The 57,671-nt window shown below is 57.7% G+C and carries 42 protein-coding genes and 2 pseudogenes (2 of these 44 only partly in view); 40 read left to right on the forward strand and 4 right to left on the reverse strand.

The window, feature by feature from the left end; translation table 11 throughout:
* Both D3H35_RS34060 and D3H35_RS07220 read right to left on the reverse strand, forming a co-directional pair.
* Positions 1-415, reverse strand: partial view of an FtsW/RodA/SpoVE family cell cycle protein gene (locus tag D3H35_RS34060; protein ID WP_325050022.1) — the 5' portion only. Its footprint begins 359 nt before the window's first position; the window shows 415 of its 774 coding nt (coding positions 1-415); its start codon is at positions 413-415; its stop codon lies off the left edge, out of view.
* A gap of 19 nt (positions 416-434) precedes the next feature.
* A pseudogene (locus tag D3H35_RS07220) lies at positions 435-778 on the reverse strand (YugN family protein).
* Between the two features lie 211 nt (positions 779-989).
* Here D3H35_RS07220 and D3H35_RS07225 point away from each other — a divergent pair.
* From D3H35_RS07225 to D3H35_RS07265, 9 genes are all read left to right on the forward strand, one after another.
* On the forward strand, positions 990-2,165 hold the full coding sequence (locus D3H35_RS07225; RefSeq protein WP_119148412.1) for a M20 metallopeptidase family protein: 1,176 nt from the start codon (positions 990-992) through the stop codon (positions 2,163-2,165).
* 86 nt (positions 2,166-2,251) lie between these two features.
* A complete protein-coding gene (locus D3H35_RS07230) occupies positions 2,252-2,689 on the forward strand; it encodes a CBS domain-containing protein (protein ID WP_119148413.1) in 438 nt (145 codons plus the stop codon).
* Between the two features lie 119 nt (positions 2,690-2,808).
* Positions 2,809-4,500, forward strand: a complete 1,692-nt coding sequence (locus D3H35_RS07235; protein WP_199728488.1) for a DNA repair helicase XPB — start codon at positions 2,809-2,811, stop codon at positions 4,498-4,500.
* A 15-nt stretch (positions 4,501-4,515) separates the two neighbouring features.
* A complete protein-coding gene (locus D3H35_RS07240) occupies positions 4,516-6,513 on the forward strand; it encodes a helicase-associated domain-containing protein (RefSeq protein WP_119148415.1) in 1,998 nt (665 codons plus the stop codon).
* An 85-nt stretch (positions 6,514-6,598) separates the two neighbouring features.
* A complete protein-coding gene (locus D3H35_RS07245) occupies positions 6,599-7,081 on the forward strand; it encodes a YlbF/YmcA family competence regulator (RefSeq protein WP_233567804.1) in 483 nt (160 codons plus the stop codon).
* Between the two features lie 57 nt (positions 7,082-7,138).
* Positions 7,139-7,402 (forward strand): YlbG family protein, encoded by a 264-nt coding sequence (locus D3H35_RS07250; RefSeq protein ID WP_119148537.1) that lies wholly within the window; start codon positions 7,139-7,141, stop codon positions 7,400-7,402.
* Between the two features lie 201 nt (positions 7,403-7,603).
* Positions 7,604-8,041: a hypothetical protein gene (locus D3H35_RS07255; RefSeq protein ID WP_119148416.1), complete on the forward strand. Its 438-nt coding sequence runs from the start codon at positions 7,604-7,606 to the stop codon at positions 8,039-8,041.
* Positions 8,042-8,161: 120 nt separating this feature from the next.
* Positions 8,162-9,064 (forward strand): LysR family transcriptional regulator, encoded by a 903-nt coding sequence (locus D3H35_RS07260; protein WP_119148417.1) that lies wholly within the window; start codon positions 8,162-8,164, stop codon positions 9,062-9,064.
* Positions 9,057-9,905, forward strand: coding sequence for a PHP domain-containing protein (locus tag D3H35_RS07265; RefSeq protein ID WP_119148418.1), 849 nt, complete (start codon positions 9,057-9,059; stop codon positions 9,903-9,905). The genes D3H35_RS07260 and D3H35_RS07265 overlap by 8 nt, the downstream gene beginning before the upstream one ends.
* Positions 9,906-10,403: 498 nt before the next feature.
* Here D3H35_RS07265 and D3H35_RS07270 read toward each other — a convergent pair whose 3' ends face one another.
* Positions 10,404-12,140, reverse strand: a complete 1,737-nt coding sequence (locus D3H35_RS07270) for an Rqc2 family fibronectin-binding protein (protein ID WP_119148419.1) — start codon at positions 12,138-12,140, stop codon at positions 10,404-10,406.
* A 172-nt stretch (positions 12,141-12,312) separates the two neighbouring features.
* Between D3H35_RS07270 and D3H35_RS07275 the strand changes: the two genes are divergently transcribed.
* The 22 genes and pseudogenes from D3H35_RS07275 (at position 12,313) to spoVM (ending at position 38,192) form a co-directional block, all read left to right on the forward strand.
* Positions 12,313-15,141 carry a calcium-translocating P-type ATPase, SERCA-type gene (locus D3H35_RS07275; protein WP_119148420.1) on the forward strand — a complete coding sequence of 943 codons (2,829 nt, stop codon included), beginning with the start codon at positions 12,313-12,315 and terminating at the stop codon, positions 15,139-15,141.
* A gap of 368 nt (positions 15,142-15,509) precedes the next feature.
* Positions 15,510-16,118 (forward strand): TetR/AcrR family transcriptional regulator, encoded by a 609-nt coding sequence (locus tag D3H35_RS07280; RefSeq protein ID WP_119148421.1) that lies wholly within the window; start codon positions 15,510-15,512, stop codon positions 16,116-16,118.
* Positions 16,115-16,534, forward strand: a complete 420-nt coding sequence (locus D3H35_RS07285) for a DUF3995 domain-containing protein (RefSeq protein ID WP_158593982.1) — start codon at positions 16,115-16,117, stop codon at positions 16,532-16,534. Before D3H35_RS07280 ends, D3H35_RS07285 begins: the two co-directional genes overlap by 4 nt.
* Before the next feature lie 74 nt (positions 16,535-16,608).
* The gene (gene purT / locus D3H35_RS07290) at positions 16,609-17,769 is read left to right on the forward strand and encodes a phosphoribosylglycinamide formyltransferase 2 (RefSeq protein ID WP_119148423.1); all 1,161 of its coding nucleotides are present in this window, start codon (positions 16,609-16,611) and stop codon (positions 17,767-17,769) included.
* 111 nt (positions 17,770-17,880) lie between these two features.
* Positions 17,881-18,711, forward strand: a complete 831-nt coding sequence (dapF, locus tag D3H35_RS07295) for a diaminopimelate epimerase (protein WP_119148424.1) — start codon at positions 17,881-17,883, stop codon at positions 18,709-18,711.
* Between the two features lie 131 nt (positions 18,712-18,842).
* Positions 18,843-19,124: an ArsR/SmtB family transcription factor gene (locus tag D3H35_RS07300; RefSeq protein WP_119148425.1), complete on the forward strand. Its 282-nt coding sequence runs from the start codon at positions 18,843-18,845 to the stop codon at positions 19,122-19,124.
* A 69-nt stretch (positions 19,125-19,193) separates the two neighbouring features.
* Positions 19,194-20,390, forward strand: coding sequence for an MFS transporter (locus D3H35_RS07305; protein ID WP_119148426.1), 1,197 nt, complete (start codon positions 19,194-19,196; stop codon positions 20,388-20,390).
* A gap of 125 nt (positions 20,391-20,515) precedes the next feature.
* The gene (locus D3H35_RS07310; protein WP_119148427.1) at positions 20,516-22,408 is read left to right on the forward strand and encodes a bifunctional homocysteine S-methyltransferase/methylenetetrahydrofolate reductase; all 1,893 of its coding nucleotides are present in this window, start codon (positions 20,516-20,518) and stop codon (positions 22,406-22,408) included.
* Positions 22,409-23,087: 679 nt separating this feature from the next.
* Positions 23,088-23,348 carry an extracellular matrix/biofilm regulator RemA gene (gene remA / locus D3H35_RS07315; RefSeq protein WP_027084220.1) on the forward strand — a complete coding sequence of 87 codons (261 nt, stop codon included), beginning with the start codon at positions 23,088-23,090 and terminating at the stop codon, positions 23,346-23,348.
* Positions 23,349-23,361: 13 nt separating this feature from the next.
* Positions 23,362-23,994 carry a guanylate kinase gene (gmk, locus tag D3H35_RS07320; RefSeq protein WP_119148538.1) on the forward strand — a complete coding sequence of 211 codons (633 nt, stop codon included), beginning with the start codon at positions 23,362-23,364 and terminating at the stop codon, positions 23,992-23,994.
* A 4-nt stretch (positions 23,995-23,998) separates the two neighbouring features.
* On the forward strand, positions 23,999-24,199 hold the full coding sequence (rpoZ, locus tag D3H35_RS07325) for a DNA-directed RNA polymerase subunit omega (protein WP_119148428.1): 201 nt from the start codon (positions 23,999-24,001) through the stop codon (positions 24,197-24,199).
* A 168-nt stretch (positions 24,200-24,367) separates the two neighbouring features.
* On the forward strand, positions 24,368-25,675 hold the full coding sequence (gene coaBC, locus D3H35_RS07330) for a bifunctional phosphopantothenoylcysteine decarboxylase/phosphopantothenate--cysteine ligase CoaBC (protein WP_119148429.1): 1,308 nt from the start codon (positions 24,368-24,370) through the stop codon (positions 25,673-25,675).
* A complete protein-coding gene (gene priA, locus D3H35_RS07335) occupies positions 25,672-28,146 on the forward strand; it encodes a primosomal protein N' (RefSeq protein WP_119148430.1) in 2,475 nt (824 codons plus the stop codon). The genes coaBC and priA overlap by 4 nt, the downstream gene beginning before the upstream one ends.
* A gap of 18 nt (positions 28,147-28,164) precedes the next feature.
* Positions 28,165-28,659 (forward strand): peptide deformylase, encoded by a 495-nt coding sequence (gene def / locus D3H35_RS07340; protein WP_119148431.1) that lies wholly within the window; start codon positions 28,165-28,167, stop codon positions 28,657-28,659.
* A gap of 2 nt (positions 28,660-28,661) precedes the next feature.
* Positions 28,662-29,614, forward strand: a pseudogene (gene fmt / locus D3H35_RS07345) (methionyl-tRNA formyltransferase).
* A 138-nt stretch (positions 29,615-29,752) separates the two neighbouring features.
* Positions 29,753-31,195, forward strand: coding sequence for a 16S rRNA (cytosine(967)-C(5))-methyltransferase RsmB (gene rsmB / locus D3H35_RS07350; protein WP_233567805.1), 1,443 nt, complete (start codon positions 29,753-29,755; stop codon positions 31,193-31,195).
* Positions 31,196-31,263: 68 nt separating this feature from the next.
* Positions 31,264-32,331, forward strand: coding sequence for a dual-specificity RNA methyltransferase RlmN (gene rlmN, locus D3H35_RS07355; RefSeq protein ID WP_119148432.1), 1,068 nt, complete (start codon positions 31,264-31,266; stop codon positions 32,329-32,331).
* Between the two features lie 5 nt (positions 32,332-32,336).
* Positions 32,337-33,104: a Stp1/IreP family PP2C-type Ser/Thr phosphatase gene (locus D3H35_RS07360; protein WP_119148540.1), complete on the forward strand. Its 768-nt coding sequence runs from the start codon at positions 32,337-32,339 to the stop codon at positions 33,102-33,104.
* A complete protein-coding gene (gene pknB / locus D3H35_RS07365; RefSeq protein ID WP_119148433.1) occupies positions 33,101-35,164 on the forward strand; it encodes a Stk1 family PASTA domain-containing Ser/Thr kinase in 2,064 nt (687 codons plus the stop codon). Before D3H35_RS07360 ends, pknB begins: the two co-directional genes overlap by 4 nt.
* A complete protein-coding gene (gene rsgA, locus D3H35_RS07370) occupies positions 35,164-36,069 on the forward strand; it encodes a ribosome small subunit-dependent GTPase A (protein WP_119148434.1) in 906 nt (301 codons plus the stop codon). Before pknB ends, rsgA begins: the two co-directional genes overlap by 1 nt.
* Before the next feature lie 32 nt (positions 36,070-36,101).
* Positions 36,102-36,743: a ribulose-phosphate 3-epimerase gene (gene rpe / locus D3H35_RS07375; protein WP_233567806.1), complete on the forward strand. Its 642-nt coding sequence runs from the start codon at positions 36,102-36,104 to the stop codon at positions 36,741-36,743.
* A 1,368-nt stretch (positions 36,744-38,111) separates the two neighbouring features.
* Positions 38,112-38,192, forward strand: coding sequence for a stage V sporulation protein SpoVM (gene spoVM, locus D3H35_RS07380; protein WP_119148436.1), 81 nt, complete (start codon positions 38,112-38,114; stop codon positions 38,190-38,192).
* A 128-nt stretch (positions 38,193-38,320) separates the two neighbouring features.
* Here the strand turns inward: spoVM and rpmB are convergent, their stop codons facing one another.
* The gene (rpmB, locus tag D3H35_RS07385; protein ID WP_119148437.1) at positions 38,321-38,509 is read right to left on the reverse strand and encodes a 50S ribosomal protein L28; all 189 of its coding nucleotides are present in this window, start codon (positions 38,507-38,509) and stop codon (positions 38,321-38,323) included.
* Positions 38,510-38,711: 202 nt separating this feature from the next.
* On the opposite strand from rpmB, the gene D3H35_RS07390 reads away from it, so the two are divergent.
* The 9 genes from D3H35_RS07390 to D3H35_RS07430 all read left to right on the forward strand — a co-directional run.
* Positions 38,712-39,071, forward strand: coding sequence for an Asp23/Gls24 family envelope stress response protein (locus D3H35_RS07390; RefSeq protein ID WP_119148438.1), 360 nt, complete (start codon positions 38,712-38,714; stop codon positions 39,069-39,071).
* Between the two features lie 16 nt (positions 39,072-39,087).
* Positions 39,088-40,932 carry a DAK2 domain-containing protein gene (locus tag D3H35_RS07395; RefSeq protein WP_119148439.1) on the forward strand — a complete coding sequence of 615 codons (1,845 nt, stop codon included), beginning with the start codon at positions 39,088-39,090 and terminating at the stop codon, positions 40,930-40,932.
* 31 nt (positions 40,933-40,963) lie between these two features.
* Positions 40,964-41,821 carry a DegV family protein gene (locus D3H35_RS07400; RefSeq protein ID WP_119148440.1) on the forward strand — a complete coding sequence of 286 codons (858 nt, stop codon included), beginning with the start codon at positions 40,964-40,966 and terminating at the stop codon, positions 41,819-41,821.
* Positions 41,822-41,857: 36 nt separating this feature from the next.
* Positions 41,858-43,912 carry an ATP-dependent DNA helicase RecG gene (gene recG, locus D3H35_RS07405; protein ID WP_119148441.1) on the forward strand — a complete coding sequence of 685 codons (2,055 nt, stop codon included), beginning with the start codon at positions 41,858-41,860 and terminating at the stop codon, positions 43,910-43,912.
* Positions 43,913-44,380: 468 nt separating this feature from the next.
* A complete protein-coding gene (locus D3H35_RS07410) occupies positions 44,381-45,619 on the forward strand; it encodes an MFS transporter (RefSeq protein ID WP_158593983.1) in 1,239 nt (412 codons plus the stop codon).
* Between the two features lie 29 nt (positions 45,620-45,648).
* A complete protein-coding gene (locus tag D3H35_RS07415; protein WP_158593984.1) occupies positions 45,649-46,365 on the forward strand; it encodes a thioesterase II family protein in 717 nt (238 codons plus the stop codon).
* Positions 46,362-55,391, forward strand: a complete 9,030-nt coding sequence (locus D3H35_RS07420; RefSeq protein ID WP_119148444.1) for a non-ribosomal peptide synthetase — start codon at positions 46,362-46,364, stop codon at positions 55,389-55,391. Before D3H35_RS07415 ends, D3H35_RS07420 begins: the two co-directional genes overlap by 4 nt.
* Before the next feature lie 2 nt (positions 55,392-55,393).
* A complete protein-coding gene (locus tag D3H35_RS07425) occupies positions 55,394-56,644 on the forward strand; it encodes an ACP S-malonyltransferase (RefSeq protein ID WP_119148445.1) in 1,251 nt (416 codons plus the stop codon).
* Positions 56,644-57,671 carry the 5' portion of a type II CAAX endopeptidase family protein gene (locus D3H35_RS07430; protein WP_119148446.1) on the forward strand. Its footprint extends 643 nt past the window's final position, so the window shows 1,028 of its 1,671 coding nt (coding positions 1-1,028); its start codon is at positions 56,644-56,646; its stop codon lies off the right edge, out of view. The genes D3H35_RS07425 and D3H35_RS07430 overlap by 1 nt, the downstream gene beginning before the upstream one ends.

Here is a 57,671-nt window from a genome sequence, read left to right on the forward strand (position 1 = left end):
TGGCAATGATGGCGGCCAAATAGAGAATGATCGCCAGCTTCGCGAATTCGGTAGGCTGAACGCCAAAGCTGCCGATTCCGAGCCAGCTTCGGGCGCCGTTCGTTTTTTCGGCGACGATCAGTACGATGAACAGCAGCGCGATCGTCATGAGCATGTAAGGCTTGTACAGTTTTTTGTAGGCGGTGTAAGGGATATTCATAAGAAAAAGCATTATAAAAGAACCCAACCCTGCCCATATCAACTGGCGCTTCGTAAAATACAATGCATCGAACCCGTACTTCTTCTCCACGACAGACATGCTCGAGCTTGCGCTGAACACCATGACGATGCCGAAGCCTACGAGAAGAAGCGTTAAAATGAGCAGTAAAAAATCAGGGGCGCCTCTTTGCCCCTGTTGCGGGGCCGGGGTCTTCATCTCCGATCCCCCCGGCTCATCAAGCGAGCAGCTTCTTCAATGCCTGGACCCGCTCGGTAGCCGCGTTCAAAATCGGTTGCGGGATTGGAGTGGAATAGTCGAGACCGTGCGGAACGTAGCCCTTCCGATATAGACCGCTTCTACCTCCAATACAGTGTCCGGATCTTCGAGCTTGCCTTCGACCGCGCGAGTGTTCACGCGAAGGAAGTAGTCTTGGCCGCTTTGGCGGTCCTGCAGCTTCAAATCATATGTAGCGCGGCGATATTCCCACTGCCAACGCACGAACCCAAGCTTGTCGCCGGACTCGTCTAGATGGGCCAAGTCGCTGCGCAGTCCATTCAATCCCGTGTTTTCAAGAATCATGATGGTTCCTCCTTCGAAAGGTCGAAAAAAAGCCTTCGTTTCACCCTCCATCATAGACGGTTTAATATCGTTCTGCAAGCCTGCCCGAGCTCTCAAGTTCGAACGTTCGTTGACAATATTTCACGGAAAGGAGACTGGGCGACGGTTACGGACGGTGTTTGTTTCTGATACAATAGTTAAAATACGATTTTACGGACGAGGAGGCGCTGCCATGGCATTGCACGAGAACACGATTGCGTCGCTCTACGGCGACATGGTGAAGTGGCGCCGGCATCTGCATAAAAATCCGGAGCTGTCGTTCATGGAGCACGAAACTTCCCGCATGATTGCGGATTTGCTTGAGTCGTGGGGGCTTGAAGTGAAGCGCGGAGTAGCCGGAACGGGAGTAACCGCCCTCTTGAGGGGAGGTCTTCCGGGAAGGAGCATCGCGCTTAGGGCTGATATCGACGCTTTGCCGATTCAGGACGAGAAGGAATGCGAATATTCTTCGACCGTTCCCGGCGTCATGCATGCGTGCGGACACGATGCCCATACGTCCGAGCTTCTAGCGGTTGCGAAGTATTACAGCATGCACCGGGAAGAGACGGAAGGGAGTCGCCTATTTCTGTTTCAGCCTGGCGAGGAAGTGCTTCCCGGCGGAGCTGTCGCGATGATCGAGGCCGGCGCGTTGGACGAGGCGGACGCGGTTTACGGCATCCATCTATGGTCGCCGACTCCGTATGGCATGGCAGTGACCCGCTCGGGTCCGTTCATGGCGGCTCCGGACGAATTCGAGATCGAGATCGTCGGCCGAGGGGGACATGCCGGTCTTCCGCATCAATGCGCGGACGCCCTGCTGGCTGGAGCCGCGCTGGTGACTGCGCTGCAGACGATTGTCTCGCGAAGCGTAAATCCTTTGGATGCGGCCGTCGTATCCGTAGGCAGGCTGTCGGCGGGTACCGCGAACAATATTATTGCGGAGAGATGCCGGCTTAGCGGAACGATTCGCTCGTTCACCGAAGAGGTGAGGGCCCAGGTACGCTCGCGGCTCGAAGCGATCGTCAAGCATACGTGCGAGCTTCACGGCACGCAGTACACGCTCCAGTTTATCGAAGGCTATCCTCCGGTCGTTAACGACGATAAAGAAACGGAACGTTTTTTCCGGGTGGCGGTTCCGTTGCTTGGCGAGGCGAATGCGGTTCGCTGCGAACGGATCATGGCAGGCGAGGACTTTTCCTATTATTTGCGCCGCAAACCGGGCTGCTTCTTTTTCGTGGGAGCGGGCTTCGAGGACGGATCGAGCGCGCCTCATCACCATCCGCGCTTCGATGTCGACGAGAGGGCGATGCTGATCGCGGCAAGGCTGCTTATCGCCGTAGCGGACGATTCGGCCCGATCGGATCAATAAGCGGGAATCGTTCATTTTTCGAATGATAATCCTTTCTTTTGGCTACGATACGATTGAAGTGGCAAAAGGAGGTCGAAAATTCAACGATGAGAAAAATCGCCGACATTATGTCTTCCGACTGCGTGACGGTAACGCCGCAGGACAACATTTACGAAGCGGCCGTTCTGATGAGGGATCACGATATCGGGTTCGTTCCCGTCGTGGAAGGCAATAAGCTCCTCGGCGTCATTACCGACCGCGATCTCGTCATTCGAGGTTATGCAGGCAAGCATTCGGGCTCGACCTCGGTCATGGACGTACTGACGGAAGGCGCGAGAACGATATCCCCCAACGTGTCCGTGGACGAGGCGGTATCGATCATGGCATCGGAGCAAATCCGCCGATTGCCTGTCGTCGAGAACGGCGAGCTAAAGGGCGTCGTGTCGATCGGTGATATGGCGGTTCGGGAAATTTTCGTGAACGAGGCGGGGCAGGCGCTCAGCGGAATATCCGAGCACGAGCACGGACAATCGATTACGCATTAACTGACGAAAAGATTCGTCTTTCGGCTTCGGCCGAAGGCGAATCTTTTTTTCATGGAATCGAAAGCGGCGGAACTGGACATCATGGGGGAAAAGAAACGCGTGCAGGGAGGTTATCGATTGTGGGCGTACCGCCGCCTCTGCTTATTCAATCCGACGGAACGATTTTGCTTGACGAGAGACATCCCCGTTACGAAGAGACAAGAGAGACGCTGCGCCAGCTGGCCGAGCTGCAGAAAAGGCCGGGACCACTGCATACGTACAGGCTCACTCCCGTTACGCTATGGAACGCCGCCGCGGCCGGCTGGACGGCCGATCGAGCGGTCAGCGAGCTTGCGGAAAGCGCCCGGTACGGTCTGCCCGGAGAGCTGGAGAAGGAGATTCGCACTCAACTGGGCCGATACGGATTGCTGCGGCTTGACAGAGAAGACAATAACCTCGTATTGCGGTCGAATTCGGAGCAGTTGCTGCGAGAAATCGCGGATTGGCCGGACATTGCGGCATGGGTTTCGAAGACGAACGAATCGTCTGGCTTAACGTTGAAGGCGGAAGCGCGAGGCTTCGTAAAAAGGGAGCTGGCGGCGCGGGGATATCCGGTATTGGACGAGGCCGGTTTCCGGTCGGGGGAAGCGCTCTCCCTTTCCATGCGCTCATTACAGACCGATAACGGGCGCCCCGTTCGGCTAAGAGACTACCAGTCCGCCGCCGTGGATGCTTTTCTCGGTCAATCGGCGCAAGGCGGCGGCAGCGGTGTCGTCGTTCTTCCATGCGGAGCGGGGAAAACATGGGTAGGCATGGAGACGCTCGTTCGTCTGCAGTGCGAGACTCTTATATTGACCCCTAACGCGGTGTCCGTTACGCAATGGATCAGGGAGCTGCGAGCCAATACGTCGCTGTCCGAGAATGAAATCGGTGAGTATACCGGCACCGCCAAGCAAGTGCGTCCGGTAACGGTTGCCACTTACCAAGTGCTGACGCACCGACGTTCCAAAGACGCGCCTTATCCTCACTGGAAGCTGTTCGTCGATCGCGACTGGGGACTGATCATATACGACGAGGTGCACTTGCTCCCGGCTCCCGTCTTCCGGATGACGGCGGATATCCAGGCGACGCGAAGGCTTGGCCTCACAGCGACTCTCGTCCGGGAGGACGGGCGCGAGGAAGATGTTTTTGCGCTGATCGGTCCCAAAAAATACGATGTGCCGTGGAAGCAGCTGGAAGCCCAAAAGTGGATTGCGGAAGCGACCTGTACGGAAATTCGCGTGCCGATGGGAGATCGGACGATTGATCGCTATCGGAGCGCGACCGTTAGGGCTCGCCATCGAATTGCAGGAGAAAATCCGGTCAAAACGAAAGTCGTCCGCCGTCTTCTCAGCCGACACGAAGGCATACCTACGCTTGTTATCGGACAGTATCTCGATCAGCTGCACGGGCTGTCGCGCGAGCTAGCGCTTCCTCTCGTCACCGGAGAGATGCCCCATAAGGAACGCAGAATGGTTTTCGATCGCTTCAATCGCGGCGAAATTGGGGTGCTGCTCGTCTCCAAAGTAGCCAATTTCGCCGTCGATCTTCCCGATGCCGCCGTCGCCATTCAATTATCGGGCAGCTTTGGCTCCCGTCAGGAAGAAGCGCAGCGGCTTGGCCGCATTTTGCGGCCGAAGAAGGACGGTTCGAACGCTACGTTCTATTCGCTGGTGAGCGAAGGGACGGACGAAGTGGACTTTGCCCGAAACCGGGGGCGGTTCTTGATAGAGCAAGGATACACTTATTCGATCGATCGCGAGCAATTGGAAGCTCGGGCAGAGGATGAATAGAAAGGAGGACGAGCCTTGGACGTCAAGCCATCGGTAGAACGGCTTCCGGAATCGATTCGCAAGCTGATCGCATCGAGTGCGATTGTCCGAGACCGGCTGAAATCTGGCGAGCGGCTGGATGAAATCTTATCCTCGCGACGATGGGCCGCAGCATGGCTGAGCGAGGAGCGAGACCGAGCGGAAGAACCTGCCGTCGAGACGCTTCGTCTCCTGCTGAGAACGTATGCAGCCGAGCCTTTCGAGAGAGAAAATCTCGAGCGTACGGCTGCCTTGCACGATAGAACGTCGCTGTCCGGAGCGGAAATTCGTGTTGGAACGGCAAAGCTTCGCCGCTCGGGCGTCTTATTCGCCGTTCGCAAAATCGGAGGGGAGCAGCTGCTGTACTTGCCGACCGACATGTACCCGCTGTGGGAGCGGCTGCTCTTCCGGCCGACAAGCGAGCCTCTTGAGCGGGATGAAGCGGCTCTCGTCGTTCCTGCGGATGCTCCGTTCCGACTGCCTCTCTCCCTGGAACTGCTTACCTGCTGGTCAATCATAGGAAGCCGCGGCTTAAGCCTTACGTCAAAAGGAGTTCCCGGCAAGCCGTCGGCAGCGCGCGTCGAAGCCGGACTGCGGCTTTCCTCGGAAGAGCTTGTCCGGTTCGGATTTTCGTATCCGGGAAGCGATCAGCTCGCTCCTCAGGTTGCTCTCGCTCTCGATATCGGTTTTTGCCTAGGGACGCTTGAGCGGGAGAACGAATCCATCCGCATTGACAAAGAAGGAATGGATGCCTGGTTATCGCGCCAGGCAATCGAAGCGGATACGGCGCTTCATCGCCTAGCGGTAAACCGGTATGCATCCGCGCATCGTGAGCTCCACCTTGCAGCATCCATTATCGCTTCGTTACAGCCATTCGGCTGGCATACGGAAGAAGCTTTCATTGCAGCGGGCTGCGATGGCGAAGCGTTGGATAGCTGGTTGGGCTTGCTTGCCTCCTTCGGCTGGCTTCAGCGAGGATCGCTGGCCGATCGCGCGGCGTTCAGATGGAGCCGTGAGCTCGATTTCTTGAAGGAGCCTTGCTGCGAAACGAATAGGGCTGCGATGGCTGGAGAAGAAGGCTGTCCGTCCTACATTTACGTGCAGCCTGACGCGGAAATTATCGTTCCTCCGGAAACTGGCTTGGCCGACAGATGGCGGCTGGAGAAGCTGGCGGATCGCGTATCCGCCGATACGTTGTTCGTCTACCGGATCACTCCATCCTCCTGCAAGCGGGCAAGCTCGGCGGGCTATACCGCCGAATCGGTTGCCGAGTTTCTTGAATCGCGCTCGGGAACGCCTCTCCCGCAGCCGGTGAGCGATCTTTTGCGGGATTGCTTCGGCTCCCTTGGCCAAGTATGGTTTCAGGACGTTACGCTGCTGCGCGCTGCCGACGATCGGGCAGCCGATTTGCTGGAGAGAGACGCTGCTCTTTCCGGAATAATCGTCGAAAAAATCGGCAGCCGGGATTACATCGTTCGAAGCGAAGACGTGAAAGCAGCGATAAGAATGCTGGAGAAGCTGGGACTTCCGCCGTCGGAAGGGGGAGCGGCAGAACGTGCGGCAAAAAAGGAGAAGAGCGGCGCTTCGGCATCAAAAGACGTCCGTTCGGAAGGATGGATTTATTGCCGCCATGTCCTTTCCTTTTACGAGCCCGATCGATTCTTCCCCAAGCCCGAAGAGCTGTTTCCCGGAATGAGGGACATTCCGTCGGTCTGGATCGGGGAATCAAGAACTTACCATAGCTCCACATGCCGGCAAATGATTCGCCAGGCGATCGATTGGGGGGCGTCCGTTCGCATCATCCGGGATGGAAAGCCCGCGGCGTTCGTGCCGCGCCTGCTGGAGTCGGGGGAAGACGATTGGCGGGTGCAAGGCTGGTGGAAAGCTTTCCCCGATTCGGAAGTTCTCCTCGATAAAGAAGCCGTTACGGTTTCTTCGGGCGATTTTTCCGAGCTGATGATCCTCATCCCGTCTCTCGATTCCGAGCGGCGATGACGCGAGATCGAAGTTGACCGTCTATCGCCCGTTTGTGGTATGATAGGAAAAGAATTTACATTCGCCATAAGGAGAGGTGGGCCCCGTGGCCGGTATAACGGAATCCCTCCCTGCGGCGACTGGCGTTACGGAGGAAGCGCCCGCGGATATGGCGGACCTTCTGTCCCGCGCCTACGAGCTGGGAGACATGATTAAGCAATCCGCTGTCGCGGCGGATTATGTTTATTGGAAAGAAGTTGCGGACAAGGACGAGCAAGTGCTTGCATTCAAGCGGCTGTTCGCCAAAGCCAAAGATAAGTTTGCGGAGTGCGAACGCTTCGGCCGGTTTCATCCGGATTACAACGAAGCGCTGGAGCAAGTATACGAGCTCCAAGCCCAGATGGATTTGCTCGAGCCCGTGCTAAGATTCAAGGCTGCGGAGGAAGCGTTGGACGAGCTGCTTCACGAAGTGTCGCTCTCGATCGCCAGAGCCGTATCCGATACGATCAAAGTGCCTGACAATAACCCGAATCCAAAAGGATGCGGTTCCGGCGGAAGCTGCTCGTGCGGCTCCGGCGGCTGCGGTTGATTCGGCCCCTTGCCTGGCGCGAAAGGGCAATATAGTGTGGAAATCGGAGGAAGCGTCATGTTTGCCGAACGGACAGGTTATATCGTGTGGGTCAGCGACATAAAGGCGGCAAGAGGGCTGGATAAATACGGTACGGTTCATTATATGTCCCGAAAGATGAATTACGCTGTGATGTATATGAACGCGGATGCGGCGGAGGAAGCGGTGCGCAATTTGCAGCGCCTTCCTTACGTGCGCAAGATCGAACGTTCCTACCGCAACGAGATCAAGACGGAATACGAGAAGAACGTACCCGATAAGACCCGCTTTTACAGCTTGTAGAAGCGGTGCCGACAAGTCGTCAAGGTCTCCTGAAGGAGACCTTTTTTGTATAGCAGAATGTCTATCCATTAGATGGAACAGTTGGTTCACTTTTAAATTTTTGTTGAATAGTCTCGAATAAGTGCGTTAAAATGTACGTAACTACCTAGCTGTAATTCCATATGTGGGTCTAAAGACCTAAAATTGGGGGAGGGATAGCCGGTGAAGGATAAACATACGGAACGTTGGAACACCTATGAGCCCTTTCATGTCGTACTCGGTGACAAACGGGTCGTCGATATCATCATTACCAACCATGCCCGTCAACGTTGGACCGATCGCGTGGAGAGCGAAAAAACCGGCTATTCCGATATCGCCCAGTATATGTGGGAATGCTTGAAGGAAGATCGCATCATCTCCTACTACAGGAACGAACAGGATGTATACACCATTGACGACGATCTCGTTTTCGTAGCCGAATTTTCCGTCTCGGAGAAGGACGTGGATCTTCTTGGCAACCCGTTGCATAAGATGATCGTCGTCACCTTTCTCGGACGCATGTCCGAGACGATGGAGCTCCGAGATTTGAAAACGTATTATTCATGGCTGAGGCATTCCAGGAGAATGACCCTTATCAAAAACAATCGCAAACGCCGTTGAAGGAATAGTCCGCCGCTTCGTTTCTCCCGAGGGAGAACGGGGCGGTTTTCGTTTTTCGGCTTCGGTCGGCGTCAAGTATGCTATAATTCGGTTACATAGACGTAAAAAGGCGGTAGAATGATGGCGCTTAACGTGCATCAACTGCACATTTTTTATACGGTCGCGGAGCGGGGTACGTTCTCGGCGGCAGCGCAGGCGCTGCACATGACGCAGCCCGCGGTAACGATGCAGGTACAGGCGTTGGAGGAAAGATTCGGAACCAAGCTATTGAACCGATCGACGAAAAAGCTGATGCTGACGGAAGCCGGCCATTGCTTGCTGCCGCAAGCGCGCAAGGCGGTAGAGCTAATGCGTGATACGGACACGCTTATGGCGAAGTTCGTGGAGGATTTGAAGGGGCGTCTGAAGTTCGGAGCCAGTCTGACGATCGGGGAGTACGTGCTTCCTCCGATGCTGGGCGCTTTTTTACGCCGGTATCCGGACGTATCCGTCAGCATGAAGGTTATGAATACGACCGACATTATCGATGCGATCGGGAGCCAAGGGCTGGACTTTGGCCTGATTGAAGCTCCATGCGACGAGCCGGGCTTTCATACGGAGCCGGTTATGAACGATGAGCTCGTTCTCGTCGCCTCGGCGGAGCACCCTTTTGCCGCGAGGGAGGAAGTGGAGCTTGCAGAGGTGATCGCGCAGCCGCTCGTTCTAAGGGAGCAAGGCTCGGGTACGCGGCAGGTGATGGAAGATGAGCTTCTGCGCCATGGAGTGCATGGGGACTCGCTTCGCGTCGTCAGCGATTTCGGCAGTACGGGAGCTATCAAGTCCGCGGTCGAAGCCGGGCTCGGCCTGTCCGTTCTGTCCGAATGGGCAATTAAGCGCGAGATCGAATTGGGTTATTTGAAAAAGGTGCGGATTCGCGGCGTCGAGTTCCGCAGGCAGTTTTTTGCCGTCCGGCTGAAATCGGCTTTGGCGTCGATGCCGGCTGCCGCGCTATTGCAGGAGATAAGGGGCGTGTCGCGTGAATAGAGCTGATTTGCATACGCATACGACCGCGTCGGACGGAAAGCAATCGCCGACCGACAACGTTAGGCTGGCCGCCGAAGCGGGATTGGCGGCCGTGGCCATTACCGATCATGATACGGTAGCTGGCATTTCTGAAGCGTTGGATGCAGGGGCACGATACGGAATCGTCGTCGTTCCCGGAGTGGAAATCAGTACGGCGGAGAATGGAACGGACATTCACATCCTCGGGTACGGAATTTCGTGGCGGGATCCTGATCTGCTAGGGAGGCTTGAGGAGCTTAGATCCGTACGCGGAAAGAGGAATGAGCGGATCGTGGCTCGGCTTAACGAGCTGGGAATGCCGATTACGATGGAGGAAGTTGCGGCAGAGGCGCAAGCTTCTCCGAGAGGGGACGGCTCCATCGGCCGGCCGCATATCGCGGATGTGCTTGTCCGGCGAGGATTTGCGGCAGATATGAGAGACGCGTTCGACCGCTACTTGGGAGAAGGCGGCGCCGCGCATATCGTTCCTCCGCGCATAGCGCCGGAGGAGGCGATCCGTTGGATTCACGAGGCGAGCGGCGTCGCTGTCGTAGCGCATCCCGGCTTGTACCGCAAAGACGATCTTGTCGAGCGGTTGCTAGAGTTCGGCGGAGCGGATGGGATTGAAGCGTTCCATTCGGATCACGACGAGGTTGCCGAGCATCGATATTCGCGAATGGCGGCCAAGGCGGGCAAGCTTGCGACCGGGGGATCGGACTTTCACGGGACGCGGCAAGGTGTCGTCTTCCACGGTCCTATCGGTTCGCGAACGGTCGATGCCTCTATTGTGCCGCGATTGCTGGGAGAACGCGCAAAAGGTTAGGCGGGAGTAGCATCCGCCTAACCTTTTTTTGTGATGAGAAACGTCACAACTCTAGCGTATGATGCGTTTCTGCGTGGAGATTGTGACGAGAAGCATCACAACACCGGCGTATGGTGCGTTTCTGCGTGGAGATTGTGACGAGAATCATCACAACTCCGGCGTATGGTGCGTCTCTGCGTGGAGATTGTGACGAGAAGCATCACAACTCCGGCGTATGGTGCGTTTCTGCGTGGAGATTGTGATGAGAAGCATCACAACTCCGGCGTATGGTGCGTTTCTGCGTGGAGATTGTGACGAGAAGCATCACAACTCCGGCATATGGTGCGTTTAGCGCGGGAATAGTGACGAGAAGCATCACAACACCGGCGTATGATGCGTTTCTGCGTGGAGATTGTGACGAGAAGCATCACAACTCCGGCGTATGGTGCATTCAAACGCGGAAGCCGTGACGAAAATCGCCACAACGCAGCTCGACTGCGCCATGGCGAAACAAAAATTCTATTTGACCGAGAAAGCGAGCTTCTGAATAGCCGCTTCGTCCGGCGTCACGAACAGCGTTTTCTGGTTGTCGTAAATGACGAAGCCCGGCTTGGCGCCATTCGGCTTGCGAACGTGGCGGATGCGGGTGTAGTCGACCGGAACGCCGCTCGATTCCCGAGCCTTGCTGTAATAGGCCGCCAGCATCGCCGCTTCCAGCAGAGTCGCCTCGCCGAACTCGCTGCTTCTGATGAGCACGTGGGAGCCGGGAATGTCCTTCGTATGCAGCCACGTATCGGAAGGCTGGCCGAGACGGTTCGTGACGTAATCGTTTTGCGTATTGTTTTTGCCCACATAGAGCGGAATGCCCTCGGATGACGTGTAACAGACGATCGTCGGGGTGCCCTTCTTCTTCTTTTTCATGCCGCGCTTAAGCCCTCTTGCCCGGATATATCCTTGCTCCGTAAGCTCCTCGCGAATTTCCTCGATGTCTCTCGGAGACGCCGCCTCCAGCCCTTGCAGGACGGAGCCGAGATAGACGATTTCCGCGCGCGCCGCCTCCATCTGTTCTTCGACGACGGCTTTGCTGTTCTTAAGCTTGTTGTATTTGCGAAAATAGCGCTGGGCGTTCTCGCTGGCCGACAACTGAGGATCGAGGCTAATCGAAATGACCGGCTGGGCTTCATCGTAATAATCGGTTACTTCGACCGTTTTGTCGCCGCGCTGAATCAGGTGCAAATGCGCGGTAAGCAGCTCGCCCAGATGGCGGAATCGGTCGGCGTCGTCCGCTTCGTTCATCGTTTCTTGCAGCTTGACGAGTTTTTTCTCGTTTTTGGCGGTTTCGTTCGCGAGAAAACGATGCAAGTCGAGCGTCCGCTGCCTGACGAGGTCTCGCTCCGCTTTGCCTTGGTAGAACGTCTCGATGCATTCGTGCATGGAGTCGAACGAGCGGGCTTCTCCGGCAGCGTGAGTCAAGGAGGTGGCGGAGAACAAAGCCTTCCCGTCGTCCGTCTCGACCGAGGTCGGCGCATAACGATGCTCCAGCGTCGCTTGCATCAATTCGATGAACGAATTCCACAGAGCACCGGCGCCTTGCCAGCCTCCGGCGCGAAACACGATTTCACGAGCGATGAGAGGGCTTATTCCGATATAGCTGTCGACCAAAGCTTGAGCAGCCGATTTCGGATCGGCAGGCGCATGCGTTTCCATCGTCTGCCGGAAGCCTTCCTCGGTTTCTTCCAACGGGTCGCGCTTGTCTTGAGAAGGAGGCGCGACGTAGGCGACTCCGGGCAGCACAACCCGATAGCTGCTAATGGCTGGCGTCACGTGACGGATGCCGTCGTGTACAACGCCGGTGCCCGGATCCATCAGAATCAGGTTGCTGTGCCGGCCCATGATTTCGAGCGTCAATCTTTTCAAGGAGTAATCCCCAAGCTCGTCGCGGTGGCGTACGTCGATTTCCACAACCCGTTCCAGCCCGATCTGACGAATGGCTTCGATAACTCCGCCTTCCATGTGCTTGCGAAGAAGCATGCAGAACATCGGAGGTTCCGAAGGATTGTCCCAAGGCTGCTGCGTGAAGTGCAGGCGGGGCATGGAGGGATGGGCGGACAGCAGCAACCGGCCTCCGAACCCTTGGCCCCGAATATGAAGGACGAGCTCGTGCTCGGTAGGTTGATAAATTTTGTGAATGCGCGCGCCGATGCAGGGCCGAAGCTCGTGCACAAGGGCGCGGGTAACGATTCCGTCGAGAGACATGGCTTTTTTCTCCTGGCATGCTTATTTCCGTGCCTACCTATGATGCCACAGTTGCCGTCAAAGGGAAAGTGCGGGCGTGATATTTCCCGGCTTGTCTGAATACATATAGGACGTAAAGGGCTGTCCGGTAAGAGCGGCGGCGATACAGCGGTAAGCGGGAGGGAGAAGAGCGGTGGAAGGGAAAACGTGGCACCAAATCGACGTGACGGAGCTGGCGTCAAGGCTGGGCACCGATCCGAAAAACGGGCTGTCGGCGGAAGAGGCCGCGCAGCGGCTGCAACGGCACGGAGCGAACGAGCTGCAGGAAAGGAAGGGGGAGTCGCCCCTTAAGCTGCTGTTGAATCAATTCAAAGATTTTATGGTGCTTGTGCTCGTCGGTGCAACCGTCATTTCCGGCTTGCTGGGAGAAATGCTGGACGCGCTTACGATCATCGCGATCATTCTTATTAATGGAATCCTAGGCTTTTTTCAGGAATTCAGAGCCGAACGATCGCTTAGGGCGCTCAAGGAGCTGTCAGCCCCCTCCGCCAAAGTGGTGCGGGACGGGACGCTGCTGACCGTTCCGGCGAACAGCCTCGTTCCGGGCGACCTCGTTCACGTGGAAAGCGGGGATCGGGTTCCGGCGGATTTGCGATTCATTGAATGCAGCCAATGCTCGGTGGACGAGGCGGCGCTAACGGGCGAATCCGTTCCGGTCGTCAAATCGTTCCAGCCGATTGCAGCAGAGGAGCTTCCTCTCGGCGACCGGAAAAACTGCGGTTATCTCGGCACGATGGTTACTCGAGGAACGGCGAAAGGCATCGTCACCGTAACCGGAATGTCCACCGAGATGGGAAAGATCGCAGACCTCATTCAGCAGACCGAGGAAGCGGAGACGCCGTTGCAGCGTAGGCTTGAGCAGTTGGGAAAAATATTGATCGTGGTCGCGCTGCTCCTGACCGTTCTAGTCGTTGCCGCAGGCGTGCTTCATGGGCAGCCGCTTTACGAAATGTTCCTGGCCGGCGTCAGCCTGGCGGTCGCGGCCATTCCGGAAGGGCTGCCGGCTATTGTTACCATTGCGCTCGCGCTGGGCGTCCAACGAATGATCAAGAGGCGAGCTATCGTTCGAAAGCTGCCGTCCGTCGAGACGCTGGGATGCGCCTCCGTCATATGCTCCGACAAGACGGGTACGCTAACGCAAAATAAAATGACGGTCACCCGGCTTTGGGTCGGAGGAGACCGGCGGATTGACGTAACGGGCGAAGGCTATGGCCCCGCGGGTTTGCTGCAGGAAGCGGGCAAGACGATCGATCCGAAAGGGGACGCCGTCCTTCGCAGATTGACTCAGGTGGCGGCTTTGTGCAACAATGCCGAGCTTGCCCGCGAAGAACGGAGCGAAGAGCCGAAGCGGCGGAAGGCGGCCGGCAAAGCCGGCGAAGGAGAAGCGGACGAGCAATATGAATGGAAGGTAAAAGGAGATCCGACCGAGGGAGCGTTGCTCGTGCTCGCCACCAAGACCGGCTTGCCGCGTACTTCTCTCGACAAGCTTTACGATAGAGCGAAGGAATTTCCTTTCGATTCCGAGCGCAAGCGGATGTCCGTGCTGGTCGATCATCAAGGGGGCAGGCTGCTGTGCTCGAAGGGCGCCCCGGACTTGCTGGTGGAGCGCTGCGGATACGTGCTGTGGGGCGACCATGTGGTGCCGTTTACCGGGACGCTGAGGCAGAAGGTGCTGCAAGCGAACGAAGCGATGGCCAAGGACGCGCTTCGCGTTCTGGGGTTCGCCTACCGGGACGTGAAGCCTCACGAAACGTGCGAAACGGAGGAAACGGCGGAAAATGGGCTGATTTTCGTCGGGCTGGCCGGTATGATTGACCCTCCCCGCAAGGAAGTCGAGGAAGCGATCGTGAAATGCCGCCAGGCCGGTATCAAAACGGTTATGATTACCGGCGACCACGGGACGACAGCGGAAGCGATAGCCCGCAGTATCGGCATCATTCCCCGCGGCGGACGAGTCATTAGCGGGGCCGAGCTCAACCAGATGAACGATGCGGATTTGGATAAGGTAGCCGACGAAGTGAACGTCTATGCCCGCGTGTCTCCGGAGCACAAGCTGCGTATCGTCCAAGCTTTGCAGCGGCGCGGCCATGTCGTCGCGATGACCGGCGACGGAGTCAATGACGCTCCGGCCGTCAAAGCGGCCGATATCGGCATTTCGATGGGCATTACCGGCACGGACGTAACGAAGGAAGCGTCGGCGCTCGTTCTCGCGGACGACAACTTCGCCAGCATCGTCGCGGCGGTCGAGGAAGGGCGCGGCATATACGAGAACATCCGCAAATTTATCCGTTACCTGCTCGCATCCAACGTAGGCGAGATTATGACGATGTTCCTGGCGATGATGATGGGACTGCCGCTGCCGCTCGTTCCGATCCAGATATTGTGGGTCAACCTCGTGACGGACGGTTTGCCGGCGATGGCGCTCGGCGTCGATCAGGCGGAAAGCGATTTGATGCGTCAAAAGCCGAGATCGGCCAAGGAAAATATTTTTGCTCGCCGCTTGGGCTGGAAAATTATTAGCCGAGGCATCCTTATAGGCGTCTGCACGCTCGCCGCGTTCATGCTGACGCTCGGAAGCGGGGCAAGCGACGCGGCAGCGCTCACCCACGCGCAAACCGTCGCCTTCGCGACGCTCGTCATGGCCCAGCTCATCCACGTGTTCGATTGCCGCAGCTCCCGCTCCATTTTTCACCGCCGCTTTTTTGAGAACAAGTTTTTGGTGCTGGCCGTTCTGTCCTCGCTGCTCCTCATGCTGGCGGTGCTTTATCTGGAGCCGCTGCAGCCGGTGTTCAAGACGGTGCCGCTCTCCCTTCGCGATTGGGCGCTCGTACTTGTGGCTGCTGGAATCCCGACGTTCCTGATGGGTATCGGCAGCGTGCTCGGCACGTCCAAGCCGAAGCGCCGCTCGAACCGGATCGACTATCGAGGAACGGGAACGCAGCCCCGACCTTTCGCGCGTTGAGAATGGATTGCCGCAAAAGCCGTTCGCGCTTAGGACCTGCACAGGTCTTGAGGCGGGCGGCTTTTTTGATGCGATTCATAGTTGTTGGGCGGCAGCTGCGGCGGGGTCCCTTTTTCGAAATTTGTGCCATTATCCCTTCGGTTCAGGAGTACGCAAAACAGCCGTCTTCTGACCGAAGGGATAATGGGACGTCGTCCGCGCCACCGGGGTGTTGCACTTTCGACGAGCTGCGAACCGACGCATGGAATAAAAGACTTGATTCCGCCGCAAATATTGGAAAATAAAGGTTGAAGCCGCCTTTTTCTTTGATTAAAATGACTATAGTCATAAAATGACCATGGTCATTTTATTTGAGGAGGCGGACCGACATGCTGCGAGAAGCGCGAAAAAACGAGCTGAAGGAGAAGCTGTTCCGCACGGCCGTGGAGCTGTTCCGGGAAAAAGGCTACGAGAACGTAACCGTGGACGAAATTACGTCGGCGTGCGGAGTGGCGAAGGGAACGTTTTTTAACCATTTTGCCAAAAAGGATCACGTCCTGCTTTACCTTGGCCGCTCGCAGGTGGAACGGATGGAAGAAATCGCAATAAAACTGCGCCAAATCAGCGATCCGAAGGAACGCGTCCGCTCGCTTTTTCGGAGCTTGCTGTCCCGTTACGAGAACGAAGGGCATTTGCTGCGCGTCGTCATGGCCGAGACGGTAAGGTCTGCGCTCCTGCTAAGCGAGGAAGAGAAGCTGGCGGGTGAGCTGCGCAAAGTCCTCGCGGAGCTGCTGGAGGAAGCGGCGGAGGACGGCCGTCTGACGAAACGATTCGGCCTGCCTGTACTTGCATCGGCGCTATGCGCTCTTTATTTTCAAGCTATGATGATGACAGCGTCCGGCGATAAGGAAGCGCAGAAGCTGTTGGACGAACAGCTTGACGCCGTTTGGGACGGATTTGGCGGGGCCGAGCGTACAGATGGGGGGACGAGACCGTGAAAGACGCGTCGTTGTGGGGCGGGGCAGCCATTCTATTTGCCGTTAGTATTCTTCATTTTTATTGGGCGTTCGGAGGAAGATGGGGAGGGAGAGCCGCCATTCCCGAGAAGGCGGCGGGAGAAGCGGTATTCGTTCCCCGTGCCCCGGAGACCGCGGCCGTCGCCGTTCTGGTCGCTTTTGTCGGTCTGTTGCTTCTTGCGCAGGGAGGGCTGCTGGATGCATACACTCCGAACGGGTTCACTTATTGGAGCGCGGTTGTATGCGGCTCCGGTTTTGCGCTGCGGGCAATCGGAGAATTCAAATACGTCGGCTTTCTGAAAAGAGTAAAGGGAACGACGTTCGCGAAGCTGGATTCCTGGCTGTATAGTCCTCTGTGTGCGCTGCTGTCGGTCGTATTTTGGCTGGCAATCGGTTGACAAGGGGTGGGCTTCTTGTTGTATAATGGTTGTTATGGAAATGGACATATGACAATCAGGGGGCTCATTCATTTATGTACGCGACGAAAAAAATAATGCTGCTCGGATCGGGCGAATTGGGCAAGGAAGTTATTATCGAGGCGCAACGGCTCGGAATCGAGACGGTGGCGGTAGATCGCTACGAAGGAGCTCCCGCTATGCACGTGGCGGATCGCAGCTACGTCATCGATATGCTTGACCGGGCGGCCGTAAGAGAATTGGCGCTTCGGGAGAAGCCGGATTTGATCGTGCCGGAGATCGAGGCTATTGCGACGGCGGAGCTTCTGGCGCTGGAGGAAGAGGGCTTTCGCGTCATTCCGACGGCTCGCGCGGCGAGGCTGACGATGGACCGGGAAGGCATACGGAGGCTGGCGGCGGAAACGCTCGGTCTTCCGACGGCAAAGTTCCAGTTCGCGGACACGTTCGAGGAGTTCGGCGCCGCGGCGCGAGAGATCGGGTTTCCGTGCGTCGTGAAGCCTTTGATGAGCTCGTCCGGCAAAGGCCAGAGCGTCTGCCGGAACGAAGAAGGCTTGGAGCGCAGCTGGGCGATCGCGATGGAGGGCGGCCGCGTGCAGCAGGCGCGCGTTATCGTTGAGGAATTCATTACGTTCGAATCTGAAATTACGCTCTTGACCGTCCGTACGGAGAGCGGAACGCTGTTCTGCGAGCCGATTGGACATATCCAGCAGGACGGCGATTACATCGAGTCGTGGCAGCCTCATCCGATGAGCGAAGCGCAAATCGCCGAAGCGAAGCGGATCGCCGGCGTTATTACGGATTCGCTCGGAGGCCTCGGACTGTTCGGCGTCGAGCTGTTCCTCGCCAAGGACAAAGTGTATTTCAGCGAAGTGTCGCCGCGTCCGCACGATACGGGCCTTGTAACGCTGGTCAGCCAGAACTTGTCGGAGTTCGCTCTGCATGTTCGTGCCATTCTCGGTTTTCCGATTCCCGAAATCGTCGTCGTTTCCCCGGGAGCGAGCCGTCCGCTGAAAGCGGAGGCTGAGTTCGCGTCCTATCGCGTGGAAGGCGTAGGTGACGCGTTGTCCGTTCCGATGACGCAAGTACGGATATTCGGCAAGCCTGTCACGAAGCCGGGGCGCCGCATGGCGGTGACGCTTTCTTCGGCGGATTCGGTAGAGGAAGCTCGGGCGCGCGCCAAGCAAGCGTTGGACAAGCTGCGGATTATCGGCGAATAAGCGGAAAAGTGCAAACAAAAATGAAAATGCTGTATGCTCATCCTCCCGTTTGTACGGTATGATAAATTACCGGATGAACGATACGGATTATGACCCTGGGAGGATTTGAAGATGGAATTTACGAAAATGCACGGGCTGGGCAACGATTTTATCGTCGTGTACGGCGAAAGCGAGCTCCCTGCCGATGCCGCCGAGCTGGCCGTTCGATTGTGCAATCGATTTTTCGGAATCGGAGCGGACGGGCTCGTCTACATTTTGCCGACGGACCGGGCGGATTTCAAGATGCGCATCATCAACTCCGACGGCTCGGAGGCGGAGCAGTGCGGCAACGCGATCCGCTGCGTGGCAAAGTACGTATACGACAATAAGCTGACGGACAAAACGGAGCTTACGATCGAGACGATCGGCGCAGGCGTTCAGCCGTTGACGCTAGAGACGCAAGACGGCAAAGCCGTTCGCGTGACGGTCGACATGGGCGCGCCGATATTGAACGGCCTCGACGTGCCGACGACGATCGATGCGAATCCCGTCATCGGGCAATCCGTGACGGTCGACGGCCGCGAGTTCCGGTTCACCGCCGTCTCGATGGGCAACCCTCACTGCGTCATCTACGTGGACGACGCCGTCGGCTTCGATTTGGCCGCTTGGGGCCCGAAGCTGGAGACGCATCCGTTGTTCCCGCGCAAAATCAACGTGGAATTCGCAAAAGTGAACAGCCGAGATCAAGTCGATATGCGGGTATGGGAACGCGGAGCGGGGCCTACGCTTGCTTGCGGCACGGGCGCTTGCGCGACTCTCGTCTCCTCGGTGTTGAACGGTTTGACCGATCGTAAAGCGACGATTTCGCTCGCGGGCGGAGACCTCTTCATCGAATGGAGCGAGGAGAACAACCGCGTATACATGACCGGTCCGGCCGCCATTGTGTATACGGGTACGGTGTAACGGAGCTTTAACGGGACAAGCCAGGGGAACCTCTTCTGGCTTGTTTTACTTTACAAGAGAAAATCGACGTGGTACTCTTATTTCGATACATATGGAAATAAAGAAACGATTGCGCGGGGAGGAGTATAACGATGGTTGAAGACATCGCCGACATCCAGCAAGCCGTCAAGGTGTATAAAGCGCTCGGGGAGCCGACAAGGCTGAAAATCGCCATGCTTCTGACCGAAGAACGGAATTTGTGCTGCTCCGATATCGCGGGTAAGCTGGAGTCGGTAGCCGGCTCGACGTTGTCCCATCACCTGAAGCAGCTGACCGAATGCGGCCTGCTCAACCTTCGCAAGGACGGAACGTATATTTACTACAGCGTTAACCGCACTCTGGCGGAGAAATACGCGCCTTATTTGCTGGAGTAATTTTTTTGCGTTATATTTCTATATATTTAGAAATATAAAAATAAAAGAGGCTGGAGAGGAGCTTGGACAATGCCGGATTCGTGGAAAATATATTTGCTGGCCGTCGTCAGCTTTTTGGTCGGAACGTCGGAAAATATTATCGCGGGAATATTGGATATGGTCGCCGGAGACGTCGGGGTTTCCGTAGCCGCCGCGGGGCAGCTTATTACCGTCTTTTCGATCGCTTATGCGTTCGGGACGCCGATTCTGATGGCGGTCACGGCTCGCATGGAACGACGGAAGTTGATGCTTGCCGCGCTGGGCGTGTTTTTCGTCGGAAATTTGCTTGCCTTCGCAGCTTCCGGCTTCATTCCGCTCATGGGCTCGCGAATCGTGCTGGCGCTTGGCACGGGAGTGTTCGTCGTAGTCGCGCTGATGGTTACTTCCAAACTGGCGGCTCCCGGGAAGCAAGGGAGCGCGATCGCGACAGTCGTCATGGGCTTCAGCACGTCGCTCATCGTCGGAGTGCCGCTCGGCCGGGTTATCGCGGCCGCTTACGATTGGAAGCTTATCTTTGCCGGCATCGGGGCGCTCAGCCTGCTTGCCATGCTCGCCATTTATCGAACGATCCCGCGCGCGGAGGGCGAGGAGCCCGTACCGATTCGCCGCCAGCTCGAATTGCTGAAGCAGCCGAAAATCGCGATTGCGCTGTCGGTCACCTTTTTCTGGATCGCCGGTTATTCCGTCGCTTACACGTATATATCGCCCTTTCTGCTAACCATTACGGGCCTTGACGAGAGAGGCGTGAGCATCGGGCTGTTCGCTTTTGGAATCGCCAGCCTGATCGGATCGAAGGTAGGCGGGTTCGGCACCGACAGATGGGGCATTCCCCGGACGCTCATCGGCGGCATGCTCGTTCATGCGCTGTCGCTGCTCCTGTTGTCGGCGTTTTCCCATTCGGCCGTCATCGTTTTTCCGCTGCTGATGCTGTGGGCTTTCTCGGCCTGGTCCTCCGGCCCGACCCAGCAATACAATCTGATGACGATCGCTCCGGAAGCTTCCGGCATTATGCTGAGTCTGAATGCTTCCGTCCTGCAGCTGGCGATGGCGGCGGGAGCGGGAGTCGGAGGCGTAATCGTCAACGGCGTGTCGCTGTCGGCGATTACATGGCTGGGAGCGGCCGGCGTAGCCGTCGCTGCGACCGCAGCGGCCAAATCGTTTGGGCTGCTGCCGATCCGGTTCCGCAAGCTGAAGAAAGACGTTCTGGAAGCCAATGCAGAGGCATAAACGACCGCGCTTATCAAAAAAATGGTACAGACCCGACCGATTTGGTCGGGTTTTGCCATTTTCCAAGCGGAGAAATTGTGCTACATTTAGAATACTTTAACGGATGGAATGGATGGGGAACGGGTATGAGACCGGATTTGCGCAGTGCGCTTTCGCTTTCGCATCGGCCGCTAGTCGGCGACGGGGCGATGGGCACCTTTTTATATCAGCTTGGCTTTCCCGTAGGAGTCTCCTACGAAGAGTTCAACCTTTTGAAGCCCGGCGTCATCGGAGACGTTCACCGCCGGTATGTGGAGGCGGGCGCGGAAGTGATCGAGACGAACACGTTCTCCGCCCAGCACGGAAAGCTGTCGAAGTACGGCTTGGAAAAGAAAGTCGAAGCGATCAACGCGGCGGGAGTCGCCATCGCGCGGGAAGCTGCCGGAGATCGGGCGTACGTCGTGGGAGCGATAGGCGCCATTCGGGCCGGCCGCCGCAGAGCGGTTCGTACCGCCACGATCAAGCGCGAATACGAGGAGCAAATCGGCGCGATTCTCGCGGCGGGCGTGGACGGGCTGCTGCTGGAGACGTTTTTCGATCTGGAGGAATTGTCTCTGGCGCTCGGCCTTATTCGAGCCAAGAGCGACCTGCCGGTCATTTGCCAATTCGCGGTAGAGGATACCGACCGCACGCATGACGGCGTTCTTCTCGGCGAAGCGTTTCGCCGTCTGAAGGGCGAAGGGGCCGATGTCATCGGCTTCAACTGCCGGAGCGGCCCGAACGCGATTTTGCGCGCGATGCAGACGATTCCGCGCGATCTCGGCGCATCGTTAAGCGCATTTCCGAATGCGGGCATCGCCGATCTCGTGGACGGCAAAGTCGTTTACTCGGCAACGCCGGAATATTTCGCTTCCTCCGCGCTGCGTTTCGCCGATTTGAACGCACGGCTGATCGGCGGCTGCTGCGGCACGACTCCCGATCATATCGCGGCGATTGCCAAAGCTCTGCGCGATTATTCGCCGTCTCCGGAGCGGGAGAATGGGAATGCGGGCGGCGTGGATTCTGCTGTGAAAACCGGGGCGGGAGCCGAGGAGCGTCCGGTTTACGACGGAGGCCGCTTCGGAGACGAGCCCTCCATCGTCGAGCTCGTCAAACACCGTCATACGGTTATCGTCGAGCTCGATCCTCCGCGAGATTTGGACATCGCGAAGTTCATGGCGGGCGCGAAAGCTTTGAAGGAAGCGAAAGCCGACGCCTTGACGATGGCCGACAATTCGCTCGCCGTTACCCGAATGAGCAACATGGCGCTCGCCGCTCTCGTGAAAGAAAGAATCGGCATCCGCTCGTTGGCCCACATCGCTTGCCGCGACCGCAACCTGATCGGAACGCAATCCCATATGATGGGCTTTGACGCGCTGGGCATCGACCATGTGCTTGCGGTCACGGGAGATCCGGCCAAATTCGGCGATTTGCCGGGTTCAAGCTCGGTCTACGACACAACCTCGTTCGAAATTATTCGGATGATCAAGCAATTGAACGAAGGGGTCGCTTTTTCAGGCAAGCCGCTCAAGCAGAAAGCCCGATTCGTCGTCGGCGCGGCGTTCAACCCGAACGTCAAGCATCTGGACAAAGCGGTGCAGCGGCTCGAAAAGAAGGTTCAGGCCGGGGCCGACTACATCATGACCCAGCCTGTCTATGACGCGGGGCTCATCGAGAGAATCGCCGAGGCGACGAAGCATATTCCGATTCCCGTTTTTCTGGGTATTTTCCCGCTTGCGAGCGGACGGAACGCCGAATATTTGCACAACGAAGTGCCCGGAATCCAGCTCTCCGACGAAGTGCGCGAGCGTATGCGCGGCCTCGAAGGTGCGGAAGGGCGCGCAGAAGGCGTCCGAATCGCACAGGAGCTGCTCGACACGGCGATGAAGCATTTCAACGGCATTTACTTGATGACGCCGTTCCTATCCTACGAGATGACGGTGGCTTTGACCGCCTATGTCAAAGAAAAAAGCGCCGTGATCGCCCAGGCGGGAGTCTAGGTCCGAACGGGCCGGCTCCAATTGCGGGTGAAGCAGCCGCTGCCGTCGAAGCTGCATTCTATCGTCGTACTGGCACACTATCGTCGTAAGGGTGCACTAGCATCGAACTGGCGCGTTATCGTCGAAGTTACGCCATCGTACATGAGCTGCGAAAGCGTGTTAACGGCGGATGAGGTATTTACGGCTGAAATGGGTTGCCAACCAACTGCCTATTAGGAATAGAACGAAACATTCGTCTTATTCCATGCAAATTTACTCCAATTGCGGCAGTAAGACGAATAAATCGTCGTATTCCCTAACTGCGCGCCCCAAATGGACGTATGAAGAGGAAATAACGACAAATATTCGTCTTATTCCGTCCCTCATGGAGTTGCAGTTGAGAATAGGACGAAAATTTCGTTCTATATGGTCAGAACGGACAGGGCGCGACCGATCGGGCCCGCGATGTACGACGCTCCGCCGATCGTTCGCTGCCCGGCGAGCCGCCTCCGGAGACATCGAAGCAAGCCGCAACCTCTTGTCCGTTCTATTGATTTGAAGTACAATATACAGATGAATATGAGGCATGTGGCAGACACATCCATTCTCGCAGTATGCGGAAGGCCGCTTCTGGCAACAATGGGAGCTAGTTCGGGTGCCTGCGGAGCTACTGGCGAGGAATACCGGAGGGAATGGTTTCATGGCGATCAAGTTGATCAATATCGGCTTTGGTAACATCGTATCTGCAAATCGGATCATTTCCATCGTTAGCCCGGAATCAGCGCCGATCAAACGGATCATACAGGAAGCACGCGATCGTCACATGCTAATCGACGCTACTTATGGCCGCCGTACGCGAGCCGTCATTATTACGGACAGCGACCATGTCATCTTGTCGGCGGTCCAACCGGAGACGGTTGCGCACCGGTTGTCGACCAAAGACGACGAACATGACGAATGAATCGGGGAAGTCCATGAACAGAGGGTTATTAATCGTATTGTCCGGTCCTTCCGGAGTCGGCAAAGGAACGGTGTGCACGGCATTGCGCGGCAAGCTGCCGGAATTGATTTATTCCGTTTCGGCTACTTCCAGACAGCCTCGTGAAGGCGAGCGGGATGGAGTCAATTACTTTTTCAAGACGCGCGAGCAGTTTCAGGATATGATAGCCCGCGACGCTCTGCTGGAGCATGCTGAATACGTAGGCAACTATTACGGTACGCCTCGGGAATTCGTCGAGAAGACTCTGGCGGAGGGCAAGGATATCATCCTTGAAATCGAAGTGCAAGGCGCGATCAAGGTCAAGGAGAAGTTCCCGGAAGGCGTGTTCGTCTTCCTGCTGCCTCCGTCTCTGAACGAGCTTAGGCAACGAATCGTCGGTCGAGGCACGGAGACGCAAGCGACGATCGATCACAGGCTGTCCGTCGCAATTGAAGAGATGAATCTTCTCTATCATTACGATTACGCCGTTGTGAACGATCAGATCGACTCCGCCTGCAGCCGGATTAGCTCCATTATCACGGCGGAGCACTGCAAACGGGAGAGGTTCCTGCACGAGTTGTTTCAGGAGCTGAAGCCGATTACCGCCGGAGAAAACGCGGAGAGGTGAAATTATGTTATATCCATCCATCGATGAATTGGTACGCAAGGTAGACAGCAAGTACACGTTAGTCGTCGCAGCATCGAAGAGAGCCCGTCATTTGCGGGAAGGCAAGGAATCCGCGCTGCACGCGCCGAAGTCGCACAAGTTCGTCGGCGTTGCGCTCGAAGAAATCTACGACGATTTTGTAACCGTAGAGCATCTCAAATCATAAGGCGCGGACCTCTACAAAGTCCGAAGGAAAGACAACCCGCGAGGTTGTTTTTTTTCTACTGTTCGGCTTCATTCGGCTCGTCCGGAAAAATCGGGCGAACGGAGCGTCGATCAAACCTTTTCGATTAGTGAAGCAATGGGAGCCCTATATTCGCTGGGGGAGGATCTTATGGTAAAGCCGCTTGAGGGGAAAACGATATTGCTGGGCATAACGGGAGGCATCGCCGCTTACAAGGCGGCAACGCTGTGCAGCCGTCTCGTGTCGCTCGGCGCATCCGTACGGGTGATCATGACCGAAGGGGCGACGAAATTCATAGCGCCTCTGACGCTGCAGAGCTTGTCCCGTCATGCCGTGGCTACGGACGTCTTCGACGAGAGAGACCCGTCTATCGTCCAGCATATCGATTGGGCGGATTCGGCCGATCTGGCCGTCGTCGCCCCAGCTACGGCGAACGCGATCGCCAAGCTGGCGAACGGCATCGCGGACGATATGCTAAGCACGACGCTGCTTGCCATCACCGCACCGATTGTCGTCGCTCCGGCGATGAACGTTCATATGTGGGAGCACCCGGCCGTCATTGAGAACGTGAACAAGCTTGCGTCACGGGGAGTCCGGTTCGTGGAGCCGGGGACCGGACAATTGGCATGCGGCTACGTCGGCAAAGGACGATTGGCGGAGCCAGAAGAAATTGCGGCTTCGATCGTCGGTTTTTTGGCGCGTCCGAAGCCTCTGGCGGAGAAGCGCGTTCTTATTACAGCCGGCGGTACGATCGAGCGGATCGACCCGGTCCGTTACGTGACGAACGATTCGTCCGGCAAAATGGGCTATGCGTTCGCGGAAGCGGCGCGCGAGCTCGGCGCGGAAGTGACGCTCGTGTGCGCGCGTACGGACGGTCCGCCGCCCGGCGGCGTTGCGGTCGTGACCGCCGAGTCCGCCGAAGAGATGCTGGAGGCGGTCATGTCGCGATTAACCGAATCCGATTATATCGTGAAGGCGGCGGCCGTTGCGGATTATCGCCCTCTTCATCGTTTTGACGCAAAAATAAAAAAAAGCGCGGACACGCTCACTCTTGAACTCGTGAAAAACCCGGATATTTTGCAGACGATCGGCGAATGGAAGGCGGCGCGCCCTGCGGGAAGCCGTCCGTACGTCATCGGCTTTGCGGCCGAGACGAACGATCTGGAGAAGCATGCCTTGGACAAGCTGCATCGCAAAAAGTGCGATTTGATCGTCGCGAACGACGTATCGGCGGTTGGCGCCGGCTTTGGATCGGAGACGAACATCGTTAGCGTTTACGGTGCGGAAGGGCTCGTCGAGAACATCCCGCAGACGGCGAAAAGACTTGTTGCGGAACGAGTGCTCGCGATTGCAATCGATCGGGCAAATCGAGAGACGGCGGCGAGCGGGCTCAAGCAAGCAAGCCGCAACAGCGGCGCAGCTTCGGGGAGCCCGGCAGCCGAGGAGCCGCCACAATGACGATAGCAAGAGTGATTGTGGACGTGCCGAGCCGGGAAACGGATCGGCCGTTCGACTATAGCGTTCCCGATTCTCTGCGCGATTGGGTGGAGGTCGGCAGCCGCGTCGCCGTTCCTTTTGCCGGACGGACGCTGCAAGGCATCGTAGTCGCTCTTCCCGGCGACGCGGAAGTGGAGCTTAGCCGCTTGAAGGCGGTGTCGGACGTGCTCGACGCCGTTCCGCCTCTGTCGGAGGAGCTCGTCAAGCTCGGAGAGTGGATGAGCAGGCGATGGCTATGCCCGTTGACCGTCGCTTTTCAGGCGATGCTGCCTGCCGCCCTTAAAGGGCGAACGGAAAAATACGTCAGCGTGGCGGACGACGCTGTTTTCTCCGATGAGGAGCTGGCCGAAGCCGGCGCGCTTTTGCATGCGCTCCGCAAGGACTCCGCGACGCAGGCGAAGCTGTCCGCGCTGCTGACGAAGTTCCAAGGCAGCGGGGCGCATCTCAAAAGATGGCTCAAGCAAGGTCGGCTGATCGAGCGCCAGAAGGTTGAGAATCGACTTTCTGTGAAGACGGTGCTAACCGTTTTTCCGCGAGACGCCGATACGCTCGGCGCAGGCAAAGCCGATATTCCGGCCAGAGCGCGCAAGCAGCGGGAAGTGATCGAATGGCTTGAAGAGCATCCAGAGCCCATTGCGCTTCAGGAGCTCGCGGAGGCGGCGGGAACGACGGCTTCGACGATCCGTTCCCTTGAGGAACGGGGATTGCTTGAAATCCGCGGCGTTACCGAGGACCGCGATCCGTACGCGGATCGGGATTTTCCGGTGTCGTCGCCGCTTCCTCTGACACCGGCGCAAGCGACCGCTCTCGAACCGATCGCGTCGGCTATCGACGCAAAGGATCGCAAAGTGTTCCTGCTTCACGGCGTGACGGGAAGCGGGAAGACGGAAATTTATTTGCAGGCGATTCAGCAAGCTCTTTCGCTTGGGCGCGAAGCCATTGTCCTCGTGCCGGAAATCGCTCTTACCCCGCAAATGGTCGAACGGTTCAAAAGCCGATTCGGCGCAAGGGTAGCCGTGCTGCACAGCCGGCTTTCGCAAGGGGAGCGTTTCGACGAATGGCGCAAAATCAGGGAAGGACGGGCGCAGGTCGCCGTTGGAGCGCGATCCGCCGTCTTTGCTCCCTTTTCCAATATCGGATTGATCGTTATCGACGAGGAGCACGAAACCTCCTATAAGCAAGAGGAAAGTCCCAAATATCACGCCCGGGACGTCGCTATCGAGAGAGCGAGACTCAGCGGCGCAGCCGTCGTGCTCGGATCGGCGACCCCGTCGCTCGAAACGTACGAAGCCGCATTAAGCGGACGAGCGGGCCCGGATATTCCGCATTACATATCGCTGCCCGAGCGGGTAGCGGATCGACCGCTGCCGGGCGTAACGATCGTCGATATGCGCGAGGAGCTGAAGCTCGGCAACCGGGCGATGTTCAGCCGGGAGCTGGCGGATGCGCTGCGGGATCGGCTCGCCAAGGGCGAGCAGACGGTGCTGCTGCTAAACAGGCGCGGCTACGCGACGTTCGTCATGTGCCGCTCGTGCGGGCACACGGTGCAGTGTCCCCATTGCGATATTTCGCTCACCCATCACAAAGGGTCGGGCAATATGCGCTGTCACTATTGCGGCTATGCCGAGACGGAGCCGAAGACGTGCCCCGCCTGCCAAAGTCCGCATATCCGTTTTTTTGGGACGGGCACGCAAAAGGTCGAGGAGTCGCTCGCACATACTTTTCCCGGCATTCGGGTTATTCGGATGGATGTGGACACGACTTCGGAGAAAGGCTCTCACGAAAAATGGCTGACCGAGTTCCGCGAACGGCGGGCGGATGTGCTGCTAGGCACGCAAATGGTCGCCAAGGGACTCGATTTTCCATATGTAACGCTCGTCGGCGTTCTTGCGGCGGACGCCGCGCTGCGGCTCCCGGATTTTCGCGCCGCGGAGCGCACGTTCCAGCTGCTGACGCAGGTCGCGGGCCGAGCCGGGCGGCACGAGCTGCCGGGCGAAGTCATCATCCAGACTTACGATCCCGAGCATTCCTCCGTTGCATCGGTGCAAGGCCACGACTACGCGAAATTCACGGAGCAGGAGCTCTTCATCCGCAGCCAGCTCGGTTATCCGCCGTACGGACGCCTTATCGCGCTCACTTTTTCGCACGAATCGGTTCCGATGCTTCTGTCGGTAGGGCAGCGCTTCGCATCGGGACTGAAGGCCAAAGCCGCCGAATTGGGACTCGCGTCCACAGAGCTCGACGTGCTTGGGCCTGTTCCGTCGCCGATTCCTCGGCTGAAGGATCGCTACCGTTTTCAATGTATGGTAAAATATCGGGGAGAGCTCGCCGCTTCCGCTCTCGTCGCCGGCGTGCTGCAGGGGATGGGGGAAGCGGTGAAAAAAAGCGGAGTTCTTACGTCCGTAGACGTGGATCCGCAAATGATGCTGTGACAAAGGAATGATACGTTAATGTCCATTCGATTGATCGTAAAGCACCCCGACAACGTGCTTCGGGAACGCGCTCAGGAAGTGACGAAGTTCAACTCTAACCTGCACAAGCTGCTGGACGATATGGTAGATACGATGTACGAAGCGGACGGCGTCGGCTTGGCCGCCCCCCAGGTCGGCATTCTGAAACGTGTTATCGTCGTTGATTGCGGCGATGAGCACGGAGGGCTGATCGAGCTGGTCAACCCCGAATTCGTCAACGGAGAGGGAGAGCAGTTCGGACCCGAAGGGTGTCTCAGCATTCCCGGCTTGCAAGGCGACGTGCGCCGCTACAACAAGGTTGTCGTCAAAGGGCAGGATCGCAACGGCCAGCCGGTTCAGTACGAGGGAACCGAGCTGCTTGCCCGCGCTTTTTTGCATGAAATCGACCATTTGAACGGCGTATTGTTCATCGATCTCGCCGAATCCGTCTACGAAGCCCGGAAGCCCTCGGATGAGGAAGAGGAAGGAAAGTAAACATGCGCGTATTGTTCATGGGAACGCCGGATTTCGCCGTTCCTTCTTTGGCTGGACTGCTTGACGCAGGCTATGAAGTGGTCGCCGTCGTTACCCAGCCCGACCGGCCCAAAGGCCGCAAGAGAGAGCTGACCCCTCCCCCAGTTAAGGCGTTCGCGCTTGAACGGGGCTTCCCGTGCTGCAGCCGGAGAAGCTGCGCGCGCCGGAAGCGGTGGCGGAAGTAGCGGCTTTGCGTCCCGATCTGATTGTGACGGCTGCGTACGGCCAAATACTGCCCAAGTCCGTGCTCGATTTGCCGCAACACGGCTGTCTTAACGTTCACGGCTCGCTGCTTCCCGCCTATCGCGGCGGAGCGCCGATCCAACGGTCGATTATTAACGGGGAAAAGGTTACCGGAGTTACGCTTATGTATATGGCGGAAGGTCTCGACACCGGGGATATGATCGCAAAAGTGGAAGTGCCGATTACCGACGAGGATACGGCGGGCACGATGTTCGGGAAGCTGAGCGTTGCCGGAGCGGCGCTGCTGCTCGAATGGCTGCCGCGCATCATAGAAGGAAGCGCTCCGCGCGTCGCTCAGGACGAGGCGCTCGCCACTTACGCGCCAAATTTGTCCCGGGACGACGAGCGGCTCGATTGGAGCGTCGACGCGCGCGCGGTGTTCGACCGAGTGCGGGGGCTTAATCCGATGGCCGGCGGCTTCACCTATTTGAACGGCGAAGTGTTCAAAGTATGGGGCGCCCGCATTCCGCAAGGCTCGGATACGATGATGCGGCCGGAATGGCAGTCGCTCGTTCCCGGTTCGGTGCTGGAGACGGGAGCGTTCGGCATTCGCGTGCGGACGGGCGATGGAAGCGTCGTCTTGACCGACGTGCAGCCGGCCGGCAAAAAAGCGCTGTCCGCGACGGAGTTCGCCCGGGGCGCGAGGCTGGCTTCCGGCACGATTCTCGGATAGAACGAAGGAGCACCCTATTGATGTTAAGCGAATGGCGGCAACATTTGCCGCTATTTTCATTTATATAGGCATTGAAGCGGCTCGCGAATATTGAAAATGTTCGTCCAGGACATACTTTGGAAAAAAAGGGGGATTGGCGTGTCCGATTCAAAGACGACGCATAAAACGCATAAACGTAAAACCGGAACGGCTGCCCAACCGGCGGCGACTCGCAAGCCGAAAGGGCCGCGCGAGGTCGCCATGGACATTCTGAAGCGGATCGACACCGACGGAGCATACAGCGGCCTGGAATTGAACAAAGCGCTGTCGGCATCGGGAATGTCGCGCCAGGATGCGGCGCTCGCCACGGAAATCGTGTATGGAACGATCCAAAGGCTCGCGACGATTGACCGCGTGCTTGAGCAAAAAGTAAAAGGCTGGCCATCCAAGGTCGAGCCATGGGCGCGAAGCTTGCTGCGGCTTAGCTATTATCAGCTGCGCTGGCTGGATCGCGTTCCCGCTCACGCCGTCGTGGACGAGGCGGTTCGGCTTGCGAAAAAGCGCGGACATGCCGGAATTGCAGGCCTAGTCAACGGCGTATTGCGCGGGGTGCTTCGCGATGGCGTCGTTCAGCCGTTGCCTGCGAATCTTCCTCCAGCCGAGAGGATCGCTTTGGAGCATAGCTATCCCGGATGGATGGTTGAGCGATGGATCGCCGACTACGGAGCGGAGATAGCGGAAGCGATCTGCGCTGCCGGCAACGTGCCGCCGCATGCGTCGGCGCGCGTCAACCGGCTTCGTACGAATCGGGACGACTTGCTCGCCTCCATGAAGGAGGCCGGCGTCTATGCCGGTGAATCGCCGGTTTCGCCGGACGGGATTATCGCTACTCGCGCGGGCAGTCTCGTCAGCACGGATTGGTTCAAGGAAGGTCAATTGTCGATTCAGGACGAGAGCTCCATGCTCGTGGCGGCCGTCGCCGACCCTCGTCCCGGGATGGCGGTGCTCGACTGCTGCGCGGCGCCGGGCGGCAAATCGATGCATTTGGCCGAGCGGATGGAAAACCGCGGGGACGTGTTCGCGAACGACGTTCATCCGCACAAGAAGGCATTGATCGACGAGCAAGCGGAGCGCCTTGGTCTTGGAATCGTTAGAACGATGACAGGAGACGCGAAGGAGCTTTCTCTCGTCCTGCCTACGGAATCGATGGATATCGTTCTGCTCGATGCTCCGTGCTCGGGACTTGGCGTCATTCGGCGGAAGCCGGAAATCAAGTGGAACAAGCAACCGCAGGATGTGGAAAGCCTATCCGCGCTTCAAGGCGAATTGCTCCAGAGCGTTCGGGCTCTCGTAAAGCCAGGCGGCACTCTCGTATATAGCACATGCACGGTAGCGAAGGAAGAGAATGAGCGGGCGATTCGTTCCTTTTTGGAGAGGAATCCGGAGTTTTCGCTCGATCCCGATTGGCCGGAGGAGGTTTTGCGGCCTTTGCGTCAAGCGGAGGGCGTGCTGCCGCAGCCTTTTGAAGGAATGCTTCAAATTTTGCCGCATCAGTTCGGAAGCGACGGCTTTTTCATCGCGAGAATGAAGCGGCGGGCTTAACGGCGAGCCCAACTTCCTGCCGGGAGGTCATTATGGTAAAATAGATCGAATGGTGGTGAGCAAGCTTAATGAAAAAAGAAATTAAACCCGAGAAACCTTTTATTTACGACTACACGCTGGAACAACTCCAGGACTGGATTAAAGAACAAGGGGAGCCCGCTTTTCGCGCGGGTCAAATTTTCGACTGGCTCTACGTGAAGAGAGTGAGCTCGTTCGACGAGATGACCAATCTTCCCAAGCCGCTCCGCGAGAAGCTGGAGGCGGGCTTCGGCTTTGTGACGCTGACGGAAATCACTCACTTCCGTTCCAAAGACGGGACGGTCAAATTCTTGTTCGGCTTGCACGACAATCATGCGATCGAGACGGTTATCATGCGTCATAACTACGGCAACAGCGTATGCGTAACGACGCAAGTAGGCTGCCGGATCGGCTGCACGTTCTGCGCGTCCACGCTGGGCGGGCTGAAGCGCAGTCTGACGGCCGGAGAAATCGTCGCCCAGGTCGTCAAAGCCCAACAGCTGCTCGATCCGGAAAACGAACGGGTATCGAGCATCGTCATCATGGGAATCGGCGAGCCTTTTGAAAACTACGAAGCGACGATGACATTTCTTCGGAACATGATTCATCCGAAAGGACTCAACATCGGGCAGCGGCATATTACCGTCTCGACGAGCGGAATCGTGCCCAACATTCGCCGATTCGCGGAAGAGGATACGCAGATCAATCTGGCGATTTCGATCCACGCGCCTAACGACGCTCTGCGTTCGAAATTGATGCCGGTCAATAGAAGATTTCCGTTCGAGGACGTCATCGACGCTTGCAAGTATTATATCGAGAAGACCGGACGTCGGATTACGTTCGAATATGCTCTCATCGGCGGCGTCAACGACCGGGCCGAGCACGCGGAAGAGCTGGCCGACGTACTGAAGGACATGCTGTGCCACGTGAACCTCATACCGGTTAACTACGTGCCGGAGCGGGATTACGTGCGCACTCCTCGCGACGATATTTTCGAGTTTCAACGCATTATGCAAAAAAAGAACGTCAATTGCACGATTCGCAGAGAGCAGGGGCATGACATCGCGGCTGCCTGCGGGCAGTTGAGAGCGAAGCATATGGAAGCTACGACGGGGTGATCGGTGTGAATACGGCGCTATTGACTCATGTTGGACGGGTCAGGCAGATGAACGAAGACAGAGCTTGGAGCGGCCGGCTGTCCGAAGGATTGACGGCGGTTATCGTGGCGGACGGCATGGGAGGACACCGCGCGGGCGACGTAGCGAGCGGTCTCGCGGTAGACAGCCTGTCGGAGTCGTTGAAGCTATGGGACGCGGCATGGTCCGAGGAAGAAGGAACGGCCAATGTCCGCCTGATGATTCGCAAGGCAAACGAAGCCGTGTACGAGACGGCGTCCCTGAACGAGAAATACCATAACATGGGGACGACCGTCGTTCTCGCCGTTCTGACGGAACAGGCAGGCTGGATCGGACATATCGGGGACAGCCGCGCTTATCGGCTGCGCGACGGAGAGCTGGAGCAATTGACCGAGGATCACACTCTCGTGAACGAGCTGACGAAAACCGGGCAGATCAGTCCGGAGGAAGCGGCTCACCATCCCCGTCGCAACGTGCTCACGCGAGCGCTTGGCACCGATCGCGATGTGCCGGCGGATGTGAGAACGATAGACTGGCGTCCCGGCGACAGGCTCATGCTGTGCAGCGACGGTCTTAGCGGACTGGTTGCGAAGCCGTTGTTGGAAGAGACGCTAAAGCAAGCGGACGTGCCGCTCGATCGACTGGCCGAGCAGCTTGTCGAGATGGCGCTAGAGGCCGGCGGAGACGACAACATTACCGTTGTGCTCGTTGGGGACGTCAAGGCGCCTAACGCCGCAGAAGGGGGAACGGCATGATCGGACATACGCTCGTCGGACGTTACGAACTGCTGGCCCGGGTAGGCGGCGGCGGAATGGCGCTCGTCTACAAGGCGAAGGACATCTTGCTTAACCGGTTTGTCGCGGTCAAGGTGCTGCGCCAGCAATTCATGCACGACGAAGATTTCGTGAAGAGATTTCGGCGCGAAGCGCAAGCGGCGGCATCCCTCTCTCACCCGAATATCGTCAGCATCTACGACGTAGGCCAAGAAGAGGATACGCATTACATCGTCATGGAATACATAGACGGTGCCAATTTGAATGAAATCATCCGCGATAGGGCGCCGCTCCAGGTAGAAGAAGCGGTGCGCATTGCTTCGCAAATCTGCGACGCTTTGGATCACGCCCACCATAATCAAATTATTCATCGCGATATTAAGCCTCACAATATTTTGATCGGCAACAACGGTCGCGTGAAGGTGACGGACTTCGGCATTGCCCGTGCCGTGACGTCGTCGACGATTACCCAGACGGGCTCGGTTGTCGGCTCCGTTCACTATTTTTCTCCGGAGCATGCCAAGGGCGTCGCGACGGGGGAAAAATCCGATATCTACTCGCTCGGCATTGTGCTGTATCAGATGCTGACCGGAAGATTGCCATTTTTGGGCGAGAGCCCGATCAGCGTCGCTCTCAAGCATTTGCAAGAGCCGTTCGAGCAGCCGCGCAAAGTGAATCCGCACATTCCGCAAAGCGTGGAAAACGTCATACTCCGCGCTATGCGCAAAAACCCGCAGGAACGCTATTCTTCGGCAAGCCGAATGCTGGCCGATCTGGAGACGTGCCTTCAGCCGCAGAGGATTAACGAGCCGGCGGTTCAGTTCGACAGCGACGACGAGGAGGAAGAGAAGACCCGGGTCATTCCGGCAATCCGTTCCGACATGCGCAGTTCGCTCGACAGTCAGACGATCGTGAGCGGCAATTCCCAAAATCAATGGAATTCCGACGGGCTTGAGGAGGAGCGGAAAAAGCGCTGGGTGCTCCCGACGGTGCTGGGCGTTCTGGCGGCGCTGTTGATCGCGGTGCTCGTCTGGGCCGTGTTCGCGCTTAAGGAACAGCTGACTCCCGCGGACGTCGTTCCGCCTACCGTCATCGGAAGCACAGAAACGGAGGCGCGGGCCGCTCTCGAAGCGAAAGGCTTCGTCATCCAGGAGCCTACGATTTATCAGGCGAACAAAGACGTTGCCAAGGATTTGGTCATCGATCAGTCGAAGAAGGATATTCCGATTAAGGAAGGCTCCTCCATTCAATTGACTGTCAGCACCGGCCCGGATTTGCCTGTCATACCTAAGCTTACCGGCAAAACCTATGAGGACGCCGTCGAGGAGCTGAAGCTGCTAGGCATTGCCGAAGACAGCATTCATAAAAAAGAAGCCTACGACAGCAGCGAGCCGGGAACCGTTCTGGAGCAATCCATCGAGCCGGACGCAACGTTCGATCAAGAGAAGGGCGACGAAATTACGCTGACGGTAAGCAAGGGCAAAGAGGAATTCGCGATGCCGAACCTGATCAACAAGAGCGAGAGCGAAGCCCGTGCCGAAATTCAGAAGAACGATCTGAAGCTTCCGGACAAGAACGTATTCCGCGAGCCGAGCTACGCTGCGCCGAAAGGGAAAGTGTTTAAGCAATTCCCGGCCGAGCAGAACGAGACGGTGTCCGCCGGAACGGAAGTGTCGATCTGGATCAGTACCGGCTATCCTCCGGAAGCGAAGGAGAAGTCATGGGAAGTGACGGTTCCTCCGGCCGAGGAAGGCAAAGAGAGCACGATACGGATTTTGTACTCCGACGCCCGGGGCGATAACATCGAGTGGGGAACGCCGCGCAAAATCAAAGCGGTGACGACTTTCCCGATCAAGCTCATCTTGTCTCCCGATAAGTCCGGACAAATTACGGTTTACCGCAATAACGAATACCTCGACAGAATTCCGGTTCCTTACAACGACGTTCCGGCCGCCAGCACCATCGAGCCGCCGTCTCCCGCTCCGAATGACGGGGGCGGAGAGTCCGAATCGCCGGTCGTTGAAGACCAGGGGACGGATTGATGCCGACAGGAACGATTATGAAGGCGCTCAGCGGTTATTATTACGTCAAGGGCGACGATAGCGGCGAGACGCTGCAATGCAGAGCGAGAGGGATCTTCAAGAAACGAGGGCAGTCGCCGCTCGTAGGGGATCGGGTCATATTTGAAGAGACGGAAAACGGAGAAGGGACCGTGGACGAAATTTTGCCGCGGGATAGCGCCCTGATTCGTCCTCCCGTTGCTAACGTGGATTTGGCGGTTCTCGTATTCTCGGTCGTAAGGCCGGAATTGAACATCCAATTGCTGGACAAATTTCTCGTTCATATCGAGCATGAGAGGCTTGACGCTCTTCTGGTGTTTACGAAGCTGGATCGCATTCCGGACGACGAAGACGGAGAACGCATACGCCGTGACGTGGAAGCGGCTCGCGAGTTGTACGAATCCATCGGATATGATGTGCTGCTGACAAGCGCTCATCAGGGGGAAGGGATCGAGGAGCTGCGGCAGCGGCTTGCCGGCCATATTGCCGTTTTTGCAGGTCAATCGGGAGTCGGCAAATCGTCTCTCGTCAATGCGCTCGTTCCTGGACTTACGCTGGAGACGGCCGAGATCAGCGACAAGCTCGGACGCGGCAAGCATACGACCAGGCATGTCGAGCTCGTGTCCGTGAACGGCGGAGGCATCGTCGCCGATACTCCCGGTTTCAGCCAGCTCGATTTCGCGGAGCTTGGCATCGATGAGATCGGATCCTGCTTTCGAGAGTTCCGGCGATTGGCGGACGGCTGCAAATTTCGCGGCTGCTCGCATACCCATGAGCCGAATTGCGCGGTTCAAGACGCGTTCGGGCGGGGAGAAGTATCGGCAAGTCGCTACGAGAATTACAAAAGCTTCATGACGGAGTGGAAAGAGATTAAGCGGAGGTACTGAACATTGAAAAAGCTTACTATCGCCCATCCATATTGGCTTCGGATTTTTCGCGGCTTGGCGAAGAAATCCGGAGTATTGAAGAAGCAGGCGCGGATTGGATTCACATCGATATTATGGACAACCACTTTGTCCCGAATCTCACGTTCGGACCTCCGATCGTATCGATGATTCGTCATGTGACGAAGCTGCCGTTCGACGTTCATCTTATGGTAGAGCGTCCGGAGACACTGTTCCCGGCGCTTGCCGAAGCAGGAGCGGATCGGATTACGGTGCATCCCGAGGCTTGCGTCCATCTCCATCGAACGCTTGCGTCCATTCGGGAGCTCGGCATCAAGGCGGGGGTGGCGCTTAATCCGCATACGCCTTTGAATGTCCTCGAGTATATGCTGGACGAGATTGATCTCGTTCTTATTATGACGATTAATCCCGGCTTTGGCGGGCAGGCGTTTTTGCCTTCGATGCTCCCTAAGCTTCGTCAACTGCGCGAGCTGTTGGACAAGCACGGACGTAACGATATTCATATTCAAGTGGACGGCGGCATTAACGCCGAGACGGCGGCGCTCGTGACGGATGCGGGTGCGAACTCGCTCGTCGCCGGTACGTTCATCTTCGGCAAACAGGATCGCGCCGCGGCGATCTCCGCTTTGCGCGCCGCTTCAAAAGTTGCGCAATAAACGAAATCGGCCCTCTTCGGAGGGGCCGATTTTCGTTTGCGGCGTTAGGCGTACTTTGCAGGTAAAGTTAACGGTTAATCGTCGATGTAGGCAAATAGCCAGGTAATGTTGGGCTGCATTGGCGGATGGGCGTCGCGGCGGGCGAATAGCCAGGTATTGTTGGGCTGCATTGGCGGATGGGCGTCGTAGTGGGCGAATAGCCGGGTATTGTTGGGCTGCAGAGGCGGATGGGCGTCGCGGTGGGCAAATAGTCAGGTATTGTTGGGCTGCAGAGGCGGATGGGCATCGCGGCGGGCGAATAGCCAGGTATTGTTGGGCTGCATTGGCGAATAAGCGTCGCTGTAGGCAAATAGCCAGATATTGTTGGGTTGCGTGGTCGGATGAGCGTCGTAGTGGGCAAATAGCCAGGTATTGTTGGGCTGCATTGGCGGATGGGCGTCGTAGCGGGCGAATAGCCAGGTAATGTTGGGCTGCAGAGGCGGAAGTGCGTCGCGGCGGGCGAATAGCCAGGTAATGTTGGGCTGCAGAGGCGGAAGTGCGTCGTAGTGGGCAAATAGCCAGGTATTGTTGGGCTGCAGAGGCGGATGGGCATCGCGGTGGGCAAATAGCCAGGTATTGTTGGGCTGCAGAGGCGGATGTGCGTCGCGGCGGGCAAATAGCCAGGTATTGTTGGGCTGCAGAGGCGGATGGGCATCGCGGCGGGTGAATATCCAGGTATTGTTGGGCTGCAGAGGCGGATGGGCGTCGCAGTGGGCGAATAGCCAGGTAATGTTGGGCTACAGAGGCGGATGGGCGTCGCGGCGGGTGAATAGCCGGGTATTGTTGGGCTGCAGAGGCGGATGGGCATCGCGGCGGGTGAATAGCCGGGTAATGTTGGGCTGCAGAGGCGGATGGGCGCCGTAGTGGGCAAATAGCCAGGTATTGTTGGGCTGCAGAGGCGGATGGGCGTCGCAGTGGGCGAATAGCCAGGTAATGTTGGGCTACAGAGGCGGATGTGCGTCGCGGCGGGCAAATAGCCAGGTATTGTTGGGTTGCATTGGCGGATGGGCGTCGTAGTGGGCGAATAGCCAGGTAATGTTGGGCTGCAGAGGCGGATGTGCGTCGCGGCGGGCAAATAGCCAGGTATTGTTGGGTTGCATTGGCGGATGGGCGTCGTAGTGGGCGAATAGCCAGGTAATGTTGGGCTGCAGAGGCGGATGTGCGTCGTGGCGGGTGAATTGCCAGGTATTGTTGGGCTTACAGAGGAGGATGGGCATCGCGCTTCTCCGGTAAGCGCCCTTTTTTCCGCGCGCTGGCATAGGACAACATGAAAACCGCATACAAATGAATCATCAGCGACGGCGGTGAAGTCGGAGGAGGGATGGGACGATGAAATTTTATACCATCAAGCTGCCGAAGTTTCTGGGCGGTTTCGTCAAAGCGATCTTGAACACCTTCAACAAAAATTAACCCCCCCGCCTATGAGAGCCGGTTGCTTGAAGCCATCCACAGGCGGCGAGCCGGCAACGGCCGCTGCACACATAACAAAAAGCACCTGGAAGCCAGGTGCTTTTGTCATGGCCGCTATGCGGCTGATCTTATACGCGCGTCACTTTGCCGGATTTCAGGGCTTTGGTGCTCACATATACGCGTTTTGGCTTGCCGTTCACCAGAATGCGTACTTTTTGAACGTTAACCCCCCAAGAACGGCGGGTATGGTTGTTGGCGTGAGAAACGTTGCTGCCGGATCCCGGTTTCTTTCCCGTGATATAACATTTGCGAGACATTACATTCCACCTCCCTGCCACGACCTTGCAAACACCACATAATCATAGCACAGCGCATAAGTTATTTGCAACGGTTTATCCGGATCGAAAACGCATCGGAGAGAGAAAACGACTTCGATATCCGTTAATGTCTTCATTCCGTCAAATTTTTATAGTACAATGAACTATAGCCCATAATACAGGCATAAAGGAGTGAATTTCCATGCCCATACAGCTGGCGACGGAAAACGGAAAAATAGACGTGGCGGATCAAGTAGTCTCCGTCATTGCCGGTTCGGCGGCTTTGGATTGCTACGGATTGGTGGGCATGGCTTCGCGCAAAGGCCTGAAGGACGGCATTGCGGAGCTGCTCGGCCGGGAAAATTTGTCAAGAGGCATCGAAGTGCGGCGGGAGGGCGAGCAGGTTCATCTGGACTTGTACGTCATCGTCAGCTACGGAACGAAAATTTCCGAAGTCGCCCACAATATTCAATCCAAAGTAAAGTATGTATTGGACGAGGTCGTCGGCCTTAAGGTGGACGACGTTAACATTTATGTTCAGGGCGTACGCGTAAATCGGTAGGGAGGGGAAACCAGCATTGAGCAAACGCTTCTTGAACGGAAACGAATGGGCGGCGATGGTGTTCGCGGGCGCCGAGAGGCTATCCGCGAACGCGGAGCGCGTCAACGCTCTTAACGTATTCCCGGTTCCGGATGGGGATACAGGCACGAATATGAATTTAACGATGTCGGCCGGAAGCGCCGAATTAACGAATAGACCTTCGGAGGAAGTCGGCAAGGCTGCCGAAGCGCTGTCCAAAGGTCTTCTTATGGGCGCACGAGGCAATTCCGGCGTTATTTTGTCGCAATTGTTCCGCGGATTCGCACGTGCCGTGGCAGGTCAACGCGAACTTACCGTGCCCTTGTTCGCGACTGCTTTGCAGCAAGGAGTTGATACCGCTTACAAAGCTGTCGTGAAGCCGGTCGAAGGCACTATTCTTACCGTCGCCCGGGAGGCGGCGCGTCACGGGACAGCGGCTTCCCGGCGCACGGACGACTTGGTTGAATGGATGACCGAGGTACTCGACAAAGCTTCGGAGACTCTCGCGCGCACGCAGGAGATGCTTCCGGTGTTGAAGCAGGTCGGAGTCGTCGATTCCGGCGGCCAGGGACTTGTGTATATTTACGAAGGGTTCGTCGCTTATTTGAGCGGCAGCGCGGAATTCCCGGCTGCGGGTTCGCCTTCAAGCTCTGCATCGCTGCCGATCGCACCGGAACCGCCCGCGAGGACGGCGACGGTTCATGCTGTTCGCGATCCTCGCTCTTCCGCCCAAGCGAAGCTGGAGACGGAGAGTATCGAGTTTCCTTATGATATGGAGTTTTTCATCCGCAAATTTCCCGGCGCTGCGTTTCCGGAGCAGAAATTTCGTCAGGCGCTCGAACGAGACGGCGATTCGATCATTCTGATCGACGACGGCGATATCGTAAAGGTTCATGTCCACTCCAGACGTCCTGGTGACGTGCTTAACTATGCGTTGGCGCACGGCGATTTGACTGATCTTCATATTCTTAACATGCAGGAACAGCATCGAGAGCTTCTGCGTCCATATGGGGAAACGCCGGCAGCTGCTTCTCAGCAGAAGGCAACGGCTATCATGCCCGAGATGTATGAGGCGCTCGGCTTGGAGGCGGCATCCGGTATTTCGGTCGCCGGTTATTCCGCTTCCGGAGTCGTCGCTTCGCCGGAGAGCGAGCCGAATCCGGACGTCCATGAGCTTGCGGATTACGGAGTTGTCGCCGTAAGCGTCGGAGAAGGCAATGCGGAGCTGTTCCGCAGCTTGGGCGTCGACGTCGTCCTGTCCGGCGGACAGAGCATGAATCCGAGCACGGAAGATTTGATTGGGGCGGTTCAGTCGCTTGCGGCTCAACGCATCTTTCTGCTGCCGAACAATCCGAACATCGTGCTGGCGGCCAAGCAGGCGGCCGAATTGGCGGATCGCCCGGTGACCGTGCTGCCGACCCGCACGATTCCGCAAGGAATGGCGGCGATGCTGGCGTTCGAGGAGAACGACCCGGAGACCATCAACATCGAACGTATGACGAAAGCGAGCGAGCGGGTGCTGACCGGCCAGATTACGATAGCGGTTCGCGATACGGTCATGGACGGAGTGGACATCCGGGAAGGGCAGTATATCGGCATTTTGGACAAAACGATCATCAACGCGGCGTCGACGAAAGAAGAGGCTAGCCGGCAGTTGTTGGCGAAGATGCTAGAGTCCGGATCCGGCGGCGAAATCGTCACGATTTTGAAAGGCGAGGATGCGGACGGGGAAGAGGCGGAGCTTCTGGCGACCTGGATCGAGGAAAATTACCCCGATGCGGAGGTCGAGGTTCATGACGGCGGCCAGCCGTTGTACCCGTTCCTATTCGCGGTTGAACCCTGAACTTTGAATTCATAGAACGGAGGACGATTAGGTGGCGGACATCGCTCTCGTAACCGACAGCACGGCCGATATTCCTCTCGAGATTCGCGAAAAATACGGAATCTCGATGGTTTCTTTGAAAGTGCTGTTTGGCAACGAGTCTTACTTGGACAACATCGAGCTTTCTCCGGCGCAATTTTACGAAAAGCAGCGATCGTTCGCAGGATTGCCGACGACATCGCAGCCTTCGCCCGCCGAATTTTACGAGCATTTCAAACGGTTGACGGACGAAGGGAAGACGGTTATCTCCATTCATCTGTCATCGGCGTTGAGCGGCACTTACCAGTCCGCGACAATCGCCAAATCCATGCTCGACGACGAGAACGCGGACGTGACGGTCATCGATTCGAGATCGGCTTCTTACGGCTACGGAATGTTGGTCGTCAAAGCGGCCGAAATGGCGAGTCGAGGAGCGGGCAAGGATGAGATCGTCGCCGAGGTGGAGAGGCTGCGGCGGGAGCTGCGACTGTTTTTTCTTGTGGACACGCTTGAGTTTCTTCAGAAAGGCGGCCGAATCGGCAAAGCTTCCGCGGTGCTTGGCACTCTTTTGAACATCAAGCCGATTTTGTCGATCGACGACGAAGGATATGTCACCCCGATCGAGAAGGTGCGCGGCTTGAAAAAAGCGATGGGACGGATCGCGGAGCTGATCGAGACGGATTTGGGACGAGCGTCGCTCGACGTGATCGTGGCTTTGACTCCGGGCCGCGACGAAGGCGCGAAAGAGATGGCGGCTCTGTTGAAAGAGCGGCTGAACGTCCGGAGCTTATTGTTCACCGAGATCGGTCCGGTTATCGGAACCCATGCCGGTCCCGGTACGATCGGATTGTTCGTCACTCCCGCAACATAGAGGGGAATATATCCGCAAAGATTTGAGGTTGGGATCATGTCTGACGACTTGTTCGCCATCCCCGTTGCGAAACTTCAAGGCGTGGGCTCCCGGAAAGCGGAGGAGCTGCACGCCTTGGGCGTTTTCACGGTCGGCGATTTGATCGATTATTATCCTTTCCGGTACGAGGATTATCGGATTCGCGCTCTTCACGAGGTGAAGGACGGCGAGAAAATAACGGTGCTGGGCACAATTGCCGCGATGCCGACGCTGCAACGATACGGACGGACGGCGAGGCTCATGTGCCGGGTGATGGTGGAGGGGCTGCTGCTGACGGCCGTCTGGTTCAACCGGGCGTTCCTGAAGGAGCAGCTTACGCCGGGCAGGGACATTATGCTTACCGGCAAATGGGATCAGCGGCGCCGGCAATTGACCGTAGCGGAATCCGAATTTCCGGATCGCGCCGGACAAGCGAAGTCCGGTACGCTGCAGCCGGTCTATTCCGTCGGAGGGGACATCACGCAAGCTTGGATTCGCAAGACGATCGACAAGGCGCTGACGCAGTACGGGGCTCTCATTCCGGAGCTGCTTCCGGCGGACATCGTCGCGAAGCATGATTTGATCCCCCGCCGCGAGGCGGTCATCCGCATTCATCGCCCCGAAAATTCGCAGGAGGGGCAGGAAGCGCGGCGTCGGATGGTGTACGAGGAGTTGTTCCTGTTCCAGCTCAAGCTGCAAGCGTACCGGGCGGCTAACCGCAAGCAGCCGGACGGCTTGGCGCACAAGGTAAACAACGACGAGATTCGCTCGTTCGTCGGGGCGCTTCCTTTTGAGCTTACGGCTTCGCAAAAGCAGGTTCTCAACGAAATTTTGCACGATATGAAGCAGCCGTTCGCCATGAATCGATTGCTGCAGGGAGACGTTGGGGCGGGAAAGACAATTGTCGCTGCGGTTGCGCTGTACGCGACGATTCGCGACGGCAACCAGGGCGCGCTCATGGTTCCGACGGAAATTCTTGCCGAGCAGCATACCCGTTCGCTAACGAAGCTCTTCGAGCCGTACGGCATCCAGATCGGCCTTCTTACCGGCAGCTTATCGGATCGCAAACGCCGCGATATTCTCGCCGCCCTCCAGATGGGTCTTATCGACATCCTCATCGGCACTCACGCCCTTATTCAGGAGGACGTTTTTTTCCGGCGGCTGGGATTGGTCGTAACGGACGAGCAGCACCGCTTCGGGGTTAATCAACGCGGTATTCTTCGGCGCAAGGGGCTCAATCCGGACGTGCTGACGATGACAGCGACGCCGATTCCGCGAACTCTGGCGATCACCGTATTCGGCGATATGGATGTATCGACGCTGCGAGAGCGGCCAAAAGGACGCAAGCCGATCAAAACGTATTGGGTCAAGCACGGTATGATGGACAGAGTGCTCGGTTTTATACGCCGGGAAGCGGAGGCGGGGCGGCAGACGTATTTTATTTGCCCGCTTATCGAAGAGTCCGAGAAGATCGACGTGCAGAACGCGATCGATTTGCACATTCAGCTGAAACAAGCGCTTCCCCAGCTCGGAATCGGATTGCTTCACGGTCGGATGACGGCAGCGGAAAAGGAAGCGGAGATGGGCGCATTCTCCGCGGGCGAAACGGACGTGCTTGTGTCGACGACGGTAATCGAAGTCGGGGTGGACGTGCCGAACGCAACCCTCATGATCGTAATGGACGCCGAACGTTTCGGGTTGTCACAGCTTCATCAACTGCGCGGCCGTGTGGGCCGGGGGGAGCATCAGTCCTACTGCGTACTTATTGCCGACCCCAAATCCGAGAACGGGCAAGAGCGGATGAAGGCGATGACGGATACGGACGACGGATTCGAAATTGCGAGACGGGATTTGGAGCTGCGGGGGCCGGGAGACTTTTTCGGAACGAAGCAGAGCGGGATGCCGGAATTCCGGCTTGCAAACCTTGTCGAAGATTTCGCCGTATTGGAGCAGGCTCGCGACGACGCGGCAGAGCTGACGAATCGGGAAGATTTTTGGTCGTCCTCGTCGTATGCGAGGCTGCGAGACTATTTGCAGCGGGAGCTTCGCGAGCAGAACGAGCCGATGGATTAAGAAGACAGCGCCCCAAATCGGCGCAATTAAAACCGTCTGGGAAAGAGTGAATTCCGGGCGGTTTTTCCATTTGTAAACGCTTTAATTCCGATTATTCTTATCGAAATAATAAGTGCAAACGATTTCGCAATTTTTTGTATTTCGACAATTTCCGCGAGACAAATATTTGAAATTCGTGTTAAGATGTCGATATTATGATTATTATTTAACAATATTTTAGCTAAAAGGAGTTGACAGCTACTTTTTTTCGCGTGTATTCTTCTTTGCTGGAGCCATTTTACTTGAGAGGGTGTTAGTAATGGAATTCGGACGGAATTTAGTGCAAACGTTTGAACTAAAAATGAGAGTGGCGAACCGTTTTTTTTCGAAAGCGGTTACATCGTTGTCATACCGGATAATTGCGACGATTGATCCGGTGCTTCGATGACCGACGCCTCCGTACACGTCGAAGCAGGAGCCGCCGCTCGAATGACGGAACAGGAGCCGCTCGGCAAAAAAATTCCATTATTTAGAAATAAAACTTTTATTTCAGTTTTTGCAGGTAATACTCTTTCAACGATGGGCGAAGGCTTCAATACGATTGCAATCGGCTACTGGGTACTGTCGACGACGGGCAGCGCCAAGGCGATGACGGCCGTCATGCTGCCGCAAATGATTCTGGGCTTGCTGCTCGGCACGATTGCCGGCACGTTGGCAGACCGAAAAAACCGCAGAACGATCATGCTGTCGATGGACTTGATTCGAGCGGTGCTCATGATCGGCGTTGCGGCCGTCGTATCCGGATCGTCAGGCTGGGGGATATGGGCGCTCGTGCCGCTGTTGACGCTCATAAACGCAGCGTCCCAGTTTCACAGTCCGGCGTTTCAATCGTCCTTGATTTACATCGTCGGCCAAGAGCAAGTCGGCCGCGCTACCGGCCTGATGCAGGTGACCGATACGCTGGCCCGTCTGGGAGGACTAGCCCTCGGAGGATGGACGGTTGCGGCGTTTGGGGGGCCGGCGGCCGTTACCGTAGTCGGCGCAATGTTCGCATTGTCCGCTCTTTGCGTCATGATAGCCGGGCCTTTTCCCATTCCGGCTGCGAAGTCCGACAACCGAAAAAGCTTTTGGACGGATCTCAGGCTCGGACTGGCGTTTATTCGCAAGCATCCTTTCGCTCGATCCGTGTCGCTGCTGCTGCCTTCCGTCATGATTTTTTTTACGGCGTCGATGATGCTGTTTCAGGTGATGGCCGTCACGGTCTGGCATGCCACTCCGAAGGAGTTCGGGCTGATGGAGGCGGCAATCCCGATCGGTTATGCGGGCGGCTCGGGCTTGATGTTGCTGCTAAACCGGCGCATGACAAGGCGCGGCTGGTGGATTGGCGTATCCGTATTGCTCGCGGGACCGAATCTGATTGTGATGTCCGCGATGCCCGATGTATTTTCCGCACTGCCGTTCGTCTTCTTGATCGGATTTATTTTGTCCGTCGGCACCGTGCTCGTCATGATCGCGCTGCGAACGGAGACGGCGGCGGAATTCCAGGGTCGCGTGTTCGGAGCCATCGGCTCGCTTACGAATTTGTCTACCCCGGTGGGCTTGGTGATGTCCGGCATTTTGTCGGATCGGTTCGGCGCCGATCGAATGCTTTTCCTCAACGGACTCGGCTTGACGGCAATCGGCTTATGCTGCATAGCCTTGCTTAAGCCCTTGAGGCAATACCGTTAAAACCAAATATGGCGGACAAAGGAGAACGTATGGATCGAGTAACGCTGTTTATGTTTCCTTACGCGGGAGCATCCGCCTCCGTATACGAGAAGTGGAAGCCTCTGTTTCACGAATCTATCGATATCGTCCCTGTCGAAATTCCGGGGCGGGGAAAACGATTCCCGGAGCCGCCGCTTCGGCGCATCGGGCCAATCGTGGAAGACGCTTACACACGCATCGAAGGGCAACTGTCCGAACGTCCCTACGCCTTGTTCGGGCACAGTCTCGGAAGCGTCGTCGCTTTCGAATTGGCGCGCAAGGCGAAGCGGCTAGGAAAGAAGCCTCCGGTTCGGCTGTTCGTGTCGGGCAGGGCGGCACCTCAAGTCAAAGAGCTTGACGAGCCGGTCTACTTGCTGCCGGACGAGCGGTTCAAGCAAAAAATACGGAGCCTGGGCGGAACGCCTCCGGAGTTTTTCCAGAACGAGCAGCTTCTCTCGCTGTTTTTGCCCATTTTGAAGGCCGATTACGAAGCGTCGGACACTTACCGCGATGAGGCGGATGCCTCCGACAAGTTGTCTTGCGGAATGACGGTGCTGCACGGAACGGAAGACGAGCCTTGCGATCCGTCGGAATGGAGCGTTCATTCGACCGGAACGAGCGACTTTCATGAATTCGAAGGCGGCCATTTCTTTATCAACGAGCATGCGAAGCCGGTTGCGGAATTGATCAATCGTTTGCTGTGCACGAAGGAGGAACGAACCTTATGACGATTCGGAATCTAGCGCAGCTGCTGTTTAGCGATCGAACGGAAGGCAAAGGAATTACATTCATCCGAAGCGCGTCCGAGCAGTCGACCGTCAGTTACCGGGACTTGCATCGCGAAGCGTCCTTGCTGCTGAGGCACATGCAGGAAGCCGGACTGAAGCCCGGCAACGAGCTCGTCTTCCAGATCGAGCAGAACCGCGTATTTCTGACCTGGTTTTGGGCGTGTATGCTCGGCGGCATCGTGCCGGTGCCGCTCACCCCGGGCGGTAGCGAGGAGAACAAGAAGAAGCTCACAAGCGTATGGAAAAAGCTGAATCGGCCTTACCTCGTCGCCGAAGCGGACTTTTGGAGCCGTCATTCGGCGGAGAGCGGCGGCCCGGGCGACGAATTCGGCGCCTTGCTGGCGGAAATCGGCAGCGAGAGATCGCTTGTCGCCGAGTGGTCGGAATTGTCGGGCGAGCCGGGACAGCTTCACGAGAGCTCGCCGGAGGATATCGCTTTTATCCAGTTTTCCTCGGGTTCGACCGGCGAGCCCAAGGGCGTGACGCTGACTCATGCGAATTTGCTCGCTAACATGCGGGCGATCGTCGAATGCTCCGGGGCGACCGGGCTCGATTCATCGCTAAGCTGGATGCCGATGACGCACGACATGGGCTTGATCGGTTTTCACCTGACGCCGATTATGGCGGGCATGAATCAATATTTGATGCTTCCCGCTCTGTTCATTCAGCATCCGACGTTGTGGCTGAACAAAGCGAACGAGCATCGGATTACGACGCTGGCGTCGCCGAATTTCGGCTATAAGCACTTTTTGGCCCACTACAAGCGCGAGCAAGCGAAAAATTGGGATTTGTCCTCCGTTCGGCTGATCTTTAACGGAGCCGAACCGATTTCCGCGAGCTTGTGCCGTCAATTTTTGAACGAAATGAACGAATACGGCCTTCGCTCGAACGTTATGTTTCCGGTGTACGGGATGGCGGAAGCAAGCCTTGCGGTTACGTTCCCGCCTGCGGGCGAGCCGCTGATCGATGTAGAGGTGGAGCGCGGATCGAGAACGGGGCAGCCCGTTCGGGAGCATGTGCGGGATGAGAACGGCGACGGCAAAGGCGACGGCGAACGGCGCCCTACAGTTACTTATGTCGATCTCGGAAGCTCTGTCACCGATTGCGAAGTCAGAATTTGCGGTGAGCAGGACGAGCCGTTCTCCGAAGGCGTAATTGGGGAAATCCATATACGAGGACGCAACGTCACTCGCGGATATTACAACGACGAGGAAGCGACGAAGCGGGCTTTCGCGGAAGACGGCTGGCTCCGAACTGGCGACCTCGGATTTATGCGGGGCGGAAGGCTCGTCGTAACGGGCCGCAAAAAAGACGTGCTTTTCGTAAACGGGCAAAATGTCTATCCTCACGATTTGGAAGCGCTGCTGGAAGAAGATGAAGGTGGGCAATTGCGTAGAGTTGCCGTATGCGGCGTGTTCAACGAACGGCTTCAGTCGGACGAAATGATCGTGTTCGTGCTGTTTCGCGGCAAGCTGCAGACGTTCGTTCCCGTGGCGGAGCAAGCGGAGCGCCTGATTCGAAAACATGCCGGCTTCGATGTCGGCGCGGTGCTTCCGGTCAGACAGATTCCGAAAACGACGAGCGGAAAGCTCCAGCGCTATTTGCTGGCGCAGCGGTTCGCGGACGGAGAGTTCGCCCGGGAGCAGCGAGAGCTGGAGGAGCTTCGGAGAACGGCGTCATCGGAGTCGCGTACCGTCGAATGGTCGGAGGACGAATTGGAGCGCGACCTTCAAAAGATGGGAATGGAGGCGCTCGGCACCGCATCGCTCGGCGTGGACGATTCTTTCTTTGAAAATGGCGGCAACTCTCTGAAAGCGGCTCTTTTCGTAGCGGCGGTGCAGGAGCGGCTCGGTGTCGAAATCCCGATTCGCGAGCTGTACGGAAAAGATACGGTGCGCGAGCTTGCGGGCTTGATTCGCGAAGCGGAACCGGTCGAGCGGCCTAACGCAACCGCGATAAAACCGGCGGAGCGTCGGGAGCATTACCCGCTTTCCGAAGCGCAATACCGGATTTACGCCCAGGAGCAGCAGGAAGGGATTGGAGCTTGCTATAACGTTCCAGCAGCGCTGAGAATCGACGGGCCGTTCCGGCTGCAAGAGGCGGAGAGAGCGTTCTCCGAGCTGATCGGTCGCCATGAATCGCTGCGCACCTCTTTTCACTTGATCGAGGGGGAAATCGCGCAGCGGATCGATCCGGGGCCGGTACGTTTCGCCGTAGAGTCGATCGAAGCGGACGAGGGGGAGCTGCCCGGCTTGATCGTCGGCTTCATCCGGCCTTTCGATCTGACGGCCGCGCCGTTGTTTCGGGCGAGAACGATCCGGCTCGCGGAAGATCGTCACGTTCTTCTGATCGATGCTCATCACGCCATTTGCGACGGTATTTCCTTAACCGTATTGATGGAGGAATTCGCTGAGCTTTACGTAGGGAAAACGCTTCCATCGCCCGGCATCGCTTATATCGATTACGCTGCCTGGTACGAAGGCGAAAAGAAAGAGGCGCGTTCGGAGAAGCACCGGTCTTATTGGAGCGAGCGGCTGAAAGGGCTTCCAGTGCTGCAAATGCCGACCGATTATCCGCGACCGGGAAAACGGACGTTCGAAGGGGATGCCGTCTTTTTCGAATTGCCGGAAGGAGCGGCGTACCGAATCGTCAAGCTGGCGGAGACTCGTAAAATTTCACTCTACGCCGCATTTTTGTCCGTCTATTTCGTGCTTCTGCACAAGTATGGAGCGCAGCGGGACATCGTCGTCGGCTCCTTGCTGGCAGGAAGGGACAAGCCCGAAGTTAGGCGTACGGTCGGCATGTTCAACCGGTTTCTGCCGATCCGCGCCGAAATTCCGGAGGAAGCCGACTTCGAGACGTTCATGCTGCGGGTGAACGACGAGCTGATGGACGCTTTCGATCATCAACGGTTCCCGATAGACGATATTGCGGCGGATGCGGGCGCTGCAAGGGATCGTTCGCGCAATCCGCTGTACGATACGATGCTTATATTGCATAACCAGATGGACGGAAAAGTCCGATTCGATGCCGGAGGGGCGCGGTTCAGCCGAATCGATGTGCATTCGGGCACTTCCAAGCTTGATTTCAAGCTCGATCTGTTCCCTGGGGAAAACGGCCGGCTGGACGCGGTGCTGGAGTATAATTCGAGCTTGTTCAAGCGGGAGACGATGGAGCTGTTCGCGGAGCGCTACGCGAGGCTGCTCGAAGCGGCGGCGGCAGATCCGCGCAAGCCGATCGAGGAGCTGGAGCTGCTGACGGAAGAAGAGCGTGAGCTGCTGCTGACGGGCTTCAACGACACGCATGCGGCATATCGCAACGACGTTCTGCTGCACGAGCTGATCGAAGAGCAGGCGGCGCGAACGCCGGATAAGATCGCCTTCGCGTTCGGGGATCGCAAGCTGACGTACCGGGAGCTTAACGGGCAGGCGAACCGGCTGGCGCGAACGCTTCGCGCCAAGGGCGTCGGGCCGGAGAGCGTGGTCGCGGTCGCGATGGAGCGCTCGGAGGAGATGATGACCGCGCTGCTGGCGGTGCTGAAGGCGGGCGGAGCGTACATGCCGCTGTCACCGGACGTTCCGGCGGAGCGCGCTGCGTACATGCTCGGCGACAGCGGAGCGCGGCTCGCGTTGACGCAAAGCGGCTTTGCGGCGGAATTTGCCGCCAAGCTGGCGGGAACGGGCTCGGAGCTGCTGGACGTAACGGAAGCGTTGTTGGCCGGATCGACGACAAGCCTGGATTCCGAGACGAGCCTTGAGCGGCTCGGTACTTCGCGAAGCCCGGCGTACATCATTTATACGTCGGGCTCGACGGGCCTTCCGAAGGGCGTCATGGTCGAGCATTATTCGGTCGTCAACCGGCTGAACTGGATGCAGAAGGCGTATCCGCTGACGGAGCGGGACGTCATTCTGCAAAAAACGCCGTACACGTTCGACGTATCGGTGTGGGAGCTGTTCTGGTGGGGGACGGTCGGAGCGTCGGTGCTGTTCCTTGAGCCGGGAGGCGAGAAGGAACCGGAAGCGATCGTTCGCGCGATCGAAGCCGGGGGCGCAACGACGATCCATTTCGTGCCTTCGATGCTCAGCGCGTTTTTGGACGCGGTGGAAGGCAGGCCGGAGCAAATCCGGAGGCTGTCGGGGCTGAGGCAGGTGTTCGCAAGCGGAGAGGCGCTGACCGCGAAGCAGGCGAACCGGTTCCGGGCTCTGCTGCACGAAGCGAACGGAACGCGTCTGATCAACCTGTACGGGCCGACCGAGGCGACGGTGGACGTAACGCATTTCGACTGCACGGCGCACGAGCGGCTGGAAACGGTGCCGATCGGACGGCCGATCGACAATACGAGGCTGTACATCGTGAACGAGGCGAACCGTCCGCAGCCGATCGGCGTAGCCGGGGAGCTGTGCCTCGCGGGAGACGGATTGGCGCGGGGATATGTGAACCGGGCGGAGCTGACGGCGGAGAAATTCGCGGACAACCCGTTCGAGCCGGGCGGACGAATGTACCGGACGGGCGACTTGGCAAGATGGACGGCGGACGGAAACGTCGAATATTTGGGCCGGATCGATCACCAGGTGAAAATCCGTGGTTATCGGATCGAGCTGGGCGAAATCGAAAACACCCTGCTGAAGCACGGATCGGTGAACGAAGCGGTCGTGACGGCGAGGACGGACGCGAGCGGGATGTCGTACTTGAGCGCGTATTACGTGGCGGTCGAGGAACTGGGCGCATCGCAGCTGAGGGAGCATCTTAGTCGCAGCTTGCCTGCGTACATGATTCCGGCGTACTTCGTACAGCTGGAAGCGATGCCGCTGTCAGCGAACGGCAAGGCAGACCGCAAAGCGCTGCCGGAGCCTCGGGGATTGGCGGCGTCCGCGGCGGAATACGCGGCGCCGACGGGTGAGACGGAGCGGGAGCTGGCCGTTCTATGGCAAGAGCTTCTCGGAGTGGAAAAGGTCGGAGTGAACGACGATTTCTTCGATCTCGGCGGCAACTCGTTGACGGCTGCGCGGCTGATTTCGAGGGTGCATAAGTCGTTCGGGGCGGATTTGCCGCTTAGAGACGTTTTCCAATCGCCGACGGTTGCGCAGCTCGCAGCGAAAATTACGAATGCGGGCCAAGGCGGGTATACCGCAATCGAGCCGGCGGAACCAAGGGAGCATTATCCGTTGTCTCCGGCGCAGAGCCGTTTGTTCATTCTCCATCGAATGGAAGAAGGCGGAGTCGGCTACCATTTGCCTGCAGCGTTGGATATAAGCGGCCCTGTCGATCGCGAGCGGCTGGAGGAAGCGTTCCAAAAGCTGATCGGCCGCCACGAATCGTTGCGAACCTCGTTCGCAATGACGGGGGCAGAGCCGATTCAGACGATTCACGAGCACGTTCCTTTCAAGCTCGATTATACGCGGCTGGAGGAATCGGGAGATGAGCCGGGCGCAATCGAAGCGCGATTCCGGGCTTTTGTTCGACCGTTCGAGCTATCGGAGGCTCCGCTGCTGCGAGCCGAACTGATTCGCAGGGCGGACAATCGGCATTACTTATTGTTCGACATGCACCATATCGTCGGCGACGGCATCTCCATGGCTGTGCTCCAGGACGAGCTGATCGCGTTATATGAAGGCGCTTCGCTGCCGGACTTGAAGCTGCAATATCGGGATTACGCGATGTGGCGGCTGGAGCATGCGAACGGAGAGGCGCTGCGCAAGCAGGAGGCGTACTGGCTCGATCGCTTGTCGGGAGAGCTTCCCGTGCTTGGCATTGCGGGAGATTACCCGCGGCCGCCGGTCAAAAGCGCGGAAGGAGACCGGGTGTCGTTCCGATTGTCTCCCGAGCAGGCGGAGCAGGCGAGACGGATCGCTTCCCAAGCCGGCGCTACGCCGTATATGACGCTGCTTGCCGCGTTCAAGGCGCTGCTGGCGCGATACGCGGGACAAGACGACGTCATCGTCGGAACTCCGGTGGCGGGACGGCCTCATTCTGAGCTGGAGCCGATCATCGGAATGTTCGTGAATACGCTCGCGATTCGCAGTTACCCGGCGGAGGGCAAGTCGTTCCATACGTTCTTGACGGAAGTGAAGGATGCTTCCATCGAAGCTTTCGAGAACGCCGACTATCCGTTCGAAGCGCTCGCGAACGCGCTCGGCGGAAGCCGCGATGTGAGCCGGAATCCGGTGTTCGACGCGATGTTCGTTATGCAGAACATGCGGCGGGCGGAACGGACGATCGAAGGAGTAACGTTCGGGCCTCTGGATTTGCCTACCGGGGCGGCGAAGTTCGACCTGCTACTGGAAATCGTCGAGGATGACGGCGGCGGGTACGAGTGCCGGCTGGAGTACGGAGCGAAGCTGTTCAAGCGAGAGACGATGGCGTTGTTCGCGGAGCGCTACGCCCGGCTGCTCGAAGCAGCGGCGGAAGATCCGTCCAAGCCGATCGGGGAGCTGGAGCTGCTGACGGAGGCGGAGCGGGAGCTGCTGCTGTCGGGCTTCAACGACACGCATGCGGCATATCGCAACGACGTTCTGCTGCACGAGCTGATCGAAGAGCAGGCGGCGCGAACGCCAGATAAGTTCGCCTTCGCGTTCGGGGATCGCAAGCTGACGTACCGGGAGCTTAACGGGCAGGCGAACCGGCTGGCGCGAACGCTTCGCGCCAAGGGCGTCGGGCCGGAGAGCGTCGTCGCGGTCGCGATGGAGCGCTCGGAGGAGATGATGACCGCGCTGCTGGCGGTGCTGAAGGCGGGCGGAGCGTATATGCCGCTGTCGCCGGACGTTCCGGCGGAGCGCGCGGCGTACATGCTCGGCGACAGCGGAGCGCGGCTCGCGTTGACGCAAAGCGGCTTTGCGGCGGAATTTGCCGCCAAGCTGGCGGGAACGGGCGCGGAGCTGCTGGACGTAACGGAAGCGTTGTTGGCCGGATCGACGGCAAGCCTGGATTCCGAGACGAGCTTTGAGCGGCTCGGTACTTCGCGAAGCCCGGCGTACATCATTTATACGTCGGGCTCGACGGGCCTTCCGAAGGGCGTCATGGTCGAGCATTATTCGGTCGTCAACCGGCTGAACTGGATGCAGAAGGCGTATCCGCTGACGGAGCGGGACGTCATTCTGCAAAAAACGCCGTACACGTTCGACGTATCGGTGTGGGAGCTGTTCTGGTGGGGGACGGTCGGAGCGTCGGTGCTGTTCCTTGAGCCGGGAGGCGAGAAGGAACCGGAAGCGATCGTTCGTGCGATCGAAGCCGGGGGCGCAACGACGATCCATTTCGTGCCTTCGATGCTCAGCGCGTTTTTGGACGCGGTGGAAGGCAGGCCGGAGCAAATTCGGAGGCTGTCGGGGCTGAGGCAGGTGTTCGCAAGCGGAGAGGCGCTGACCGCGAAGCAGGCGAACCGGTTCCGGGCTCTGCTGCACGAAGCGAACGGAACGCGTCTGATCAACCTGTACGGGCCGACCGAGGCGACGGTGGACGTAACGCATTTCGACTGCACGGCGCACGAGCGGCTGGAAACGGTGCCGATCGGACGGCCGATCGACAATACGAGGCTGTACATCGTGAACGAGGCGAACCGTCCGCAGCCGATCGGCGTAGCCGGGGAGCTGTGCCTCGCGGGAGACGGATTGGCGCGGGGATATGTGAACCGGGCGGAGCTGACGGCGGAGAAATTCGCGGACAACCCGTTCGAGCCGGGCGGACGAATGTACCGGACGGGCGACTTGGCAAGATGGACGGCGGACGGAAACGTCGAATATTTGGGCCGGATCGATCACCAGGTGAAAATCCGTGGTTACCGGATCGAGCTGGGCGAAATCGAAAACACGCTGCTGAAGCACGGATCGGTGAACGAAGCGGTCGTGACGGCGAGGACGGACGCGAGCGGGATGTCGTACTTGAGCGCGTATTACGTGGCGGTCGAGGAACTGGGCGCATCGCAGCTGAGGGAGCATCTTAGTCGCAGCTTGCCTGCGTACATGATTCCGGCGTACTTCGTACAGCTGGAAGCGATGCCGCTGTCGGCGAACGGCAAGGCAGATCGCAAAGCGCTGCCGGAGCCTCGGGGATTGGCGGCGTCCGCGGCGGAATACGCGGCGCCGACGGGTGAGACGGAGCGGGAGCTGACCGTTCTATGGCAAGAGCTTCTCGGAATGGAGAAGATCGGAGTGAACGACAATTTCTTTGAAATCGGCGGCAACTCGCTGCTGCTCGTTCGCGCCCATAACGAATTGGAAAAACGCTACCCCGGTCTTGTGAAATTAACCGATCTGTTCGTATACTCAACCGTTTCGAAGCTGGCCGAGCATGTGAATGCCCGACTATCGAACGTCGGTCAAGAAAATCTTGCGGAGCCGATCGCTCTGCCGGCGTCCTTCTTCGCCCGGCCGAACGAGCCGAATCAAGGACGTTCGTTCGATTTCCGGCTGGAAGCCGACGCCGTGCGGGCGCTGGAGGAGGTTTGCCGTTCGGAACGAATCGGCATGTATCCGCTGTTCGTAGCCTCCTTCTTGTTCGTCTTGGCTCGGCATGCCGGGAAGACGGATATTGCGGTTCCGGCCGGACTTCCGGGCGGTCACCTCGTTAACGTGAAGGTCGGTTCTTCCGAGTTGGCCGATTTTCCGCAGCTTCTCTCGTCGGTTCGCCGGCAAGTGGAAGCGGCCGATACGGCGGCGGGACCGCGCAAGTACCGGGCGGAGCAATTGCGGAGCAGCGTTATTCCGAAAGACGAGCGGCACGTTCTTCCTTTGATTCGCGGCAAGGACGATCCGGGCTTCCGGTCGGGCGATCTTCATCCGTTCGATTTCGCCTTATCCGTGCATATCGTGCCGGGACAGATCGGCTTCCGCTTCGAATACAACGGAAGAAGGCTGCGAACGGAAAAGCTGAAATCGTTGATGGGGGATTTTCTTAAGTTCGTGACGTATTTATCCGCGCAATCCCGAAGCCGAGTGGAGCAAACCGCGGCAACTCTGGAAAAAGAGGTGTGACGATGGAGAAGATCGCGTTCCTGTTCCCGGGACAAGGCGCGCAATACCGGGGCATGTTCAAAACGCACTGGGTGCGCTATCCGGAAGTCAGGCAAACGTTCGAGGAAGCGTCGGATACGCTCGGGTTGGATCTCTTCAGCCTATGTTCGGAAGGCACCGAAGAGGAGCTCACCCGACCTCAGAACACCCAACCGGCGCTTCTCACCGCCGGCGTAGCCGCTTATCGCGCATGGACCCGGGAAACCGGCGTCGTTCCGTTCGCGCTGGCCGGCCACAGCTTGGGCGAATATACGGCTCTCGTCTGCTCCGGGGCGATTCCGTTCAACGAGACGCTTGCGATCGTCAGGCAGAGAGGCTGGCTCATGAAGGAAGCGGCGTCCGCTGGCAAGGGCGGAATGCTGGCAGTAAACGGGATGACGGGGCCGGAAGCGGAGGCTCTCCTCTCGGAGCTGCCGGAATTCGACGGACAGCTTGCCGTTGCGTGCTATAACTCTTCGCGGCAGCAGGTGCTGTCCGGGCCGGAAGCCGCGATGATGGAGGTGGAACGGAAGCTTACCGCCAGGGGAATGAAGACGATCCCGTTGAAGGTCGGGGCGGCTTTCCACGGACCGTCGATGGCCGACGCCGCGCGCCAGTTGGAGACGTTCTTGCGCGAACGCGCCGCCAGCATCGGCACACCGCGCCAGCCGGTCGTCTCGAACGCAACGGCTTTGCCTTACGAGGAAGGCGCGGAATCGATCATCCGGGGCTTGGTGCTCGAGATGACCGAACCCGTCCTCTGGAAGCAGACGATGGAGTACTTGCGGAATCAAGCGATGGAAGCGGCGATAGACTTCGGTCCGCAAAGAACGATGAAACATTTGCTCCTGCAAGACGATCCTGCCGCCGTCGTTTATGCGTTCGATTTTCCGGAGGATCACGAAAAGCTGTTTTCGCCCGAATGGAAAGCGCGGCGGCGGAGTCGCTCGAACCGCCGGCTGCTGGAAGCGTGCTTGGTGGCTGCCGTCGCGACGCCGAATCGCAACGAGGATCGAATGGAATACACCGAAGGAGCGGTAAAGCCCTATCGGGAAATCGAAGAGCTGCTGCGGGAATCGGAACGGCGGGGAGCCGAACCGACAGACGACGACGTTCGGGCCGCTCTGGAGCTGCTGACGGTTATTTTGCGAACCAAAAGAGCAAGCGAGCAGGAACAGCTGGAAAGAACGAATGCGATCGCATTCGAAATCCATAGGAAAGCAGGGTCGTTATAATGAAGAATTATATTCGTATGATTGTTAACCTCGTCCTTTATTTAGGCGTAACCTTCCTCGTTTTTTGGGGTGTAGGGATTTTGAAGGAGCAGAACGAGACGTTCAAACGTCTGCTTGACGACAATCCTCCGGTTCTTCTCATCATCTGCGCTTGTATTATCTATTTGATTCTGACCCTTCTATTCCAGGTCCGCCACAAGCTGACGAAGTCGGAGCCGAAAAGATTGCTTGACGCCGTAGGCTTCCGCAAGCTGAACGACAATGAGTACGTCGGCTCTTTCCTCGTCGGAGCGGGCTGCGCTCTCTTCTTTTTCGGATTGATGACGCTGTCGGTTTTGCCGGAAAAGACGCTGTACGAGCTGAACAATTACGTGGATGTGTTCTCCAAATCGGATGCGTTCGTGTTCGCGATTCTCGGCGCCGGAGTTATCGGCGTGCTGTTCGAGGAAGTGTATTTCCGGGGGTTAGTGTTCGGCGAGCTGCGCAGAGTTCTTCCGCTGCCGGTCGCTTTCTTGGCCCACGCGGCTGTCTACGCCTATTTCCAGCCGAATCTGACCATTTCCATAACCGGGTTTTTCCTAGCTCTGTTTTACAGCTTCATGTATGTCAAAACGAAATCGGTCTGGTCGACGGTTACGGCTGCCGCTACGCTTAACATTACTATCGTAGCTGCCAAGGAATACGGGCTTATCGAGGCGTTGGGCAAAGGGAACGACTTCATGCCGGTCGCCGTGCTGGTCGTAGGCGCCATCTTCGTTCTTCTCGGCTTATTCCGCATCAGCCGGTTCGCAGGCATCGAGTCAGGAACTGGCGGCAAGGTGGAAGCGTATCTTAAGGCGATCGCCGCAGCGGGCGCGTACATCGCGATCTATTACGCGGTGCTGACCTCCGTCATCTACATCTGGACGCAGGTTCTTACTTCCTACGAGCCGATTCGTCCGTGGCTGAACGAAAGCAGCAACAATCTGTGGGCGCTCGTCATCAACGATATTATCGCCGTTGCGCTTTACTTCTTCATTCTCCGCAG

The organism is Cohnella faecalis, from assembly GCF_003570905.1.
In the GTDB taxonomy this organism is placed as follows: Bacteria; Bacillota; Bacilli; order Paenibacillales; family Paenibacillaceae; genus Cohnella; species Cohnella faecalis.

Coding starts and splice junctions, on each gene's coding strand:
- D3H35_RS07225 (WP_119148412.1), top strand. CDS start 990: ATGGCATTGCACGAGAACACGATTGCGTCGCTCTACGGCGACATGGTG.
- D3H35_RS07230 (WP_119148413.1), top strand. CDS start 2,252: ATGAGAAAAATCGCCGACATTATGTCTTCCGACTGCGTGACGGTAACG.
- D3H35_RS07250 (WP_119148537.1), top strand. CDS start 7,139: ATGTTTGCCGAACGGACAGGTTATATCGTGTGGGTCAGCGACATAAAG.
- D3H35_RS07260 (WP_119148417.1), top strand. CDS start 8,162: ATGGCGCTTAACGTGCATCAACTGCACATTTTTTATACGGTCGCGGAG.
- D3H35_RS07270 (WP_119148419.1), bottom strand. CDS start 12,140: ATGTCTCTCGACGGAATCGTTACCCGCGCCCTTGTGCACGAGCTTCGG.
- D3H35_RS07280 (WP_119148421.1), top strand. CDS start 15,510: ATGCTGCGAGAAGCGCGAAAAAACGAGCTGAAGGAGAAGCTGTTCCGC.
- purT (WP_119148423.1), top strand. CDS start 16,609: ATGTACGCGACGAAAAAAATAATGCTGCTCGGATCGGGCGAATTGGGC.
- dapF (WP_119148424.1), top strand. CDS start 17,881: ATGGAATTTACGAAAATGCACGGGCTGGGCAACGATTTTATCGTCGTG.
- D3H35_RS07300 (WP_119148425.1), top strand. CDS start 18,843: ATGGTTGAAGACATCGCCGACATCCAGCAAGCCGTCAAGGTGTATAAA.
- D3H35_RS07305 (WP_119148426.1), top strand. CDS start 19,194: ATGCCGGATTCGTGGAAAATATATTTGCTGGCCGTCGTCAGCTTTTTG.
- D3H35_RS07310 (WP_119148427.1), top strand. CDS start 20,516: ATGAGACCGGATTTGCGCAGTGCGCTTTCGCTTTCGCATCGGCCGCTA.
- remA (WP_027084220.1), top strand. CDS start 23,088: ATGGCGATCAAGTTGATCAATATCGGCTTTGGTAACATCGTATCTGCA.
- gmk (WP_119148538.1), top strand. CDS start 23,362: ATGAACAGAGGGTTATTAATCGTATTGTCCGGTCCTTCCGGAGTCGGC.
- rpoZ (WP_119148428.1), top strand. CDS start 23,999: ATGTTATATCCATCCATCGATGAATTGGTACGCAAGGTAGACAGCAAG.
- coaBC (WP_119148429.1), top strand. CDS start 24,368: ATGGTAAAGCCGCTTGAGGGGAAAACGATATTGCTGGGCATAACGGGA.
- priA (WP_119148430.1), top strand. CDS start 25,672: ATGACGATAGCAAGAGTGATTGTGGACGTGCCGAGCCGGGAAACGGAT.
- def (WP_119148431.1), top strand. CDS start 28,165: ATGTCCATTCGATTGATCGTAAAGCACCCCGACAACGTGCTTCGGGAA.
- rlmN (WP_119148432.1), top strand. CDS start 31,264: ATGAAAAAAGAAATTAAACCCGAGAAACCTTTTATTTACGACTACACG.
- pknB (WP_119148433.1), top strand. CDS start 33,101: ATGATCGGACATACGCTCGTCGGACGTTACGAACTGCTGGCCCGGGTA.
- rsgA (WP_119148434.1), top strand. CDS start 35,164: ATGCCGACAGGAACGATTATGAAGGCGCTCAGCGGTTATTATTACGTC.
- spoVM (WP_119148436.1), top strand. CDS start 38,112: ATGAAATTTTATACCATCAAGCTGCCGAAGTTTCTGGGCGGTTTCGTC.
- rpmB (WP_119148437.1), bottom strand. CDS start 38,509: ATGTCTCGCAAATGTTATATCACGGGAAAGAAACCGGGATCCGGCAGC.
- D3H35_RS07390 (WP_119148438.1), top strand. CDS start 38,712: ATGCCCATACAGCTGGCGACGGAAAACGGAAAAATAGACGTGGCGGAT.
- recG (WP_119148441.1), top strand. CDS start 41,858: ATGTCTGACGACTTGTTCGCCATCCCCGTTGCGAAACTTCAAGGCGTG.
- D3H35_RS07410 (WP_158593983.1), top strand. CDS start 44,381: ATGACGGAACAGGAGCCGCTCGGCAAAAAAATTCCATTATTTAGAAAT.
- D3H35_RS07415 (WP_158593984.1), top strand. CDS start 45,649: ATGGATCGAGTAACGCTGTTTATGTTTCCTTACGCGGGAGCATCCGCC.
- D3H35_RS07420 (WP_119148444.1), top strand. CDS start 46,362: ATGACGATTCGGAATCTAGCGCAGCTGCTGTTTAGCGATCGAACGGAA.
- D3H35_RS07425 (WP_119148445.1), top strand. CDS start 55,394: ATGGAGAAGATCGCGTTCCTGTTCCCGGGACAAGGCGCGCAATACCGG.